The organism is Nostoc sp. NOS(2021), from assembly GCF_017115025.1.
Lineage (GTDB): Bacteria > Cyanobacteriota > Cyanobacteriia > Cyanobacteriales > Nostocaceae > Nostoc.
Map to the genome: position 1 here is coordinate 1 of NZ_JABXKM010000346.1, position 41,098 is coordinate 41,098.

Here is a 41,098-nt window from a genome sequence, read left to right on the forward strand (position 1 = left end):
CCCAACCCCCTCCCCGCTCTTCGAGAGGGGGCTATGATAGGGGACTATGATGTACCTCATGTGATTAGGAAACGCTATATACTCTGTAAAAGCAAAAATTTCAGTCCACTTGAGTGGACTTGAGCTATTAGCCTAGAACTTAAGTTCTGGGCGGGATTGCCTGTCTGCGCTACACTTTGATTGTTACAAAAATCTGGGTAACGACAAGGGTTAGAAGCCTTTAAATACGTGAGAATAACTCAATTCACTGTAATTATTCGATAGATAGAAGCTATTTTTACTACAATATATGTTGACATTATTAGTAACTTGCTGGGAAAATACGTAAAAAATTAACCTTATGATTGACCATAGCAATCGCATAGTGTCTCATAAAGAAGGCACATTTCAAGGTGTTGGAGGACTTGACCTGTATTACCAAAGCTGGCATCCAGAGGGTAAAGTACGGGCAATATTAGCCATTGTGCATGGACTTGGAGGACACAGCGATCGCTACAGTAATGTGGTTCAGCATTTGATACCCAAACAATATGCTGTCTACGGCTTAGAGTTGCGTGGTCATGGACGCTCACCAGGTCAGCAAGGCTATATCAACGCTTGGAGTGAGTTTCGCGAAGACTTGGGAGCCTTTTTACAGTTAATTCAAACTCAGCAGCCAGGATGCCCAGTTTTTCTCTTGGGTCATAGTTTAGGCGCGGTGATTGTCTTAGATTACATTCTGCGCTATCCCCAACAAGCATCAGTATTGCAGGGTGCGATCGCTTTAGCGCCAACCTTGGGGAAAGTTGGGGTTTCACCTGTTCGGGTGCTTTTAGGAAAAATGCTTTCACGGGTGTGGCCGCGTTTCACTCTGAATACAGGTATTGACATCAGTGCTGCTTCACGAGATCAGCAGATTTTAGCCGCTTATGTCCAAGATACACTGCGACATACCCGTGCTACTGCCCGTCTAGCTACAGAATTCTTTGCAACAGTTGATTGGATTAATGTTCACGCAGCTGATTGGCAATTACCATTGTTGATTCTCCACGGTGGCGCAGACCGAGTTGCTTTACCAGAGGGAAGCGATATTTTTTATCAACGGGTAAATTGCAAAGATAAGCTGAGAATTGAGTATCCCGGAGCCTATCACGAGATTCAAAATGACCTCAATTACCCTGAGGTAATGGCTGATTTGGAAGATTGGTTGGAGCGACACCTACCATCTGAGGTGGTGCAGTTAGGACGGGGAAACGCTGAGTTAGAGTTTCCTAATTCTTAGCAGTCTAATTCACCTTTGCAAAGTATAAGTAGACTCAAAATTATACCGAGTTGTAGTTTGATAAAACCTGTATAGTGCTATGTCAGCAACCAGTACATGGAATTGATTCTGTTGAACTATTGAATAAACTGGATTTTAGAAGAGCTGTAGTGAGACTTATGTGTCAATAAATCTTTACAAAAAAGCAAATTATTAGTTTAGTTAGTTACACTATGCTCACGTATTTTACACTACGGCAAATCACGCACGGTTAATTAAGACTATGTGGTTGTTAGAACTTCGTTAATAGATCGATAGTACAAATTCTTTCACATTACACAATAAATGGCAGTTAGCTTATGACGAAGATAATCTCAATTTTTAACAATAAAGGCGGAGTAGGGAAAACAACTATTCTCTGGAATCTTGCAGACGCAATAGCACGAAAGGAAAAGCGTGTACTGATGGTTGACTTTGACCCACAGTGTAATCTGTCTTTAGCTGTATTGGGCACCGACACCTTTACTAAAACATTACCAACTCAAAATGTACCCTATGGAACTACCATCCGCGCCTACCTACAAAGATTTTTGCAAAATACAGGTGGATTTGAGTTTTTCAGCCACAAAGGACCTCATACGCACTCAAATGCAGAGATTATAGCTGGCGACTTTTGGCTAAACGTTTACTCAGAATCGCTAAGTGTTGGTTCTGATTTGCTTACAGGTACTGGTGTAGCTAAGTATGTTGTACTGCGCGACCTGATTGACTTTGCGAATAAAAGAAACGGCGTAGAAGACTCCTATGACTACGCATTGATTGACCTACCTCCCTCTTTTGGTGCTTTAGTTAGAGCTGCGCTATACTCATCTGATTATTTCATTGTTCCATGCACATCCGACACTTTCAGCGCATACTGTGTTGGGTTGATAGGTGAAATGCTCCCTGGTTTCTTTCAGGATTGGGGCAGTGGTTTTAAGCGATTTAAGTCTTCTAACCCCTATCTGACTCAGTATGACCAATTAGGCTCTCCGAAATTTGCAGGGTGGATTTTTAACGGTTTCGATACTCGAAATAACCAATTAGTGAAGGCAGATCAAATTCACCACGATAAAATTTCTGATTCAATTAGAACGGATCTTATTCCAAGACTAAATGGTAATCTGTGTCAGGGACTTCCAAATAATTACCAGATTGGAGAAATTGAGGACATGAATGTCTTAGTTCAAAACAGTATTTGGCAAAATGTGCCCGTTTCTCAACTTGAAAAATTCCGCCCGATGAAAACATTGCAAGGTAGCGGAAACTGGGCTTGGAAACAGCTAGAACAGATTTCTCTTCTTAGAGATCACTTTAGAGAAATAGCCGATAATATAATCAAATATTGCATTTAGAAATCATTTGTATTGTCATTCTTCCTTTGGAGTAAGTTTCCCCGCGAAATCCAAAACTTCCAGACCCATTGTACTAAGTAAAGTTTTCAATATGATTGATCGCATCCACTTCTATCAAACAGGCTAAGATACAGAGTTAGTTATTTACATGATCTGAAAAATATGTTACTGATGATTGAAAGTTTTTTCCAACCAAGATAGGTTCACCCTTTACTGCTCCCCGGCTAAGAGTACAAATCTTATAAAGGTTTTCACACTCAAAGATTGCCAGAACTAGCTCTTTCCCAGTTTGGTAAGAAGGTGGTAAAGGTTTTCCTACCTCGCATTCCATATCAGTTTCGTTGTCACGCCACTGTAACTTCCAAATACGTTTTTCGGTTATTGGTGCTTTGAGAGACTGAGCGATCGCACTATATACCTGCTCTGCTTTAATATTATCCTTAGCTGCTGGCACAAAAAACTTCATAGGCTTTGGTTACAAGTAACGTGAGTTTCACTAGCACCAGCGTAACGCACTTACCAAGGCAATCTGCTTCCATTCCATGAGAAAAACTGTCCACTATCGCCTTCTTGAAGCTGTTCAATCACAGCCAATAATTGGGTAGCAGTACGTTCCACTGAAAATAATTGTTCCGCAGGTACATTTACCTGGAAAGGACGGGAAAGGCGGGTATCAGTTGTACCAGGATGCAATGTCACTATTAATGCTTTAGGACAACTTCTTTTATACTCAATTGCCGCAGTTCGCATCAACATATTGAGTGCTGCTTTAGAAGCGCGATAGCCATACCATCCACCAAGCTGGTTATCGCCAATACTACCCAATTTAGCAGAAATAGTGGCAAACACGCTGCGTTCTCCATGACGAAACAGAGGCAATAGATGTTTAGCCAACAAGACAGCACCAACACTATTTATCTGAAAGTAGCGCAGCAAATTTTCTGAATTGATCTGTCTTAAGCTTTTTTCAGGTTGCAAAGTATCTTCATGCAGCAGTCCTACACAGTTAACTACTAAATGCAGTTTGTCAACTTGGGCACGTATTTTTTGAACAGCTTCAACAATCTGCGATTCGTCAGTAATATCCATCGCCAGACAAATTAATCGCTCAGAATGTTCGGCTGCAAGAGCTATTAAATCAGAAGCTAATTCCGGTTGACGAGAAGTTGCATAAACTTTGGCTATTCTGTCATCTTGTAGCAATTTTTTCACAAAACCTAAACCAATACCTTGGCTGGCTCCTACAATCAATGCGTTGACAGGATTAATTTCATCGATAAAAGACATATGAATTTAGCTTACTTGTGGAGGTATTTCATATTCGTAGCGAGAGACAAAACAAGTACCAACTTGTCTGTCGCTGTGATGACGGAAACCAAAGCCTTCATATATCGCTCTTAGGCGCGATCGCGAAGCTTCACAATCTAGACGTAAATAATGTCTACCAAGTGTTTGTGTATGCTTGACTGCCCAAGTAAGCAGTGCTGAAGAGACTTTACCACCAGAGTAATCTCGTCGAACTGCAAAGCGATGTACAAATGCTGACTCCTCCTGAGAAATGTCAGGCCAGAAAAGTAAATCTTCTAGCTGAAACTTGATTGTACCAGCTGGTTTACCTGCCCATTCCGCAATAAAAAACAAGCCGTTAGCAACATCTTTAGAGATACTTTCTGGTGAAACTTCGCTATCACGCCACAGAGGTACACCACGCTGCTGGAGCCACAAAGTTGCTTCTAACAATATATCCGAGACTATCACCGTATCTTGTATGGTTGCTTGGCGAATTGAGATGTACATTTAGTTATCAATTGCAGGTTGAGTTGACCAATAGTGAAACTTCATAAAGATTACTATAAATGTTGGGTTGCATTTTGCTTTTGGCAATGTAACGCCGTGTACAACTTTCTCTCAAACCTAACCCCCAACCCCTTCCCTACAAGGGAAGGGGAGTAAGAATCAAAGCCTCTCTCCCTGTGGGGGAGAGGAATGGAAGTGGGGTTTCAAGAATAAGTTGCACATCGTGTAATGTACCCTTTATTTACCAATACAAAACTTGCTAAAAATCCTATCTAAAACTGATTCTGTTACTTCCTCTCCGGTAATTTCTCCTAGTGCTTGAATCGCACCTCGTAAGTCAATAGTCCAAAAATCAAGAGGGAACTGCTCGGCAATTGTTGCTTGTACTTGTTCCAAAGAGATTTTAGCTTGAGTTAAGGCTGCTGCTTGCCTTTGATTGATGGCTAAATCCATATCAGCAGCTTGCACTTTTCCTGCTTGGACTATCTCTAAAATTGCTGTTTCTAAAGCATCAATACCTTGATTTTGGGCTGCTACTGTGACAATTTTAGATTTGGGATTTGGGATTTTAGATTGAAGAGTTTTTCTTTCGCTTTCTTCTACTAAATCGATTTTGTTAATTACTAGAATCAACGGACGATGTTGCACTTGTTCGTAAATTTCTTGATCGCCTTCTGTCCACCCAGCTGAAGCATCGATGGTAAGCAAGACTAAATCTGCTGCATTGGCAGCACGACGCGATCGCTCGACACCAATTTTTTCCACTTGGTCTGTTGTTTCCCGAATCCCCGCAGTATCTAGCACTTGCACGGGAATTCCCCCGACAACCAACTGGGATTCCACCACATCGCGGGTTGTACCTGGTAAATCAGTGACGATCGCGCGATCGCTCCGGCTCCAAGCGTTCAATAAGCTGGACTTCCCCACATTCGGACGCCCTACAATTGCCACTTTTAAACCAGTCCGTAGCAACTCACCTTTATCTTTAGTTTCTATTAAGCTAGTGATTTCTGCGGCAATTTTCTCGATTTCTGATATGATTGCTTTATCATCCAACAGAGGAAGGTCTTCCTCAAAATCGATTCGAGCTTCGATTTCTGCCAAAATATCCAAACAGTTAGCGCGTAACTGCCGGATTGGATGAGCTAATTTTCCCTGTAAACCAGCTAAGGCAGTTTGGGCAGCTTGGGGCGATCGCGCTCCCACTAAATCAGCTATACCTTCGGCTTGAGTTAAATCCAATCGTCCATTCAAAAAGGCGCGGAGAGTAAATTCTCCCGGTTGCGCTAACCTTGCCCCATTTTCCAAACACAGTTGTAACACCTGCTGCACTGCCATAATTCCCCCGTGGCAATGGAATTCCACTACATCTTCACGGGTGTAAGAACGGGGTGCTTTCATGATCAGCAACAGGGCTTCATCCACCAGTTGTTGCGTCTGGGGATGGCGAATGTAACCGTAGAGAATCTGGTGAGTTTCCCAAACTTGTCGCCCTGGTGCATGAAAGAGAGTTTGAGCTAGAGCCATTGCTTGGGAACCCGACACCCTCACAATGCCAACGCTACCCTGTTGGGGAACAACAGCAGTGGCGATCGCAGCGATGGTTCCAGTAGTGGCAAAAACTTCTGACATGAGCGCGCTTTATAAGAGTGAGAAGTCAAAATCATAACTCATCTGATAACTTTCTAAATGGTAGATATTTAAACTAATCAGATGGCAACTTACAAGGTAAAATTTACCTGGAGGGTGAAAATCATAACTCGGAACTTATAACAGATTTTAAGGAAAGTGAAGTACACAACGATTCGTCCCAAAGCGAGGTATAAACCCTGTTTTACTTCTGAATTCTGGATTCTGAATTCTGAATTCTGCTGTATAACTTATAACTCATAACTTTTAGAGAGGAATTTACTGTGGAGCAAAAAATTAACTGCGCCCAAGCCTGCGTTAACGGTTGTGTTTTAGGGAATCAATGCCCCAATATCGAGTTTAGAGAGGCCGCTGCAAAGTTTATTCAAGAGACTCCCTTAGACAAAATGTTGGAGTTGGCACAAGAACGTCTGCGGAAAAAAATGACGGAACCACCAAAATGGGTTTTTCCTGAAGATCCATAGCATTCGCGCCAACAGGCACAAGCAAGACAGCGCGGAGGTTAAATAGTATCTGGATCTATATTTAATTCTCGCAGTTTTGCCGCCAAGCGATCGCTGCGTTGCTTCTGCTGTTGTGCCACTTCTTCCGGTGTCGGAACCAGTTCTCCTTCAGGAGTGTAAAAGCGTAAATTTTCTTGATAAACCCCTAAATATAAACCTAATTGTTGACTCCACAACCAGCCTTGGGGATTTGGTTCCAGCAGTTGATATTTACCATCAAGCAAATGATACCCTGAAAATTCTAAGGTTTCCGGGTCAAACCAGAAATAATCTGGTGTGCGAAAGATATCTTGGTAAATTTGTTTTTTTAAGCCTTTATCAGTCTCGCCTGTGCTATCCGAGAGGATTTCTATAATTAGATTGGGATATTTGCCATCTTCTTCCCAAACAACCCAGCTTTTACGGTGTTTGCGTTCAGTCCCCAGCACTACAAAAAAATCTGGCCCCCGGAAGTTTTCTGATTTGCACTGGCGTGGACTGTAGTAAATAGTGAGATTACCCGATGCATAAAAGTCATTACGATTTTGCCACAACCACTCCAAGCATTGAATCAGCAGTGTCATTTGTAGCCGATGCAAGTCAGTTTCCAAAGGCGGTTCGTCACTATATAAGTTCCCTGGCGGAAATATAACATCTTTTGAAACTTGAAAATCTTTGGTGACAGACATAGCGGCAAGTGTCTCAGTGCTATAAGTTTAGCGTAGCAGTGAGGAGCGTAGACGTGCAGCAAGCAATTTGTCAGTATATATCTCAGGTATTATAAGGTATTCCTGTAAGCATATAAACATGAATCAATGAGACAACTCAGACTTTTTGAGTATGAACCGTCTAAAGAAAAGCTCCCAACCAATCTGACAACAAATCGTCATCCTATACACAGATGGTTCAACTTCATAGCTGGCTTTTCTCCAGAGTTCGTGAGTTCGTGCATTCAAGAATCTGGCCTAACAGCAGATGAGATGCTTATCGATCCATTTTCAGGTTTATCTACCTCCCTTGTACAGGCCAACTTTCATGGTATATCCTCTGTTGGTTTTGAGGCTCACCCTTTTTTCTACGATATTTCGCTTGCTAAAATATTCCCCCCTACTTGCACACAGCAGGTAGATACCATCGAAAAAATTTGTCGATTTATTGAACCGTATACTAGTGATATTGCAGAAGTTTGGACAACAGATGCTGCGCTTTTTTTAGTAAAACTTTTCCCAGAGCAAGAATTGCGGCTTTTAGCATCTGCTCTTATGCTTGAAAATCAAATTGGATCTACTGAACGTCCGCTTTATCGTCTAATTATTTCTCGCGTACTTGAACTCACATCTGGCTCTCAAACAGATGGAATTTACAAAGCTCCTACTAGTCAGAAGAAATCAACACCGTATCAAATTGCTCTCCAAAAAGTTTGTGATGATATTAGAGACGACATTAAATTGCTAGGAAACAGGTTTAAACCAAGAGCAAAATTGCATTTTATTAGTTCTGAAACAATGAATACTCTGGAAGATGAAAGCTGTTCTCTATGCATCACTTCACCACCTTATCTCAACAATTTTGACTTTGCTGAGATGACAAGGATGCAACTTTATTTTTGGTGTTATGCTGGCTCATGGCGTGAGATTACAGAACGAGTGCGTCGGCGATTAATTGTTAATACCACAACTGCCCCAACTGACCTCAAACAGAATCAAAATATATTTATAGAAGCTATATCAGCAAATGTTCAATCTTCATTACAACCACTAGTTAATGAGCTTAAGCAACAAAGAAAACTGAGAAATGGCAAGAAAGACTATTACCTACTTGTATATCCTTACTTTGGACAAATGCAGCGAGTCTTTCAAGAATTAAAAAGGGTTTTACGACCTCAGAGCCACGTTCATATTGTTGTAGCAGATGCAGCACTTTACGGAGTTCATATCCAGACGGAAAAGTTATTATCTCAGATAATGGAGGAAAATGGATTTGAGATTTTAACAATCGAAACCTTGCGGACACGAGGGAGTCGCTGGGTTTTAGAAAAACGGCAAGGTATCGACAAACCTCTTGGAGAATTTCATATACATGCAAGACGAATTTGATGCTGATAGCTCACCAGAAGTAAGTACCAGTAATACGCTTTACCAGATTGCTAGGCAAGCAATGACACTCTATGTCCAAATTTACTTAGAACTGAGTAAGCAGACTAGTGGCTTCGCAAACATTCAGGCAGAACAGATCCAGATTTTTGAACAAAAACTAATTATTCTCAGTGGTCTTGATAGTTCACTCGACCCAACCGAAGCTAGTCCACAAGAGGTTGTACAAGAACTTTTTCGGATGCAAGCTGTCCCTTTTGATGTACAGTCAGCAATTACAAAAGGTGTGTACATTCAGTTAAGAAACAGAGTAGAAAATCTTTTAAATGAACTATATATCATCACAAAAGGACTTGAGGAATTTGATGCTGACTATATTCAATGTAATTCCTATATGCTTCCGATTCTTCAGCGCCTTGCCAATATTACAAGTAAGGCGGCGTTAAAAAAACAAATTGGCAATGTATCGGATAATGCTATTTCACAACCAGCAGCTAAAAAACTGGCTGAAATTTTGAATAAACGAAAGCCTGGCCAGACTATGACTCGCCAACAAATTTTGCAGAGTATTGAACCAACTCTTGAGGGTATTGTCCGTGATTTGGTAGGTAGAGTACTTCTTGAACGTATTGTTGCTAAGGCTCTTGATGATGCTAACATTCCTTATAAGTTAGAGTCTGAATACAGCTATCTTGAGGGTGTTATTTATAACTTCCGAGCCGACTTTGTTATTCCAGATGAAAAATTCCCAAAAGCTCTTATAGAGGTGAGAAAGTCATCTTCCAGACACGCTTCACTATATGCAAAAGACAAAATGTTTTCAGCGATTAACTGGAAAGGCAAGAATAAGGAATTGCTTGCAGTTCTTGTAGTAGATGGAGAATGGACATCTGAAACTCTGAAAGCGATGACAAGGGTGTTCGATTATGTTGTACCCCTCAATCGCTCTTCTGATGTAGCGACGGCTATTCATGAATACTTACAAGGTGACATATCTAAGCTGAAATGGCAAATCAACTTTTCAATTACTCCAGCTAATTTAAAGATTGATAAAGATTAGTTTTAATATGCTGAAAGGCTAAATATCTAACCCAATCACACTTAACTCAGGCGGATGTTCAACATTAAACTGGTAATATATCTCTCGTCGCTCCTGTGGTGGAAGAGTTAACTGCCATCCTAAAATCCCCATTTCACCAAGTTGAATTTGTGGGTTGCTGCGACTGAGGCGCACCTTAATTTGCTCGTTGCGGCTAACTGGCAATTGTTCAGCTAGTTTTAGATTTATTTCTTTGTCGAGTAAGTTAGTAATTATCAATCGATAACTATAAGTAATGCGGCGCTGGTTGCTAATCAATCTTTTGTCTACCAGACGCTCAACTAAATCGCGCTCAATTTTTAAACCTTCGTCAATTCCTAAATTAAGTTTAAATTCTTGCCCTGGTGCAATATTATCTAACTGAGTTGTCCCAATAAAAACGTTGTCACGAAAAATATTCGCTTTACCTGGTAACAAAGTTGCACCGTTGGGACTATTTTTCACATTAGCTTGCAAATAAGCAAAGCTTACCAAGCCTGGCATTGCCACATAATCGAAGCTACAAGGATAATCATCATTGAAAATCGTAGTTTTATGGGGTGCGCCGTCACTGGGAATGTTACCACCACCATTCAATTTGAAGGTAACTACACTCCCTTCTTTGAATACTTCTGCTGCAACGGTTTCTGCTGGGATAAGACTATCCTCTGTAACTTCGTCTTGTTCTTGCCAATCCGCTCTGGCAGCAGAAGCAGGCGGTTCTGGTATGCTAGGCAGCAGTGGCGGCTGGGCAGCAAATCGTTGTCGCACTCTTTGGGGAAGTGGCGTATCAATATACCAGGGTTCAAGTTTGGGTGGAAGTGTACCTAATCCCGGTTTAGCGGTAGAAAGGGTGAGATTTGCACCAATCCAATCTTCGCCACTGCTTTGGGTGATTTCTGCAAGGTAGCTCAGATGTACAATATCGCTGGTAGTGCTAAAGCGCAAGTCATAAAGCGGAGTCCAACTAGCGCGATTTACTAAGTATGATAGCTCTAATTCAAATTCGCCTTCACCCGTAACTTCAACTGCGACAACTAAGTTAAAACTCTCTTTAGGATGGGGTGTTTGGATTTTTTGCAATGAAGTGTGGAGTGCTTGCAGTTGTTTGTCTAATTCCTGCTGTTGGGTTTTGCACTCTCCAGATGCGATCGCATACTCACTATACTGGCTTCCGAGAAAGTTTAAGAAATCCAAAGTTTCGCTGAGGCTGAGATTTTTCCGAGACAAACTCTGTGCAAAGGGTTCTTCTGTTTTTTCCCGTAAGCCGGCGATAAAACTAGACTGCAATGCTAAAGCATCCACTTGGGCTTGCAAGTGGCGTTTTTCGGCTTCTAATTGCTGAATTTGTCTTGTAAAATGTGCTACTCGCTCCGCTACAGGTTCAGTAGTGTAGATGCGATCGCTACTAACTCCCACCAACCGCACCCCTACTGTTCCTGTACCGCTAACCCTGACAGACTCAGTTTCTAGAGTTACTGGCACTGGGGTAATTACTAATTCCTGTTCAATTCCTGTTAAATCAACTACACCCCGCCGTGTTACCAATGCTCTGTCAGAATACACAGTAACAGCTACAATCTCGCTTTGTACTGTTTTGCGCCAAGACGGTATTTCCGGGTTAACCACTGCCAGTTTTCCCCCATTTTTAATGATTCTGCTGGTTAATTGTCAATGCTTCCCGGTCTAACCGTCAACCCCTTTAAGTAATTCGTAATTCGTAATTCGTAATTCGTAATTATGAATTATTTTACCGGTGATTTGGTTCAAATGTACTAAAAGAAGTATCAGCGTTTTGCTGTACAACATTTTTTGCGGCAGCTAGTAGATACTCATAATAGGCACGAGCAACGATAGATAGCTGCTTGCCAGATAGGTAAACCATGTACCAATTTCGCTGAATGGGAAAGTGTTGTACATCTAAAATGCTAAACTCTGAGGAGTCTAATAGTAAGGTATGACGGGATAAAACAGAAATTCCTAAACCACCTGCGATCGCTTGTTTAATTGCTTCATTACTTCCCAATTCTAGCTTGACTTTTACCGTCACCCCTTGTTCTTCAAATAGCCTTTGGACGGCGCGACGAGTTCCTGAACCTGGTTCCCGCATAATAAAAGGTTCGTTAGACAGGCGTTGTATAGGAATATTTTTTTCCTTGGATAACGGATGATTAATCGGTGCAAAGACTATCAAAGGGTTTTCTAAAAATGGTTCACAAGTCACATCTATATTGTCTGGAATTTGACTCATAATATATAAGTCGTCCAGATTATGACTCATCCGTTCCAAAATTTGTTCGTGATTCGTTACTTGCAGGGAGATATCAATCCCTGGATAAAGTTCGCAAAACGGCCCTAACAAACGTGGAATAAAGTATTTTGCTGTTGTAATCACCGCCAAGCGTAATTGACCCTGTTTTAGCCCTTTTAAATCTGCCACCTTCATTTCATACTGGGCTATATTTTCAAAAATCTGCCGACAAGTAGCAAATAATTCCCGTCCTGCTTCCGTCAGATACAACCGTTTCCCCACTTGCTCAAATAATGGCAACCCTACCGATTTGGTGAGTTGCTTGATCTGCATAGAAACGGTAGGTTGGGTGAGAAACAATTCCTCAGCAGCACGAGTAAAGCTACTGTGCCGTGCCGCCGCCTCGAACACCTTTAACTGGTGCAGCGTCGCTTGGTTCAAGGGTGATTCTCCTGTATATAGCGATTAATTGATATAAAACTAGTATTGCTGAACACTGGCAAATGATATAGCTATGCTCACAGAAAGTTACGAGTTCTATTATAGATAAAACTCTATTATTTCTATTAAAATAAAGGTATTTTACTTATGTATTTAAGAAGCTATTATCAGAAGAATAAGAAAAGCGTAAGATGCCTTCCATCTCCCGATGAATGCTGAATGAGGATTTTCCAAAATTCATCATTCATCATTCCATAATTCTTCCGTAACTTTTGTATTTAGCTTGGTTAAGTCTGGTAATCTTAATACCTCGATTTCCGCAACTTGTTCTTTAATATTCACAGGCAAGTTTAACGCTTGACGTTGTTCTATCCAGCAACTTGCTAATGGCAAGGTTAGCTCCATTTCATCCAGAGGTCGGGGAATTACCATCACTGCATTCAATTCCCCAATGCGTTCTGCCTCAAACATTCCCGCTTCCACAGCTACCGCCACATTTGCTACGGAACCGCGAATAATCGCTGTACACAAACCCGCACCAATTTTTTCATAGGCTGCCAAATGAACATCAGCAGCTTTCAGCATGGCATCACACGCTCCTACCATCGCAGGAAATCCTCGCGTTTCTACCAAACCAATTGCTTGATTACTCAGACGGCTGTAATTGCCCTCCTGCATCAATTTAGTTAAACGAGTTGTGATCGGAAGCACTATATCTAGGTTGGGATAAGGTCGGGGAATCACCAAACTAGAAATCAACTGACCAAACTGTTCAGCCGTTTGCACACCTGATTCTACAGCCAGACGCACGTCAGCAATTCCACCCCGGACGATCGCAGTACAATGGCCGCTACCAATTTTTTCATACCCAACTAAGTGAACTCCTGCCGATTTCAGCATCATATCCGCCGTACCAACGATCGCTGGAAAGCTGCGGGTAGAAACTAAACCCAAAGCAGTATCCTCGTAGGTTTCGTAACTATGCGCTCCCTGGCTGGTATTGAGAGACCGTTGATTATATGTTTCCATTATGAATTATCCCAGATACGGAAAAAGCCGACAACTTACAATTAACACTTACTCGGACTGATTGTCAGAGTTTGGGTCGCTCAAGGATTGTCTATGAGGAAACAATGTAGTCAACAGTCTGCTTATGCTGCCTTGTCCATAAATTTGAGTCCCAAAACCGTTAGGGGATTCTGCGACGGGCTGACTGGGGTCTGAATGATGTTCTGTAGACGGTTGGGCCGCTGACCCCAAGCTGGAGTCAGCATGATCATTGGTCGGTTCCTCCACGGGAGGAGACTGGCTTTCTGGAGTGGCGGGAGATTTAAAATAAGAAATCGACTTGTTTTGTTTGAAATCCACAAAAGCCGAAGCTGAGAAGTTAGTTGAGGAAATTACCTTTTCCTTAACTCCCCCTGAGCTATTTTCCTCTTCCTTCGGCGGTGGCATACTTGTAGAAGCTGGGTTACTTGGAGATGCTTCCAGTTGCTTTGTTTGGGCAATCTGCCGACTAGTGTCTCCTAAAATCGATCCAGGTGGAATTACTTGTCCAGGTTCAACCGAATAGTTAAAAACTGTTGTCGCTGAACCAATGCAAGCATTTGCTCCAATTTTGCCCTTGCCAACCATCAAAAAACCGGCTCCCAGGTTTGCACCTACTTCTACCTCTAGGGTGCCTTCATGGACTTGGAGAATTGCTCCCATACCAATACAGACCCCTGGCCCAATGATGATCTTGCTGTTTACAGCCGCTTGGAGAATCACCCCAGGTGCAAGTACCGCGCTTGGATGAATAGTCACCTCGCCACTAATGTAAGAATCAAAGTTATTGCTGAGGCGCAGTGGCGGCACAGACATGGAAATTTTAACCTCGCAAGCCAGAAGAAAATAGAGAGTTAGGAGTTAAAAGTGAGGAGTTAGTTAAAAGTGAGTAGTTATAAATTTTGAGTTTAGAGTTATGAATTAACAATCTTTTTTAATTCCTAACTCCTAACTCCTAACTCCTAACTCCTAACTCCTAACTCCTTAAGGTCGTTGAATAATCGTTTCCAATACCCGACGCTTGGCTTTGGGGTCAATACCAATTAAGCGCACATATTCCCCTGGATATTCGCCGAGGTGCCGTTCTACAGATGCGATCGCTTCTCTTTCTGAGGAGGCTTGAATTTGACCGGTACTAGTCCAGGAACCTGTACGGAACCGCCGTTGGTCTACGTGTTCAATACTAATTTTAGAGCCGCCAGCCAATAATTGCCGGAGTTGGTTTACTACTTCAGTACTCAAGCGGGTACTGGTAGCTGTTGCTGTTGCTGTTGCTGTTGCAGAGGGGGCACTGCTAGTAAATGATTTCTGACTGCCAGAGGAGGCTACTTGACCATTTGGACGTTGGATAATGGTCTCTAATACCCGCCGTTTGGCTTTGGGGTCAATACCAATTAAGCGCACATATTCCCCTGGATATTCACCGAGCTGTCTTTCTACGGCTGCGATCGCTTCTCTTTCTGAGGAGGCTTGAATTTGACCGGTACTAGTCCAGGAACCTGTACGGAACCGCCGTTGGTCTACGTGTTCAATACTAATTTTAGAGCCGCCAGCCAATAATTGCCGGAGTTGGTTTACTACTTCAGTACTCAAGCGGGTACTGGTAGCTGTTGCTGTTGCTGTTGCTGTTGCAGAGGGGGCACTGCTAGTAAATGATTTCTGACTGCCAGAGGAGGCTACTTGACCATTTGGACGTTGGATAATGGTCTCTAATACCCGCCGTTTGGCTTTGGGGTCAATACCAATTAAGCGCACATATTCCCCTGGATATTCACCGAGCTGTCTTTCTACGGCTGCGATCGCTTCTCTTTCTGAGGAGGCTTGAATTTGACCGGTACTAGTCCAGGAACCTGTACGGAACCGCCGTTCATCTACGTGTTCAATGCTAATTTTATATCCACTACCCAATAATTGCCGGAGCTGTTCTACTACTTCAGTACTCAAGCGGGTACTGGTAGTTGTTGCCGTAGCAGAGGGTGTACTGGTACTAAATGATTTCTGGCTGCCAGAGGAGGCTACTTGACCATTTGGACGTTGGATAATGCTTTCTAATACCCGCCGTTTAGCTTTGGTATCAATCCCGATTAAACGCACATACTCGCCTTGATGGCTTTCGATACATTCTTCCAAGGCGGAGATTACTTGATTTATGGAAGTTGCTTCAATTGGCTTGCAACTAGTCCAGGAACCAGTTCGGAAGCGGCGCTCATCTACGTGTTCCATGCCAATTTTGTAACCACCTGCCAAGAGTTGGCGGATTTGCTCTACAGTTTCGCCATTGACTTTGCCACTGCTAGAGCTGTTACCGTTACCATTACTCCTGCTATAACTGCTATTACCACGACTAGCCGGAGCCTTAAAACTGGTAGCTGGTTTAACATCACTATCTGGACGTTGGATGATGTTTTCTAGCACACGTCGTCTACCTTTGTCAATGCCAAATAGCCGCACATACTCGCCGCTATGGTCTCTTACACAGCTTTCTAATGCTGCGATCGCTTCACCGAGCGATCGCGGTTCAATTGGCTGGCAGCTAGTCCAAGAACCCGTGCGGAACCGTCTTTGGTCTACGTGTTCCGTACCAATTTTATAACCTTGTTCCAATAGATAGCGCAACTGCTCTATTGTTTCTGCACCCAAACTATTGCTCGACACTTCACTACTCCTTTCCAACTCTAAAACAGTAATACCATTACCTATATAAGATTTAGCGTTCTCATCCCGAATGGGTGCTATACATTTGCTATCCGCAGCACAGAGATAACCTGCTCGTAATGCCTGATTAATTCCAACCACATGATGAGCAAATTCCTTATCCTGATCTTGCACATCTGGCAAACGGTCAGCTTGTTGCTGGTTAGTAATTATCGCTCCCGAAGGTATATATTTACCTGGGGGAATCTCTACGTCTTGAATCAAAGCGTGCATCATTACGATGCAACCTGCACCCACCCTGGCATTGAACACCGTAGATCGAAAGCCAATGAAGGAATTATCCCCCACATAAGCTGGTCCGTGAATTAAAGCCATGTGGGTAATGCAGGCATTTTTGCCAACCCACACCGAGTATTTATTTTGGTCATCGCCAATTACTCGACCTTCCTCTAACCCATGAATCACAACACCATCTTGAATATTAGTGTTTTCACCAATATAAAAAGGTGTGCCTTCATCCGCTCTAATCGTAGTCCCCGGAGCAACGATTACATTTGCACCTAACCTTACATCCCCAATCACATTGGAAAATGAATGTACAAAGGCAGTTTCATGGATTTTGGGTTCAGCTAAATTCCTCGACCACGGGGTTGGGGGTGCCGCCGTGCTGCGGACTGCCATCGCAAGATTCCTCCTCTATTAAGTTAGTCATTAGTCAGTTGTCATTTGTCATTTGTCTTTAGCTAATACCAATGACTAATGACTAATGACTAAATAACTATCGATATTGATCTTTTTTGCTGTAAATGACGCGATCTTCAACGTGAATAGTATCTATGATCGCTACTACTGCTGCATCTAATGGACGCTGCTCGTTTCCCAGAATTTGACGAGCGGCACTGCCACGACTGACAAGTACCCACTCATCTACTCCTGCTCCCACAGTATCTGCTGCTACTTCGTATTGTGGGAGGATGTTTCCATCTTCGTCCACTAATTGTAACAACAGTAGTTTCACACCTCTGAGACTTGGGTCTTTTTGGGTGCTAACTACTGTGCCGCGAACTTTGGCAACTTGCATTACAAATTACGGTCTTCTACCGAAAGGACGAATTGCATTGACATTTTCGCGGAACTGCTCTACGTCTTCGGTATAACGAATTGGCAGAACGTATTCCAAGTTTTCGTGAGGACGAGCAATGATGTGAGTAGACAGCACTTGTCCGCCGTTGACTCGCTTTACAGATTCAACACCTGCGGCCACAGAAGCTTGCACTTCCGAAACGTCACCCCGGACAATCACCGTCACCCGACCACTACCGATTTTTTCATAGCCTACTAAAGTGACGCGGGCAGCTTTTACCATTGCATCAGCAGCTTCTACCACTGCTGGAAAGCCTAGCGTTTCAACCATTCCCACTGCAATTGACATTAGTTTTAATCCCTATTTAAAGTTTTTAGCCTTGGACAAAAGTGATGCTCAATCAGGTAAAGAGCGTTAATTACTTTGTTTAAACAGCTTTTAAGTACGGAATTGTTCTACCGCTTCTGTGTAACGTATCGGCAAGACGTATTCCAGGTTTTCGTGAGGACGAGCAATGATGTGAGTGGATAACACTTCACCACCATTGACTCTTTTCGCGGCTTCAACCCCAGCTGCTACAGAAGCTTGCACTTCCGATACATCTCCCCTAACGATCACGGTGACACGAGCGCTACCAATTTTCTCATAGCCTACTAAAGTGACACGGGCGGCTTTCACCATCGCATCAGCAGCTTCTACTACTGCTGGAAAGCCCTTCGTTTCAATCATCCCAACTGCAATTGGCATCGCAGAACTCCTACAAAATGAATCTAATCAGTACTGTTTTTTGAAATTTTTGACGGGGAGAGCTTTATCTTAGAGTTAAGAAAACACTTCCAAATTAAGCATAGGAAAGCTTGGCGTCCCTGGCAATATAAATTACTATAATAGTTTATGATAAGAAAGTTTTAAAAAACTTAACAAAAATTTATCTGTGCTTCTGGGCAATTAAAGTTCACTGATTCCTAGAGCAGCCACTTATGCTTTATAATTTCTTTATCACATTTACAAAACGACATTCATAACTAAGGCTAATCCCATCTGGCGAGGGGCAAGCAGCGGCTGTATCTTTTGCTGTCTCTATCTTTCCTCAAATTTTGCTCTATGTACAATGACTAGGTGAAAAATATATAATTTTTTCAAATATATCGTATAAAGTACTTTGCTCAAAGTAGAAATACAAATGTAAAAAGGTCGGTGATGTTAAGGCAAGTAAATGCTTTCACTTATGTAAAGTTATATTTTACTTATGTAAAATAGGGTAAGGTTAAGTAAAAATACTTCTGGGAATTTAGTTGAAACAATAGTAAAAAAAACATCGGTATTTTGGTAGATTAATTTTATTAAATAAATAATAATTATTTTAAAGCTTTTTTTCAAATCAAGGCTGAGTCGTCAAGGGAAATTTAAATGGATCAATTTCTATTTTCAACAAGTTGGTTTGTGCCTTTTTATAGCTTATTAGGCGCAATTTTGACCTTGCCGTGGGGAATAGGAATCATTCAGCGAACAGGGCCAAGACCTGCGGCATATATAAACTTGTTGACGACTGTTTTAGCTTTTGCCCATAGCCTGTTTGTATTTAAAAATGTCTGGGATAGAGAACCAGAAAAGTTACTAGTTACCTGGTTCAAAGCTGCTGATTTAGACTTATCTTTTACCTTGGAACTCTCAGCAGTCAGCATTGGGGCAACAGTTTTAATTACGGGGTTAAGCCTCTTAGCACAAGTTTACGCTCTGGGTTACATGGAAAAGGACTGGTCGTTGGCGCGTTTTTTTGCGCTGCTAGGATTTTTTGAAGCAGCGCTGAGTGGTCTAGCAATCAGTGATTCTTTGTTTCTCAGTTATGCCCTATTGGAAGTCCTGACGCTTTCGACTTATTTGCTGGTGGGGTTCTGGTACGCTCAACCGCTAGTAGTGACGGCGGCGCGGGATGCGTTTTGGACTAAACGGGTGGGAGACTTGTTGCTGCTGATGGCTGTGGTGACGCTTTCCACCTTAGCCGGCAGTTTGAACTTTTCAGATTTATATGAGTGGGCACAAACAGCTAATTTAAGCCCAACGACATCAGCATTGCTGGGGTTGGCGTTAATTGCTGGGCCTGCTGGGAAATGCGCCCAATTTCCACTGCACCTGTGGTTAGATGAGGCAATGGAAGGGCCCAACCCCGCCTCGGTAATGCGAAACTCACTAGTAGTAGCTGGTGGTGCTTATTTACTGTATAAACTGCAACCATTGTTAGCACTGTCTCCAGTTGCCTTGAATACCTTGGTAGTCATGGGCACGGTGACAGCGATTGGGGCCACATTAGTATCTATAGCTCAAATTGACATTAAGCGATCGCTATCTCATTCTACCAGTGCATACATGGGCTTAGTGTTTTTGGCGGTGGGGTTACAGCAAGGGGGTGTAGCCTTGATGTTGCTGTTAACTCATGCGATCGCCAAAGCATTATTATTCATGAGTTCTGGTTCAGTAATCTTGACTACCCAAAGCCAAGATTTAACAGAAATGGGCGGTTTGTGGTCACGGATGCCAGCCACTACCACTGCCTTTGTGGTCAGTTCAGCCGGAATGGTAACACTGTTACCACTGGGAAGCTTCTGGGCAATGCTAGCATGGGCTGACGGTTTCGTGAATATTAGCCCTTGGGTGATTGGGGTTTTATTATTGGTCAATGGCTTGACAGCATTGAACTTGACCAGAGTATTTAGATTAGTCTTCTGGGGGAAACCGCAACAAAAGACCCGTCGCACGCCAGAAGTTGGTTGGCAGATGGCGCTGCCAATGGTGATTCTGACAGTGCTGACTCTGCTTCTACCTCTAATGCTACAGCAATGGTACTTGCTACCCGATTGGGAAAGTATTAATTGGTATGTGGCGTTAGCGTTGTTTGCTTCTACCGTAGTGGGAGTAGGTCTAGGGTGTACAGTTCATCTACACAAAGCTTGGTCAAGATCCAGAATCTTGGCGTGGAGATTTCTGCAAGACTTGTTAGGTTATGATTTTTATATTGACCGAGTTTATCTTGTAACCGTGGTGAGTGCAGTAGCACTGCTATCTAAAATTTCTGCTTGGAGCGATCGCTACTTGGTTGACGGTTTAGTAAACTTGGTTGGGTTTGCCACAATTCTCGGCGGACAAACTTTAAAGTACAGCATTTCTGGGCAATCTCAGGGCTATATGTTGACCATCCTAGCAGTTGTCAGCGTCCTGGGTTTTTTCATCAGCTGGTCATTGGGTTTACTAGATAAATTGCCTTTTTAAACGAGTTAGCAGTTACTCCTATAGTTCTGTGAGAATACCTAATTTTTTAACGAACCGCCAAGGACGCCAAGGACGCCAAGGAACAAACAGAAGAACAAATAGGTAATCTGAAAGCGGGAAGGGAGTAGGAGTTAGGATTTATTATTCTCCCTCATCCCCCTCATCCCCCTCATCTCCCTCATCTCCCCTTACCTGAATTCTATGCTTAGTGTTTTAATTCTAGTGCCGTTAATCGGGGCAGCTTTAATTGGTTTCTCGCCCTCTGGCATCAGTGGGAAATTCGCCCGTGGGGTGGCTTTGGTCTTTGCCAGTATCGCTTTCTTGTGGACAATCGTACTAGCAATTCAGTTCCATCCAGGAGAAATTACTCAACAGTTTGCCGAGTCTGTCCCTTGGGTAGATGTTTTAGGGTTGAATTATAACCTTGGGATAGATGGTTTATCTTTGCCGTTGCTAGTTTTAAATGGATTGTTAACTTCCATTGCCATTTACAGCAGCGATGAATCCCTACAGCGTCCTAAGTTTTATTACTGTTTGATACTATTATTAAGCGCTGGGGTGACTGGAGCCTTTCTGGCACAGGATTTACTGCTATTTTTTCTGTTTTACGAATTGGAACTGATTCCGCTGTATTTGTTGATAGCCATTTGGGGTGGGGCAAAGCGGGGTTATGCTGCTACAAAATTTCTCATTTATACAGCCGTTTCGGGAATCCTGATTTTAGCAAGTTTCCTCGGCATGGTTTGGCTGAGTGGTTCCTCTAACTTTGCACTAGCAACCTTGAACGCTACAACTTTACCTCTAGCAACACAGCTTTTACTGCTAGCGGGAATTTTGGTAGGTTTTGGGATTAAAATTCCCTTGGTTCCCTTCCATACTTGGTTGCCAGATGCTCACGTTGAAGCTTCCACACCGATTTCAGTGCTATTAGCTGGGGTGCTGTTGAAGTTGGGAACTTACGGCTTACTGCGATTTGGCATGAACTTGTTACCAGAAGCTTGGGCTTATGTGGCTCCTTGGTTGGCAACTTGGGCAGTGGTAAGTGTGCTGTATGGTTCATCCTGCGCGATCGCTCAAACCGATATGAAAAAAATGGTGGCGTACAGTTCCATTGGACACATGGGTTACGTGCTTTTAGCGGCGGCGGCAGCTACACCTTTAAGCGTGTTGGGTGCTGTGATGCAAATGATTAGCCACGGCTTGATTTCCGCAATGCTGTTTTTGCTGGTGGGGGTTGTGTATAAAAAAGCCGGAAGCCGCGATTTAGAAGTGATCCAAGGATTGTTGAACCCAGAACGCGGTATGCCGGTCATCGGTAGCTTGATGATTGTCGGAGTCATGGCCAGCGCTGGTATACCGGGAATGGTAGGGTTTATTTCCGAATTCGTAGTTTATCGGGGGAGTTTTCCAGTTTTTCCAGTACAAACCCTGCTGTGCATGATTGGTACAGGTTTAACAGCCGTTTACTTCTTAATTCTCGTCAACCGCGCCTTTTTTGGCCGCCTGTCTGCACAAGTTACCAACTTACCGCGTGTGTATTGGAGCGATCGCATCCCAGCGGCAATTTTAGCTGTGCTGATTGTGATTTTCGGCATTCAACCTGGTTGGTTAGTGCGCTGGACTGAACCAACAATTACAGCAATGGTAAATACTCAAAACGTAGTAGCAACAGTGTCTTTGGATAAAGCAATGGGAACTAGGGACTAGTGACTGGGGACTAGGGGCTGGGGATTAGGGACTGGTTGTACTGGGGAAGAGTTTTCTTAATACATAATACCCAATGCCGAATCCCCATTAACCAATACCCAATACCCAGTACCCAGTCCCCAGTCCCCAGTCCCCAGTCCCTATACTTTTTGGAGAGATGGCAATGGTAACTATTAAAAAGAAAGCTACTCACAATCCCTTAGCTGAGTATATTGAACGTCTGCAAAAAGGAGATGCATTACTCCCCGATAGTCCAGAAAATGTGCTGGAAGTTGTTGGGATTCTTAAAAGCTATGGCGTAGTTTTAGATGCTTACTCAAAAAATCTTAACTATATTGCCGAGCATCAGTTTTTAGTATTTTTCCCATTTTTTAAATACTTTAATGGAGAGGTTTCTTTGCAGAAATTACTCCGTCACTGGTGGCATGACCGAATTAATTTTGAATATGCCGAGTATTGCATGAAAGCCATGATGTGGCACGGTGGCGGCGGACTAGATACGTATTTAGATACACAAGAATTTCAAGAAAGAGCGCAAGCCGTTATCGCCGCAAAATTTAAAAATAATCCCTTTATTCCCGGTATTAACCAACTATTTCCAGATTTCTTAACAGAACACTTGCGCGTCTCTGCTTACTACACCGGTTTAGGTCAATTCTGGCGAGTAATGGCTGATATGTTCCTCAGCTTATCAGACCGCTACGACCAAGGTGAAATCAAATCGATTCCGCAAGTTGTAGACCACATTAAAACTGCGTTAGTGGCAAATGCTTCAAACCCAATTACCTACGCCGTCAAAATTCGAGGTGAGGTCTATGAAATCATTCCCAAAAGCGTTGGTTTGACCTTCTTAGCAGATACAGCAATACCTTATGTAGAGGCAGTATTCTTCCGAGGAACTCCTTTCCACGGGACAGTTTCATATAATGCCCAAGGTTATCAAATTCCTCCAGATCAAACTCGATTTCAATATGGCGCATTGTATGCCGATCCTTTGCCTATTGGCGGCGCGGGTATTCCTCCCACCTTGTTGATGCAGGATATGCGTCATTATCTTCCAGAGTATTTGCACGAAATTTATCGTCGCAGTCTTCGAGGTGAAGATGATTTGCGAGTCCAAATTTGCATAAGTTTCCAAAAATCGATGTTTTGCGTGACAACAGCAACGATTTTGGGACTGATGCCTTATCCTTTGGATACTAAAGATCCAAATGAGGAAATAGGTAATCGAGTTTATTTAGAGAAGTGGATGAATCGGTTACAAACTTCGCGGTTGCTGGATGTGAATAAATAGTTTATTTTTGATCAATATTATGCTTCTGGTTCAATGCCGAGCGATCGCAATTGGGCAGCCAAGCGATCGGCTCTTTCCTCGCCAGTCAATAATAAATTACCTTGCAAATCCCACCAGCGTAGCCAAGGTAATTCCATATTCTGATATTGTCCCTGCCAAATTCCTAACTCAACCCCTAAAGGATGTATAGGATAATGTCCACGTTCATTTGCTGTTAATAACTGATATTGTCCACCAATTAATTCATAAACTTCCACACTGGCTTTATTCACTTCATAAATGCCGTAGAAGGGAGGACGAATCACCTGTTCATAAATCCAAAATTTCCCCTTCCAAGGAGTTTTATCTCGCTCCTCACTACCATCCCCAGAGACAAATTCTAATGCAATCAATGGGGCAATAAACTCTCGCCATAATACATAAGACCTGCGTGTTTGTCCATTTAGAGTAGGTGGTACATTCCCTACATAAAACCAGTCTGGTGCTTCTGCACCTTTTTCTGGGGGGTCAGTGATGCGCCAGTAGATACCGCTATCTTGACCAATACAGTATTGCCCATCAGGATGACGTTTTTGCAATATCGGTTTAATCGAGTCTGTTAGGAGAATGCTTTGGGGATGTTCCTGAAAGTTTTTCACGAAAGTACCATCAGACTCAGGAAGCTGCGTATGGTCTGGGAACGGTGTGAGGGCGGTGGATGGATCGGTTGCAGAGGTCATAAGACTACCTTTGCAGAAGTAAGGGTTGTTTTTTAGTTTAGCAAGCGTAGACGTAAAGCAGCTTATCATGAGACATCGCAGTTTTTCTGTAGGTCAGCGTTCTTTGTCCTTGCGGATGAGTTCAGTACTATCGCTGAAAATTTTTCCTGTATATCTAACTTGAGCGCGTGCTATAGCTTCTCTGGCTTTTTCCATGTCGCCGCCAGTGTGTTAGTGTGTGTGTCGCTTTTTCAGCCGCTTGTTGTAAGATGTGCTTTAATTCCTCTTGCAAAGATCTACCGTGTTGTTTAGCAAGAGTTTCTAGCTTTTCTACAATAATTGGGTCTAAATTTTCAACTAAAATTTGAGCCATAATTTCGTGGTCGTTTTTTCGCTACTTTTATTCGAGATTTGAAATTAGTTTAGTAAGTGTAGACGCAAAAAGAAGCCTGAGTGGAGGCTATCTGGTGTAAAAGCCTATCCTCCACTTCGGTTTAACAGTTGTTAGTTGATTCTAGAACCTACCAAGCAATTAAGATTAAGAAAGTCTAATCAATCTCACAATTTGTATTGCTTTAAGCGTCATTTCATCTTCATTAGAAAAGACAATAGTACGTGTCTGATTATTGGGGTGTTTTGTAAGGTATTCTGTAACATTTCTCCAATACATTTTTCCCTTGCCATCACGGACTATCAGATATACAGGATAAGGTTGTTGTTTCCAATATTCAAGGTGTTCTCGTTTTTTGATATAAACTGAAAGTTTTCCATCTTGACGTAATGATAAGTAGGAATCACCTGATTTAAGCTGTATATAAATTCGTTTGCCAGAAGGCTTACCATTATCATCTTTAAACTCAATTTCTCCATCAATGCCATACCTTTTATTATCATAAAATTCGCAAATCTGCCCTGCTTGATTTACGATGATCATCACTTGACCTCTTTGAATACCCTCCTTATTTTCATTGTCAAGCAAGACATTTTTTAATTTACAAATTCCGCTTTTAAATAATTGCTGATTCATTTTTTGTTCAAGTTTTGCTTTAAATAGTATTGTTCTTGGTGCAAATCTTCCTATGTCTTGATGTGCTAAACCATCTTTCCAAGGAAACACTGACTTTAGTTCCGAATTGTTGTAAATATCAGTAGCATAAATACTGTAAGCATCAAGGAATGGCTCCCAATATTTCTGTCTAAAACATTCCCTTTTGGCAGGACTATTTTCTGAACTAGCGAGTTTTATAGCTGTATCTAGTAGGTTGTAATTGTGTTGCGTATCTTCTCGATTGGGAAGTAGGATTTTATTATTTTCTCTTAACTCCTTTATAAATTTCCTTATGCCTCGGATTTGCTGAGTTTTTAATATTGGCTGTTCTCCTGATATAGTTGGGCATTCAAGAATTGAGTTAACTCGCCATTTTCTAATTTCCTGCATACAATTTATCCAACTTTCATAATGTGATGGATAGATTTTATTGACGGATTTGAATTGTTGCACACCAGCGCACAAGTTAAGTTGAGCATTTAAAACTTGCCCCCATGTTTTACGATCTTGAAAATCTTGAAGGTTGTAAGGTGATTTTTTTGGATTTAGGTGAGGTGATTTCTTTGGATTTCGCTGTTCTGTTTGTAGGTATATTATCCAGCAAGCTATTATGTGCCAATCGTAGTTTACGCCTGCTAATAATAGATTTTGCCCTTGAGTTAGGAATTGGTGGTTTATTTTCACTGGAAGAAAGGGAGCCTGTATTATCTGAATTGCTTTGTACAGATGTGGATCAAGTTCTATGCATTTTTCCTGAATCCAGACGCAATTGAATTTCTGGTCTGTCATATGATTACCTCGTAACTTATGTACTGAGGTTAGCGAAAACTAGTTATAGGCACAATCTCTGGGAGAATAAATCCTATAAAGCTTATATGGCAAGCTTTTTGAAGCGTCTATTTTTTCCGATATGTTTTTTGCAACCAGAAATGCTGCCATGATGTATTCAGCGATGGCATCCCCTGCATCCTATAGCCATAAAAACCAAAGCAGCCGGAGTACACCAACTGCTTTAACGCCCTTATATTAGCCTGGAGAGATAATAATTTAAGCTAAATAAGGAAAGTCAGAGTTTATGAGAGAATTAGCGATCGCACCTGTAACCCACAGTCCAAAAATATTAGGCTTCTGGTTCAATGCCGAGCGATCGCAATTGGGCAATTAAGCGATCGGCTCTTTGTCTTTCCTGTTCAGCCCGTTGGGATTCTCGATCAGCTCTCTCCTCACCAGTTAATAACAAATTACCCTGCAAATCCCACCAACGTAACCAGGGCAATTGAGCGTTTTGATATTCTCCTTGCCATAAACCTAACTCAACTCCCAAGCGGGTAATTGGATAATGTCCGCGCTCATTTGCTGCTAATAACTGATATTGTCCACCAATTAATTTATAAACTTCTACACTGGCTTTATTCACTTCATAAATGCCATAATAAGCCGGATGAATTACTTGCTCATAAATCCAAAATTTGCCCTGCCAAGGGGTTTTATCTCGTTCTTCACTACCATCCCCAGAAACAAATTCCAAGGCAATCAAAGGGGCAATAAATTCTCGCCACAGTACATAAGACCTTCGTGTTTGCCCATCGAGTAAGGGCGGTACATTTCCTACATAAAACCAATCTGGTGCTTCTGCTCCTCGTTCTGGCGGGTCTGTCAAACGCCAGTAAATACCTAAGTCCTGACCTATACAATATTGACCTTCAGGATGTAACTGTTTGAGGACAGGTGTAATCGAGTCAGTGAGTAAGATGCTTTGGGGATGCTCTTGCCAATTTTTCACGAAAGTACCATCAGAGTCTGGTAGCTGCGTATGGTCGGGGAAAGGAGTGAGGGCGGTGGATGGGTCGGTTGCAGAGGTCATAGGGCTGTCCTCGCGCTGGGGTGAAGTTTATTTTTTAGTTTAGCTTGCGTAGTTAACCAAGTTTTACTCACAGCTTGGTCTGTATAAGATAGAGATAATCTTTCGGGATAATTACGAATTGGAGCAAAGCGACTTTACGAGCCTCACTCCCGACTAATCTCAAAGTACACGCAGTATGCTAGGAATGCTTTCGATCGCTGACAAATTCCGAATTTCTGCTAAAGCTTGCCGAAAGTTGCCTTCCCGCACATCATGGGTAACAACCACAATCTCTGCTAGTTCCCCTTGAAAGCCAGTTTGGACAATTGACTCTAAGCTAACGCCATAGTTACCAAAGCAAGTACCCAATTTACCGATAACTCCAGGTTGGTCATTGGTGAGAAAACGGGCGTAAAACCGAGTTATCAGTTCTGCCATCGGTGCAATTTGGCAGTATTCTTGATGTCCACAAGCTAATAAGGGATTTGCAACTGCTGTATTGGTTTTCAGGACAGCAACTAAATTCAAAATATCTGATGTAACAGCACTGGCGGTTGCACCAGCACCAGCACCGGGGCCAAAAAACATTACTTGCCCGATGGGTTCTCCTTCGACAAGAATGGCATTGTAAACGCCGTTGATGCTAGCCAAAGGGTGGGCTTGAGGCACTAAGGTAGGATGAACTCTGACGGAGAGGGGGGATGAGGGAGTATTACGTTTAGCGATCGCTAACAATTTAATTACAAATCCTAATTTTTCGGCGTAAGCAATATCTGTTTTGCTCACTTGCCGAATCCCCTCAGTATAAACATCTTGTAGGTTGATGCGTCCACCAAAGCCTAATGATGCGAGGATGGCAATTTTATCGGCTGCGTCTAAACCATCGACATCAGCTGTCGGGTCAGCCTCAGCATAACCCAATCGCTGGGCATCAGCTAAGACATCATTGAAGTTGCTGCCTTCTGTTTGCATCCTCGTCAGGATGTAGTTAGTTGTACCGTTCACGATGCCTGTTATGGTGTGAATGCGGTTAACACTTAAAGACTGCTTCAGGGGTTGAATCACCGGAATTCCACCACCCACAGAGGCTTCTAGCATCACGTATACACCGGCTTGATTGGCAGTTGTGAAAATTTCTGCCCCAAAGCGGGCGATCGCTGCTTTATTGGCGGTGACTACGTGCTTACCATTACTTAAAGCTTTGAGGATGAGCGATCGCGCCGGCTCCAGTCCGCCCATCACCTCGACAACTATATCTACCGCCGGATCGTTGACAATAGCTTCTAAATCTGTAGTTAATACTTCCGTAGACAATTCTACTGCACGGGGTTTATCGAGCGATCGCACTCCCACCCGATAGATTTCTATCTCTTGCAACAACGGGTGACGCCCAGCCCTATCTTGCAACAACTGCACTGTTCCCGTTCCCACGGTGCCTAATCCCAGTATTCCTAGTTTCACACCCACAATTTTTGCACCCAATTTCACCAATAACAATTGTAGGTAGAGCGTTTGCCCTACCTACTGATTATCCTGCTTCCTTTGTCATTTTGTCATTTGTCATTTGTCCTTCGTCCTTCGTCCTCTGTCTAAAACTAATACTTCTCTACGAGAGGCTACGCCAACGACTTCGCTCAGTACAAGTGACTAATGACTAATGACTAATGACTAACTTAGTATGTTTCTACGTGCCAGCGATGAGCTTTTTTGAGTTCCTTCTGGTAATCACTCCAGGTTACGCCTTCCTTAGCAGCAGCAGTTGTTAAGGCTGCATCAATACCTTCTTCCATACCGCGCAAACCGCAGATGTAGGTGTGAGTTTTTTCATTTTTAATCAACTGCCACAATTCATCAGCATGTTCCGCTACGCGGTCTTGGATGTACATTCTACCGCCTTGGGGATTTTTCTGTTCGCGGCTGATGGCAGCAGTGAGGCGGAAGTTATTAGGATATTTTTGTTGAATTTCTTCCAGTTCTTCCTTATATAAGAGGTTTGGAGTTGTCGGCACGCCAAATATTAGCCAAGAGAATCCTTTAAATTCGTATTCTGGGTTAGCTGCTTTTTCCGCATCTTTAAACTGACGCCACAGATAAGCCCGCATCGGGGCAATACCTGTTCCAGTTGCCAACATGATCACATTAGCATCAGGGTCATTGGGTAACAACATTTCCTTACCCACAGGCCCAGTAATTTTTATGTCTGCCCCTGGTTCGAGGAAACACAGGTGTGTAGAGCAAACACCGTAGACTGTTTCGCCAGTTTCTGGGTGCTTGTACTCCAACTGGCGGACGCACAGTGATACTGTCTTGTCATCCACATCATCGCCATGACGAGTTGAGGCGATGGAATATAGTCTGAGTTTTTCCGGCTTGCCGTTCTTGTCTAATCCTGGTGGAATAATCCCAATACTTTGACCTTCTATATACTTCAAATCCCCGGCGGAAATGTCAAACTTGAGGTGTTGAACAATACCAATACCACCTTCTTTGACTAGCGGTTCATTAGATATTACCTTGCCAATAAACGGAGCATTGGGGCGGTAAGTGTTAACAGGAACGTCACCGTGGTCTTTTTTGGCTTTCGCTTGAGTCATGGTGTTGCCTTTCTTGTCCTTGTTCTTGAGCTGTTCTTCAGCTGGTGGTTTAGCGAAGCCTTTGGCTTCACTATCAGCATTTACAGGTGTGGCTTTACCATTTCCTTCACTGTTAGCAGTTTCCCCAGATGTAGCTAACTCGCTGACAACGCTTGTAGCATTCCCAAGTGAGGCTTTACCATTAACTTGCTCTAGAGCAGTTACGGGCTGGATGCTAACAATTGTGCCGCCTAGACGAGTGATACGTCGCATTTCTTGATTCATGCGGTTGTAAGGCACTCTGATGAACACACTGCCACTTTTACGAATTGGGTAGCTAGTTTGATCGGTTTCTTTGCCCTGACGCAAACCTACCACTTCATAGACGAAAACGCGGCTACCTAATTCTGTGTTGGCAGCACCCTCAACAGCACCTTGATTGTACATTCGTTCTACCACTCCGATAATTTACTTAACCGTTTTTCAAAAAAAAACTATTCCCCTACCTTGCCAGCTTTAGTTTACCGGATTTTCGTTTCACAAAACTGGCCTTGAAGGAAAAACGGCATCATTAAATTAATGCCTTGCTAAGTACACTCACCAAAGACATGCAGGCATAGCAAAAAACACACCTGTTCATCTTCTAAGGTAAAGGATAAGTCTTGTAGAGAATGTTAATAATGAGTCAATTTAATCTTTTTTTCGTTAACTACCACCCCATCAGGGAGATAGCTTTTTACCTTACTACCCAAGGTTAACACAAATCTAGTTTCTTGTGTTACCATGAATGTATAAACACAGTAAGGTTTATACCCTCCGGGTTCAATATGTGCTTTCCGACGCAAGGCGACAGGAACGCACTGTTTCAGCATGTACAAAGCCTTTTTAGTTAGAATTTATCCCACCGATGAGCAAGAATCATACCTTGCACAATGTTTTGGCAATACTCGCTGGTTGTGGAATTATATGCTTAATGCCACAACTACTGCCTATAAAGACACAGGGAAAGGTCTTTCTAAGGCTACAATGGACAAATTTTTGCCGGGATTGAAAAAGGAATATGAATGGTTAGGACTTGCCTACAGCCAAGTGTTGCAGCGAGTAACCTTCAATCTTTCAAGTGCGTTTGTCAATTTTTTTGAGGGACGTGCCAAATTTCCTAATTTCAAGTGCAAGCATGGTAAACAATCGATTCAATATCCCCAAAACGTTAAATTAATACCAAAAGACTCTGTAATTAAGTTTCCTGGTAACTTGGGGATAGTTAAAGCCGTGTTTCATCGAGAGCTACCCGATGCCAAATTCACAACTGTAACAATATCAAGAAATGCTGACGGTAGATACCATGCTTCTATTATTTTTAACCAGGATGATAAACCAGTAGTAGCAAGAAGAGATGCTATTGGTATTGACTTGGGATTAAAAAACTTTGCTATAACCTCCGAAGGGTCAAAGTATGACCTTCCCAAAAAACAATTAGCTTCTTTAGAAAAGAATAGAAAACGCAAACAAAAGAAGTTAGCTAAAAAGACCGATAAAACGTCTAAAAAACGTCGCAAAGCTAAACGAATAGTAGCTAAAGTTTCTAGCAAAATAGCTAGAGTAAGAGTTGATTTTCTGCACAAGCTATCTCGCAAAATAGCATCCGAAAACCAAGTTATTTGTGTAGAAGATATGTTTGTAAAAAACATGGTTAAAAACCCTAATCTGGCAAAGGCTATATGTTACCAAGATTGGGGGATGTTTTTAACTATGCTTAAATACAAAGCTGATAAATTTGGACACACCTATCAAGAAATAGGTCGTTTCTTCCCATCATCTCAACTTTGTAGCGAGACCCTACAACCAATCCCGATGCTACAGAATGGTTATGATTCATTGGGTGTAAGATTTGTAGATTGTCCTCACTGCCAGAGACAGCATGATAGAGACATCAATACTGCGATAAATATTAGAAATGAAGGATTGCGATTATGGGCGTTAGGAACTAGCGCTTCTGCCCTTGGAGGGGATGTAAGACCGAAGTCATCAGGACGTAAAAAATCTATGACGACAGAGGCAATCCCCCGTGAATTGGGAAGCCTACAATGTACCGCAAGGTCAGTGTAGGTAGTTCACAGCCAATAATTTGACTAATGCAAGTTGTTGACTCATTCGTTGGATAGATTTTAGCTTTGAATATCTGAAGCATTGTCAAGCAGGAATTACAATTTAGGAAGGACAAAGAATTCGCTGCCAGAATAAATTATACCTTATAGACTTGATTATATAGAGTCACAACTAGGAGAATGACAGCGCTGCAACACTTATGGGGATGCTGATCCCCATTTTTAAATTAACAACTAAATCAACAAAATCATTGATGAACCACGCTAATTCTTCTTGAGGGCAAATCTTGTATGGGATACCCCCTTCTGTTAAAATCAAATATACCACTAGGATTAAATACTTACCGGCACCAAAATTCAGGCTAGTCCGACGAGTAGCAACTTATTACTTTGTTGTCTACCCGTTTGGTGTCTTATAGCAGTGCTGGGTAGCAAGAACGCAGGATAAACCAAAGGGGTAAACTCCTGGCTTCAAAATCTGCTGTGTGAAAAATTATTGACACAACTTTAGCATTTTAGAGGAGATTTATGACAAATAAGCCGGAACGCGTGGTACTGATTGGAGTAGCCGGAGACTCTGGGTGCGGTAAATCTACGTTTTTGCGTCGTTTGATAGATTTGTTTGGTGAAGATTTAATGACAGTCATCTGCTTAGATGATTATCACTCGCTGGATCGCAAACAGCGCAAAGAAACCGGGATAACGGCACTAGACCCCAGAGCGAACAATTTTGACCTGATGTATGAGCAAATTAAAGCGCTCAAAAATGGTCAAGGCATTGATAAGCCGATTTACAACCACGAAACTGGCTTGCTTGATCCGCCAGAGCGGGTGGAGGCGAATCACATTATAGTTGTTGAAGGGCTGCATCCTTTGTATGATGAGCGGGTGCGATCGCTAATCGACTTTAGTGTTTATTTTGACATTAGCGATGAAGTCAAAATTGCCTGGAAAATCCAGCGAGATATGGCTGAACGCGGTCATCGCTACGAAGATGTCTTAGCGCAAATCAATTCCCGCAAACCTGACTTTGAAAAGTTTATCGAACCACAAAGAGAATTTGCCGATGTGGTTCTCCAGGTATTGCCCACGAACTTGATCAAAAACGACACCGAGCGTAGAGTCTTAAGGGTACGTATGCTCCAACGGGAAGGTAAGGAAGGCTTTGAGCCAACCTACCTGTTTGATGAAGGCTCAACAATTAATTGGACTCCCTGTGGACGCAAGCTGACCTGTTCTTATCCTGGTATGCAACTGTACTATGGTTCAGATGTTTACTACGGCCGCTATGTCTCAGTACTAGAGGTGGATGGTCAATTTGACAACTTGGAAGAAGTAATTTATATCGAAACCCATCTCAGCAATACATCCACTAAATATCAGGGTGAATTGACTCACTTGTTACTCCAGCACCGCGAGTATCCAGGTTCCAATAATGGTACTGGTTTCTTCCAAGTGCTTACAGGTTTGAAAATGCGTGCTGCCTATGAGCGGTTGACAGCTACGGAAGCAAAGTTAGCGGTTCAGGTTTAAAAGCAGCAGTGTTTGTGTCAAAGTTTGTGGGGGCGCTTCTGGGCGTCCCCCTTTTTTTGTGTTATTAAATACATTCTATTCACAAAATAATTAGCATAAATTTATCTTCTTTACAGATACTTACCTTATAGCTAGTAGTTTTTATCAATATTAAGAAGATCCTAACTACTGAAGTATAAATATTGTTATGATTTCATAAATTAGGTAGTTGAACTAAATACCCACATTTAGTCAGCGAAAAAAACTCAAGTCAGGAGGAATTACCTTTGTCTCGTCGATATCTATTTACCTCCGAGTCAGTCACCGAAGGTCATCCAGATAAAATCTGCGATCAGATTTCTGATACCATTCTGGATGCCTTACTGACACAAGACCCCAGCAGCCGTGTTGCTGCTGAAGTAGTAGTTAACACTGGTTTGGTGCTAATCACTGGTGAAATAACCACCAAAGCCAATGTAAATTTCGTCAATCTCGCTCGTAAAAAAATTGCCGAAATTGGCTATACCAATGCTGATAATGGCTTTTCTGCTAACAGCACCAGCGTTCTGCTGGCTTTAGACGAACAATCACCCGATATTGCCCAAGGCGTTAACACCGCCCACGAAAGCCGCGAGCAAGATAGTGATGAACTATTCGACAAAATTGGTGCGGGCGACCAAGGTATAATGTTCGGCTTTGCCAGCAACGAAACACCAGAACTGATGCCCTTACCCATCAGTCTTGCCCACCGTATTGCTCGTCGATTGGCAGCAGTCCGCAAAACTGGTGAACTACCATACCTGCGTCCTGACGGCAAAACCCAAGTAACTGTGGCTTACGAAGACGGGCGCCCAGTAGGCATTGATACTATCCTGATTTCCACCCAGCATACAGCCAGTATTGGGGAAATCACAGATGAGGCGGCGGTACAAGCCAAAATTAAACAAGACCTCTGGTCAGCAGTGGTCGAACCTGTTTTTGGCGACATTGACGTTAAGCCTAATCAGGAAACACGTTTTTTAGTCAACCCCACTGGCAAATTTGTCGTTGGTGGCCCTCAGGGAGACTCTGGTTTGACAGGACGGAAAATAATCGTTGACACCTACGGTGGTTATTCCCGGCATGGTGGCGGCGCTTTTTCTGGCAAAGACCCCACGAAGGTAGACCGCTCTGCTGCCTATGCGGCTCGCTATGTAGCGAAAAATATTGTCGCCGCCGGGTTAGCAGACAAAGTTGAAATCCAGCTATCTTATGCTATTGGCGTAGCGCGACCAACAAGCATTCTGGTGGATACCTTTGGCACTGGCAAAGTGGATGAAGAAACCTTGCTGGAATTAATCAACCAGCACTTTGAACTGCGTCCGGCGGGGATTATCCATACCTTCAACTTACGCAACTTGCCAAGTGAACGAGGCGGACGTTTTTATCAGGACGTCGCGGCTTACGGTCACTTTGGGCGGACTGATTTAGACTTGCCTTGGGAACAGACCGATAAAGCCGAGTTGTTGAAGCAAGCGGTAAATGAGTCACTTTCGGCAGCAGTTGCTCAGGCAGTAATTTAGACTTATACGCTACTGCAAAAACTTAGTTTATCTACGTGAGGGTATTGGCAACTTGACAAGTTAGCTATGCCCTCATTTTTTGCTAACCATAGGATTAACGATTAACAATTCAAAATTGAAGAAAGTTTCAGCGAACTTCAAATCAGAATATTAATAAATGACAGAGCCAGTGACTTGATTGCTCTTTTCAATCTAAAATGTAAAATCCCAAATTGTGTGACTAAGGAATAAGAATTAAATAACATACAATTAATGTCCCTGGCTTACCTCACCCTCAATCCCTCTCCGATATATTGGAGAGGGAAGCTAGATACAGGATGAACTTTTGCATTTTATTTAATCCACGTTCCTAAGTAAGTCGGCAAGAAAATTTCAATGTATGTAAACAAATATAAATTAACGTAGGGTGTGTTAGACGAGAGTACGGCACCATCCAGAATTCAATGTGCCGTACTTTCCGCGCTAACGCACCCTACAATTTAAATTTCTTAACATAGTTATAGATATTCCCACTTACCTACTTAAATCCAATAATAAGCGAGGATTAGAGTCAGGACAGTTAACGGTAGACCAAAACGTAAATGTTCCCAGAATGACAAGTGATAACCAAGTTTTGCAACAGCCTCAGCAACAATTAAATTAGCAACTGAACCTAACAAAGTTAGATTACCTGCCAATGTAGAACCTGCTGCTAATAGTAACCAAGTTTTTGTATCTGGATGGGGAAGTAAATGTTGTAATAATAATACGGCTGGAACATTGGAAACTAAATTTGAAAGCAGAGCAGTAACTCCTAATATACTCAGGGGAGTGTGAACTAAACCGCCAAATAAATTCAATATTCCTAATTTTTGCACTCCAGCAGTCACAATAAAAAGTCCAGAAAACATCACCAGTAAATCCCAATCTACTTTATTTAAAACTCGTTGCGGTTTGATTCGCCTAGTAATAAACAGTAAACTAGCAGCTATAAGTGTTGCTTGGGCTGGGGGCATTCCAATTAAGAATGCAATTAATAGTCCTCCGGTTATCAATAGGCTTTTAGTAAGTAACGGTTTAAATATGCGGTAACGCACGGGGGCTACACTCGGACAAGACTTAGTTGAACGGACATCAGGATAAAGCCACCACAGTAACCCAATTTGGATCAACAAACTTACTAATGCGATGGGAGTCAATGCTTTAGCAAAATCGAGATAGCTGATACCAGAGAAGGAACCAATTAGGATATTTTGCGGATTACCACTTAAGGTAGCCACTGAACCCAGATTAGTTGCTCCCGCCAAGGCAAGTAAGTAAGGAATAGGATTGAGTTTCAAAGTTTGGGTTAAACCGAGAACCAAAGGAGTCAGAATTAGAGCGATGGTATCATTCAGAAAAAAAGCGGAGAGAATTCCACTGCCAAAAGTTAAAACAATTAGCAAACCCAAAGGGCTGCGGGTAAAGTGTGTAACTGTATCAAGAGTTAGTTGGAAAAAACCAGCGTAAGCTAAGTTTGTGCTGATTACCATCATGCCAAACAGGAAAATCAGCGTTTTATAGTCTATAGCTTGCCATGCTTCTTTCAGGTCTAATACCCCGAATGCCATCAGCAAAGATGCGCCAACTAAAGCAATACTGGCTCGGTTCATCCGCAAACCAGGTAGATATCCTAAACCCAAACCTATATAAGTCAGCCCAATGATGATGTATCTGAAAAAAATCATGATTTCGCTAGATTCTTTTGAGGTGATACCTTTCTATTAACTCCTGTTTTTGTTTCAGGTACACAGAACCAAAAAACTCCTAAAGCCACAACTGCGATCGCTGCTAAAATCAAAAAACCAACATTATAACCAGCACTTTTAACCACAAACCCAGCTAATACATTGCTCAAACCCGCACCAACGCCAATGGCAGTGTTGAGCATCCCTTGGGTAACATTAAAGCGCCCTGTGCCTTTAGTAAAATCAGCTACCATCAACACTGAAAGCACACCAAAAATCCCGGCTCCAATACCATCCAGAATTTGCACAGAAACGAGAAAATAGGGATTGTCTGAAAGCGTATACAGCACTCCGCGAATCGGTAAGACGGCAAAGCCAAGCAGAAATATGGGTTTTCGGGCTGCATTTGCGAAACGCCCAGCCAAGTTGGACACCGGAATCATCACTAACTGAGCGACAATGATACAAGCAGACATATAAACTGTGTCACTTGTCCCTTTACCCTGCGCCAATTCTTGACCAACTAGCGGTAACATAGCAGCATTGGCAAAGTGAAACAGAACTACTGCAACAGTAAAAAAAAGGATTTTGCGATCGCTTAATAATTGCAATATGCCTTCATAGCGCTGTTGATGTTTGTCTTTATCCTCCTGTTCGCCCTCTTCTCCATCTCCACGCGCTAGTTCATGGTCAATCTCTCTTTCACGAATCATCCTCACTGAAATAATACTGCCCACAGCCATAGCTGCAACTAGGAAAAATATTGCCTTGCGTGCAATAAAGTAACCTGCTAAACCAGCGAGAACAGCAGCTACCAGATTACCTGCATGATTAAATGTTTCATTACGACCTACCCGCCGATCTAATCTCTCATGTCCTACCAGTCCCAGAGTAATAGCAGTAATCGCAGGTGGGAAAACAGCTGCTGCAATCCCGATCATGATCTGAGAACCGATGACAACAGGCAAATTGGGGAACAAGCCTATAGCGATACAGCCGATAGAAACAAACACAGCGGCCAGTACAATCAACATCCGTTTCTGACGTAGCCTGTCAACCAATGCACCAGCTGGTGTTTGGACAATAACTGTGGCAATTGTTGAAACTGACATCGCCATTCCAATCTGGGCTGGGTTCCAATTTTCTGAAGCTTTCAGGTAAATGCTCAGATATGGCCCAACACCATCGCGCACATCTGCGAGAAACACATTCAAGTAATCAAGCGATCGCAAACTCTTGTTACTCGGTCTTCGCTGTTTTTGCATAAGTCTTTAGTAATATTTGATGAGCTATGGAACAATACGCCCAAGCATATTGGGCTATGGAGAGGTCACAATACTCTTAATTATGCAAAAATCATGCCAAATCTACTAACCGCCCTTTTAACCTGAAGTTGACACCAATGGGTGAAGTGTTGTAGATTCACAAGCGATCGGGACAAGCAATGCTGGAGTGAAATACAGCAGATTTGAAGGAAGGTGAACTACACAAGCTAAGTCTCAAAGCCAAGTATAAATAAAGCATGTTTTACTTCTGAATTCTGAATGCTGACTCCTGAATTCTGTTGTAACAATAAAATTCCCGACTTTTTAAAAAAGTCGGGAATCTTAGCCTTTGGAGTCAGTCTGAATAAATCCTATTTGAAACAATAACCACGAACAATACTCGACTGATTCTTGACCAGAATTAGCTAATCAGCTATCCTTCTGGTTCCTTACCTCTGCTCCTGCTTTGTTTGACTCATTAGATGAAGGTGATTCTGTCTTCTCTGATTGCGTCTCACTTGTCTGTTGCAACTGGTTGAGATGAATATTGTTCACTTGAACAATAAAGTATTCTAATGCCTGACTTGCCTTTTGTTGCTGTTGGGTTTCGTCAGACACATCATAGCAACGATAAGGCGGAGTCACTCCCAATATAAATTTCTCTTGTTCAGCTTCTAACAATTCAACGGCTGTGTTAGCAGCAAGCGAATTCTTCTGAAAAGGAAAAGAGGTAACTATACTGGCAACTATAGAAGCAATAGCTGGGCAGAGTACAGGGAGCCACTTGAGCCAAGCTTGTCCTGCTTCTAATTTGTCTACCAGAACTAAAATTGGTGTGACTCCTGATAAAATCACTGTCGCAATTTGCAAACCATAGTAAAGGTTCCTTGATACACTTCTAATTCTTTTATAATCGTCAATCAAGTCTTGGCTGTATTGTAAAGCCTTCCCTCTTGTCAGAGTCAGCGTATCTTTATCCCAGGAATTAGGATTGGTCAATAGATAACTATAGAGTTCAGCTTTTTTGGTGAGTTCAGACTGATAAGCAGCCTTCTTATAGTTATGAAATACTTGTCTATTGATCAGCAGCAAAAAAAACAAAAAAGTTAGAGATACCGCTCCAGAAATTACAACTGTTTTATCATCTGAAAGAAAAACAATGAAGAGTCCAGAAGAGACAAAAGCTGCAAGTAATAAATACTCAATTACCTTCAAGTTAAACAACTTTTTCTCATCTGATGGGGAGGATAAATTTTCAATCCTATCAGAAATCTTGCTTTGGTTTTTTTGCTCAAGATTAGTTAATTCAGAAGTAGTCATTGCCTCTTACTCAATTCGTTATCGGGTGAAATGTAGCAATAAAATGAATAGCAACAAGTAGAATTGCTTTGAGGGGGTAGAAGTCAGGATAAGTTCGCCAGAAAGCATCTTCAACTTTTGCTTAGACATCCCTTATATTAAGGATCTCAGGTAGTTTCTACCTTCCTAAAACCTTATAGCATTTGCTAGTATATCCCACTTTGCGATTGACTAGTTGGCTTATAATGCTTTACAAAAGTCAAAAATGTTTCTTTCGGTTGAGTAAAATCATTTAAGTCCAATAACGTCTAGTCAATCTTAACCATACATACATTTGATTGATAATGCAAGGATTTTTTGGTAGTAAATTTACGTAGATAAAAAATACTTTTGAGATGAGTAGCGTGATTGCCCCAAAAAATATATGATTTGGACTTTGCAATACTTGAATTGTTTTTTTTAGGGATTTCCAACAAATAAATTATTCAATCTTGTGGGGTGGACGTCTCGCCCGCCCACCCCACAAGATGTAGTTGAGTCTTTTTTTATCTGGAAGTCCCTTAGAATTTTCATCCTATCCGGGGTGTTAAGGTGTCGCGCAGAGATTGGCGAGAACTATTTCCAGAGGAAATTATGCAAGAGTTTGTGATTTATCAAGATATCCTTCAAAAAGGAAGACAGCAGGAAGCGCTAGCACTGATAAGATGCGAACAATTGCAGAAATTAACGAGAAAATCAGCCGCCAACGTGCGGTAGTGTTGACAACTGAAGAATTAAAAGCACGAGTTGTAGAAATCGGTGTTACTAAAGCTGCGAAAGAAGTTGATGTAATTACCACTGGTACCTTTGAGCCAATGGAATCAAGTGGTGCAATTATCAATCTTGGACACACTGACCCCCCGATAAAAATTCGCCGCTGTTGGTTAGATGGCGTGCCAGCATACTCTGGTTTTGGGGCAGTAGATTTATATTTGGGTGCGAGTTCTGCTATGGAAGCGATGGACGGCGAAGAAGTCCGAGAACGGGGCGGCGGTCATGTAATCGAAGATTTGATCGCTGGTAAACCTATACACGTAAAAGCGCAAGGACAAGTAACAGATTGTTACCCCAGAGCAAATTTTGAAACTACAATTACCAGTGACACAATTAATCAGTTTTATCTATTCAATCCGCGCAATCTTTATCAAAATTTTATTGTTGGTGTAAATGGTGGCGATCGCCCCCTCTTCACCTATCTCGGCCCTTTACAACCGCGTCTGGGGAATGCCGTTTACTCTAACCCAGGTGCGATTTCCCCCTTACTCAACGACCCCGATTTGCAACTCGTTGGTATAGGTACTCGAATTTTTTTAGGCGGCGGTGTTGGCTATGTCGCCTGGGAAGGCACTCAGCACTTCCCCTTACAAAAGCGTTTAGCTAATCGTACACCGATTGGGCCTTCCGCCACTTTAGCTTTAATTGGTGATGCCAAGCAAATGGATGCTCATTGGGTGCGGGGGTGTTACTTCAAAAGTTATGGCCCCTCATTGATGTTAGGCGTTGGTGTACCACTTCCTGTATTAAATGAACAAGTAATTGAACACTGTGCCGTGCAAGATCAAGACTTAGTAGCCCCAATAGTGGATTTTTCTATTCCCCGGCGCGTCCGTCCCACCTTTGGTTTAGTGAGTTACGCCCAACTCAAATCTGGGCGAATCACCATTGAGGGCAAAGCAGTACGCGTTGCCCCCTTAGCGAGTTTGTTTTTTTCTAGGCAAGTCGCCCTAGAGTTGAAAAAGTGGATCGAAGCAGGTACGTTTACCCTTACAGAACCAGTTTCCCCAATTCCGATGGAGCGATCTTTTCTACCCCAAGACCGTCGGACGGATTTTTGACGCTGGGGGCTGGGGACTGGGTATTGGGTACTGGGTATTGGGTACTGGGTACTGGGGACTGGGGACTGGAGACTGGAAAAATTAGTTGAACTGTAGTATTTAATCTAATCCCCAATCCCTAATCCCTAAT

The 41,098-nt window shown here is 42.4% G+C and carries 35 protein-coding genes; 12 read left to right on the forward strand and 23 right to left on the reverse strand.

All coding sequences use genetic code 11. The features are described 5' to 3' along the window. The first annotated feature begins 340 nt into the window (after positions 1-340). Positions 341-1,261, forward strand: coding sequence for an alpha/beta hydrolase (locus HWQ41_RS34030; RefSeq protein WP_292772684.1), 921 nt, complete (start codon positions 341-343; stop codon positions 1,259-1,261). 338 nt (positions 1,262-1,599) lie between these two features. Next, positions 1,600-2,634: an AAA family ATPase gene (locus HWQ41_RS34035; RefSeq protein ID WP_292772686.1), complete on the forward strand. Its 1,035-nt coding sequence runs from the start codon at positions 1,600-1,602 to the stop codon at positions 2,632-2,634. A gap of 136 nt (positions 2,635-2,770) precedes the next feature. Here the strand turns inward: HWQ41_RS34035 and HWQ41_RS34040 are convergent, their stop codons facing one another. The 4 genes from HWQ41_RS34040 to mnmE form a co-directional block, all read right to left on the reverse strand. Then, positions 2,771-3,100 carry a hypothetical protein gene (locus tag HWQ41_RS34040; RefSeq protein WP_292772688.1) on the reverse strand — a complete coding sequence of 110 codons (330 nt, stop codon included), beginning with the start codon at positions 3,098-3,100 and terminating at the stop codon, positions 2,771-2,773. A gap of 50 nt (positions 3,101-3,150) precedes the next feature. Beyond that, positions 3,151-3,921: an SDR family NAD(P)-dependent oxidoreductase gene (locus HWQ41_RS34045; RefSeq protein ID WP_292772690.1), complete on the reverse strand. Its 771-nt coding sequence runs from the start codon at positions 3,919-3,921 to the stop codon at positions 3,151-3,153. 6 nt (positions 3,922-3,927) lie between these two features. Next, a complete protein-coding gene (locus HWQ41_RS34050; RefSeq protein WP_292772692.1) occupies positions 3,928-4,431 on the reverse strand; it encodes a GNAT family N-acetyltransferase in 504 nt (167 codons plus the stop codon). 237 nt (positions 4,432-4,668) lie between these two features. Then, positions 4,669-6,063: a tRNA uridine-5-carboxymethylaminomethyl(34) synthesis GTPase MnmE gene (gene mnmE / locus HWQ41_RS34055; RefSeq protein ID WP_292772694.1), complete on the reverse strand. Its 1,395-nt coding sequence runs from the start codon at positions 6,061-6,063 to the stop codon at positions 4,669-4,671. A gap of 281 nt (positions 6,064-6,344) precedes the next feature. On the opposite strand from mnmE, the gene HWQ41_RS34060 reads away from it, so the two are divergent. Next, positions 6,345-6,545 carry a hypothetical protein gene (locus tag HWQ41_RS34060; RefSeq protein ID WP_292772696.1) on the forward strand — a complete coding sequence of 67 codons (201 nt, stop codon included), beginning with the start codon at positions 6,345-6,347 and terminating at the stop codon, positions 6,543-6,545. A 38-nt stretch (positions 6,546-6,583) separates the two neighbouring features. Here the strand turns inward: HWQ41_RS34060 and HWQ41_RS34065 are convergent, their stop codons facing one another. After that, positions 6,584-7,252 carry a Uma2 family endonuclease gene (locus HWQ41_RS34065; RefSeq protein WP_292772698.1) on the reverse strand — a complete coding sequence of 223 codons (669 nt, stop codon included), beginning with the start codon at positions 7,250-7,252 and terminating at the stop codon, positions 6,584-6,586. 126 nt (positions 7,253-7,378) lie between these two features. Here HWQ41_RS34065 and HWQ41_RS34070 point away from each other — a divergent pair, with 126 nt between their 5' ends. Together HWQ41_RS34070 and HWQ41_RS34075 are read left to right on the forward strand one after the other, a co-directional pair. After that, on the forward strand, positions 7,379-8,659 hold the full coding sequence (locus HWQ41_RS34070; protein WP_292772700.1) for a hypothetical protein: 1,281 nt from the start codon (positions 7,379-7,381) through the stop codon (positions 8,657-8,659). After that, positions 8,643-9,716, forward strand: coding sequence for a hypothetical protein (locus HWQ41_RS34075; RefSeq protein WP_292772702.1), 1,074 nt, complete (start codon positions 8,643-8,645; stop codon positions 9,714-9,716). Before HWQ41_RS34070 ends, HWQ41_RS34075 begins: the two co-directional genes overlap by 17 nt. An 18-nt stretch (positions 9,717-9,734) precedes the next feature. On the opposite strand, the gene HWQ41_RS34080 is transcribed toward HWQ41_RS34075, so the two are convergent. From HWQ41_RS34080 to HWQ41_RS34115, 8 genes are all read right to left on the reverse strand, one after another. Next, positions 9,735-11,363: a mucoidy inhibitor MuiA family protein gene (locus HWQ41_RS34080; protein WP_292772704.1), complete on the reverse strand. Its 1,629-nt coding sequence runs from the start codon at positions 11,361-11,363 to the stop codon at positions 9,735-9,737. Between the two features lie 121 nt (positions 11,364-11,484). Next, a complete protein-coding gene (locus tag HWQ41_RS34085) occupies positions 11,485-12,426 on the reverse strand; it encodes a LysR family transcriptional regulator (RefSeq protein ID WP_292772706.1) in 942 nt (313 codons plus the stop codon). A gap of 240 nt (positions 12,427-12,666) precedes the next feature. Next, positions 12,667-13,455, reverse strand: coding sequence for a BMC domain-containing protein (locus HWQ41_RS34090; protein WP_292772708.1), 789 nt, complete (start codon positions 13,453-13,455; stop codon positions 12,667-12,669). Positions 13,456-13,503: 48 nt separating this feature from the next. Further along, positions 13,504-14,289, reverse strand: coding sequence for a transferase (locus HWQ41_RS34095; protein ID WP_292772710.1), 786 nt, complete (start codon positions 14,287-14,289; stop codon positions 13,504-13,506). A 168-nt stretch (positions 14,290-14,457) separates the two neighbouring features. Beyond that, positions 14,458-16,809, reverse strand: coding sequence for a ribulose bisphosphate carboxylase small subunit (locus HWQ41_RS34100; protein WP_292772712.1), 2,352 nt, complete (start codon positions 16,807-16,809; stop codon positions 14,458-14,460). Between the two features lie 97 nt (positions 16,810-16,906). Next, positions 16,907-17,209: a EutN/CcmL family microcompartment protein gene (locus HWQ41_RS34105; RefSeq protein ID WP_292772714.1), complete on the reverse strand. Its 303-nt coding sequence runs from the start codon at positions 17,207-17,209 to the stop codon at positions 16,907-16,909. A gap of 6 nt (positions 17,210-17,215) precedes the next feature. After that, entirely contained in the window at positions 17,216-17,560 is a 345-nt protein-coding gene (locus tag HWQ41_RS34110) for a carbon dioxide-concentrating mechanism protein CcmK (RefSeq protein WP_010995041.1), read from the reverse strand. Between the two features lie 90 nt (positions 17,561-17,650). After that, positions 17,651-17,959 carry a carbon dioxide-concentrating mechanism protein CcmK gene (locus HWQ41_RS34115; RefSeq protein WP_190891121.1) on the reverse strand — a complete coding sequence of 103 codons (309 nt, stop codon included), beginning with the start codon at positions 17,957-17,959 and terminating at the stop codon, positions 17,651-17,653. A gap of 663 nt (positions 17,960-18,622) precedes the next feature. Here HWQ41_RS34115 and HWQ41_RS34120 point away from each other — a divergent pair. The 3 genes from HWQ41_RS34120 to HWQ41_RS34130 all read left to right on the forward strand — a co-directional run bounded on the left by HWQ41_RS34120 (position 18,623) and on the right by HWQ41_RS34130 (position 23,480). Beyond that, positions 18,623-20,479: an NAD(P)H-quinone oxidoreductase subunit F gene (locus HWQ41_RS34120; protein ID WP_292772717.1), complete on the forward strand. Its 1,857-nt coding sequence runs from the start codon at positions 18,623-18,625 to the stop codon at positions 20,477-20,479. A gap of 201 nt (positions 20,480-20,680) precedes the next feature. Further along, the gene (locus HWQ41_RS34125; protein ID WP_292772719.1) at positions 20,681-22,186 is read left to right on the forward strand and encodes an NADH-quinone oxidoreductase subunit M; all 1,506 of its coding nucleotides are present in this window, start codon (positions 20,681-20,683) and stop codon (positions 22,184-22,186) included. 163 nt (positions 22,187-22,349) lie between these two features. Continuing rightward, positions 22,350-23,480: a CO2 hydration protein gene (locus HWQ41_RS34130; protein WP_292772721.1), complete on the forward strand. Its 1,131-nt coding sequence runs from the start codon at positions 22,350-22,352 to the stop codon at positions 23,478-23,480. 17 nt (positions 23,481-23,497) lie between these two features. On the opposite strand, the gene HWQ41_RS34135 is transcribed toward HWQ41_RS34130, so the two are convergent. From HWQ41_RS34135 to HWQ41_RS34165, 7 genes are all read right to left on the reverse strand, one after another. Next, positions 23,498-24,199 (reverse strand): Uma2 family endonuclease, encoded by a 702-nt coding sequence (locus HWQ41_RS34135; RefSeq protein ID WP_292772723.1) that lies wholly within the window; start codon positions 24,197-24,199, stop codon positions 23,498-23,500. Between the two features lie 154 nt (positions 24,200-24,353). Next, complete coding sequence (locus HWQ41_RS34140) at positions 24,354-24,551, reverse strand: hypothetical protein (protein ID WP_292772725.1); 198 nt, start codon at positions 24,549-24,551, stop codon at positions 24,354-24,356. A gap of 165 nt (positions 24,552-24,716) precedes the next feature. Beyond that, a complete protein-coding gene (locus HWQ41_RS34145; protein WP_292772727.1) occupies positions 24,717-26,015 on the reverse strand; it encodes a DUF4365 domain-containing protein in 1,299 nt (432 codons plus the stop codon). A 331-nt stretch (positions 26,016-26,346) separates the two neighbouring features. Further along, positions 26,347-27,090 (reverse strand): Uma2 family endonuclease, encoded by a 744-nt coding sequence (locus HWQ41_RS34150; protein WP_292772729.1) that lies wholly within the window; start codon positions 27,088-27,090, stop codon positions 26,347-26,349. A gap of 159 nt (positions 27,091-27,249) precedes the next feature. Beyond that, complete coding sequence (locus HWQ41_RS34155; RefSeq protein WP_292772731.1) at positions 27,250-28,536, reverse strand: homoserine dehydrogenase; 1,287 nt, start codon at positions 28,534-28,536, stop codon at positions 27,250-27,252. Between the two features lie 206 nt (positions 28,537-28,742). Continuing rightward, positions 28,743-30,089 (reverse strand): ferredoxin--NADP reductase, encoded by a 1,347-nt coding sequence (gene petH / locus HWQ41_RS34160; protein ID WP_292772749.1) that lies wholly within the window; start codon positions 30,087-30,089, stop codon positions 28,743-28,745. 227 nt (positions 30,090-30,316) lie between these two features. Further along, complete coding sequence (locus tag HWQ41_RS34165; protein WP_292772733.1) at positions 30,317-30,514, reverse strand: hypothetical protein; 198 nt, start codon at positions 30,512-30,514, stop codon at positions 30,317-30,319. Between HWQ41_RS34165 and HWQ41_RS34170 the strand changes: the two genes are divergently transcribed. From HWQ41_RS34170 to metK, 3 genes are all read left to right on the forward strand, one after another. Then, complete coding sequence (locus HWQ41_RS34170) at positions 30,513-31,751, forward strand: transposase (protein ID WP_292772735.1); 1,239 nt, start codon at positions 30,513-30,515, stop codon at positions 31,749-31,751. The genes HWQ41_RS34165 and HWQ41_RS34170 overlap by 2 nt on opposite strands. A gap of 527 nt (positions 31,752-32,278) precedes the next feature. After that, a complete protein-coding gene (locus HWQ41_RS34175; RefSeq protein ID WP_292772737.1) occupies positions 32,279-33,283 on the forward strand; it encodes a phosphoribulokinase in 1,005 nt (334 codons plus the stop codon). A 266-nt stretch (positions 33,284-33,549) separates the two neighbouring features. Continuing rightward, positions 33,550-34,824 (forward strand): methionine adenosyltransferase, encoded by a 1,275-nt coding sequence (metK, locus tag HWQ41_RS34180; RefSeq protein ID WP_292772739.1) that lies wholly within the window; start codon positions 33,550-33,552, stop codon positions 34,822-34,824. Positions 34,825-35,345: 521 nt separating this feature from the next. Here the strand turns inward: metK and HWQ41_RS34185 are convergent. The 3 genes from HWQ41_RS34185 to HWQ41_RS34195 form a co-directional block, all read right to left on the reverse strand. Then, positions 35,346-36,530 (reverse strand): anion transporter, encoded by a 1,185-nt coding sequence (locus tag HWQ41_RS34185; RefSeq protein WP_292772741.1) that lies wholly within the window; start codon positions 36,528-36,530, stop codon positions 35,346-35,348. Beyond that, positions 36,527-37,795 (reverse strand): MFS transporter, encoded by a 1,269-nt coding sequence (locus tag HWQ41_RS34190; RefSeq protein WP_292772743.1) that lies wholly within the window; start codon positions 37,793-37,795, stop codon positions 36,527-36,529. Before HWQ41_RS34190 ends, HWQ41_RS34185 begins: the two co-directional genes overlap by 4 nt. A gap of 429 nt (positions 37,796-38,224) precedes the next feature. Then, positions 38,225-39,115: a DUF4231 domain-containing protein gene (locus HWQ41_RS34195; protein ID WP_292772745.1), complete on the reverse strand. Its 891-nt coding sequence runs from the start codon at positions 39,113-39,115 to the stop codon at positions 38,225-38,227. Positions 39,116-39,798: 683 nt separating this feature from the next. Here HWQ41_RS34195 and HWQ41_RS34200 point away from each other — a divergent pair. After that, complete coding sequence (locus HWQ41_RS34200; RefSeq protein WP_292772747.1) at positions 39,799-40,968, forward strand: homocysteine biosynthesis protein; 1,170 nt, start codon at positions 39,799-39,801, stop codon at positions 40,966-40,968. Positions 40,969-41,098 lie beyond the last annotated feature (130 nt).

Coding starts and splice junctions, on each gene's coding strand:
- HWQ41_RS34030 (WP_292772684.1), top strand. CDS start 341: ATGATTGACCATAGCAATCGCATAGTGTCTCATAAAGAAGGCACATTT.
- HWQ41_RS34035 (WP_292772686.1), top strand. CDS start 1,600: ATGACGAAGATAATCTCAATTTTTAACAATAAAGGCGGAGTAGGGAAA.
- HWQ41_RS34040 (WP_292772688.1), bottom strand. CDS start 3,100: ATGAAGTTTTTTGTGCCAGCAGCTAAGGATAATATTAAAGCAGAGCAG.
- HWQ41_RS34045 (WP_292772690.1), bottom strand. CDS start 3,921: ATGTCTTTTATCGATGAAATTAATCCTGTCAACGCATTGATTGTAGGA.
- HWQ41_RS34050 (WP_292772692.1), bottom strand. CDS start 4,431: ATGTACATCTCAATTCGCCAAGCAACCATACAAGATACGGTGATAGTC.
- mnmE (WP_292772694.1), bottom strand. CDS start 6,063: ATGTCAGAAGTTTTTGCCACTACTGGAACCATCGCTGCGATCGCCACT.
- HWQ41_RS34065 (WP_292772698.1), bottom strand. CDS start 7,252: ATGTCTGTCACCAAAGATTTTCAAGTTTCAAAAGATGTTATATTTCCG.
- HWQ41_RS34070 (WP_292772700.1), top strand. CDS start 7,379: ATGAGACAACTCAGACTTTTTGAGTATGAACCGTCTAAAGAAAAGCTC.
- HWQ41_RS34075 (WP_292772702.1), top strand. CDS start 8,643: ATGCAAGACGAATTTGATGCTGATAGCTCACCAGAAGTAAGTACCAGT.
- HWQ41_RS34090 (WP_292772708.1), bottom strand. CDS start 13,455: ATGGAAACATATAATCAACGGTCTCTCAATACCAGCCAGGGAGCGCAT.
- HWQ41_RS34095 (WP_292772710.1), bottom strand. CDS start 14,289: ATGTCTGTGCCGCCACTGCGCCTCAGCAATAACTTTGATTCTTACATT.
- HWQ41_RS34100 (WP_292772712.1), bottom strand. CDS start 16,809: ATGGCAGTCCGCAGCACGGCGGCACCCCCAACCCCGTGGTCGAGGAAT.
- HWQ41_RS34105 (WP_292772714.1), bottom strand. CDS start 17,209: ATGCAAGTTGCCAAAGTTCGCGGCACAGTAGTTAGCACCCAAAAAGAC.
- HWQ41_RS34110 (WP_010995041.1), bottom strand. CDS start 17,560: ATGTCAATTGCAGTGGGAATGGTTGAAACGCTAGGCTTTCCAGCAGTG.
- HWQ41_RS34115 (WP_190891121.1), bottom strand. CDS start 17,959: ATGCCAATTGCAGTTGGGATGATTGAAACGAAGGGCTTTCCAGCAGTA.
- HWQ41_RS34120 (WP_292772717.1), top strand. CDS start 18,623: ATGGATCAATTTCTATTTTCAACAAGTTGGTTTGTGCCTTTTTATAGC.
- HWQ41_RS34125 (WP_292772719.1), top strand. CDS start 20,681: ATGCTTAGTGTTTTAATTCTAGTGCCGTTAATCGGGGCAGCTTTAATT.
- HWQ41_RS34130 (WP_292772721.1), top strand. CDS start 22,350: ATGGTAACTATTAAAAAGAAAGCTACTCACAATCCCTTAGCTGAGTAT.
- HWQ41_RS34135 (WP_292772723.1), bottom strand. CDS start 24,199: ATGACCTCTGCAACCGATCCATCCACCGCCCTCACACCGTTCCCAGAC.
- HWQ41_RS34140 (WP_292772725.1), bottom strand. CDS start 24,551: ATGGCTCAAATTTTAGTTGAAAATTTAGACCCAATTATTGTAGAAAAG.
- HWQ41_RS34145 (WP_292772727.1), bottom strand. CDS start 26,015: ATGACAGACCAGAAATTCAATTGCGTCTGGATTCAGGAAAAATGCATA.
- HWQ41_RS34150 (WP_292772729.1), bottom strand. CDS start 27,090: ATGACCTCTGCAACCGACCCATCCACCGCCCTCACTCCTTTCCCCGAC.
- petH (WP_292772749.1), bottom strand. CDS start 30,089: ATGTACAATCAAGGTGCTGTTGAGGGTGCTGCCAACACAGAATTAGGT.
- HWQ41_RS34170 (WP_292772735.1), top strand. CDS start 30,513: ATGTACAAAGCCTTTTTAGTTAGAATTTATCCCACCGATGAGCAAGAA.
- HWQ41_RS34165 (WP_292772733.1), bottom strand. CDS start 30,514: ATGCTGAAACAGTGCGTTCCTGTCGCCTTGCGTCGGAAAGCACATATT.
- HWQ41_RS34175 (WP_292772737.1), top strand. CDS start 32,279: ATGACAAATAAGCCGGAACGCGTGGTACTGATTGGAGTAGCCGGAGAC.
- HWQ41_RS34185 (WP_292772741.1), bottom strand. CDS start 36,530: ATGATTTTTTTCAGATACATCATCATTGGGCTGACTTATATAGGTTTG.
- HWQ41_RS34190 (WP_292772743.1), bottom strand. CDS start 37,795: ATGCAAAAACAGCGAAGACCGAGTAACAAGAGTTTGCGATCGCTTGAT.
- HWQ41_RS34195 (WP_292772745.1), bottom strand. CDS start 39,115: ATGACTACTTCTGAATTAACTAATCTTGAGCAAAAAAACCAAAGCAAG.
- HWQ41_RS34200 (WP_292772747.1), top strand. CDS start 39,799: ATGCGAACAATTGCAGAAATTAACGAGAAAATCAGCCGCCAACGTGCG.